47 protein-coding genes and 1 pseudogene are annotated in these 55,413 nt (G+C 59.5%); 21 read left to right on the plus strand and 27 right to left on the minus strand.

The features are described 5' to 3' along the window. Window positions 1-306, minus strand: a 306-nt coding sequence (locus tag ACPYOP_RS25770) for a DeoR family transcriptional regulator (RefSeq protein ID WP_481413111.1), incomplete at its 3' end; no start/stop codon positions are given. Window positions 307-527: 221 nt separating this feature from the next. Here ACPYOP_RS25770 and ACPYOP_RS25775 point away from each other — a divergent pair. Together ACPYOP_RS25775 and rhaI are read left to right on the plus strand one after the other, a co-directional pair. Then, on the plus strand, window positions 528-2,624 hold the full coding sequence (locus ACPYOP_RS25775) for a bifunctional rhamnulose-1-phosphate aldolase/short-chain dehydrogenase (protein ID WP_481413112.1): 2,097 nt from the start codon (window positions 528-530) through the stop codon (window positions 2,622-2,624). Between the two features lie 237 nt (window positions 2,625-2,861). After that, window positions 2,862-4,154, plus strand: coding sequence for an L-rhamnose catabolism isomerase (gene rhaI / locus ACPYOP_RS25780; RefSeq protein ID WP_481413113.1), 1,293 nt, complete (start codon window positions 2,862-2,864; stop codon window positions 4,152-4,154). A 5-nt stretch (window positions 4,155-4,159) separates the two neighbouring features. On the opposite strand, the gene ACPYOP_RS25785 is transcribed toward rhaI, so the two are convergent. From ACPYOP_RS25785 to ggt, 3 genes are all read right to left on the minus strand, one after another. After that, entirely contained in the window at window positions 4,160-4,606 is a 447-nt protein-coding gene (locus tag ACPYOP_RS25785; RefSeq protein WP_481413114.1) for a PIN domain-containing protein, read from the minus strand. Continuing rightward, a complete protein-coding gene (locus ACPYOP_RS25790; protein WP_481413115.1) occupies window positions 4,606-4,851 on the minus strand; it encodes a type II toxin-antitoxin system Phd/YefM family antitoxin in 246 nt (81 codons plus the stop codon). The genes ACPYOP_RS25785 and ACPYOP_RS25790 overlap by 1 nt, the downstream gene beginning before the upstream one ends. A gap of 63 nt (window positions 4,852-4,914) precedes the next feature. Continuing rightward, window positions 4,915-6,504 (minus strand): gamma-glutamyltransferase, encoded by a 1,590-nt coding sequence (ggt, locus tag ACPYOP_RS25795; protein ID WP_481413116.1) that lies wholly within the window; start codon window positions 6,502-6,504, stop codon window positions 4,915-4,917. Between the two features lie 396 nt (window positions 6,505-6,900). Between ggt and ACPYOP_RS25800 the strand changes: the two genes are divergently transcribed. Next, window positions 6,901-7,695 (plus strand): HpcH/HpaI aldolase family protein, encoded by a 795-nt coding sequence (locus ACPYOP_RS25800; RefSeq protein WP_481413117.1) that lies wholly within the window; start codon window positions 6,901-6,903, stop codon window positions 7,693-7,695. 286 nt (window positions 7,696-7,981) lie between these two features. On the opposite strand, the gene ACPYOP_RS25805 is transcribed toward ACPYOP_RS25800, so the two are convergent. The 6 genes from ACPYOP_RS25805 to ACPYOP_RS25830 all read right to left on the minus strand — a co-directional run bounded on the left by ACPYOP_RS25805 (window position 7,982) and on the right by ACPYOP_RS25830 (window position 14,879). Further along, window positions 7,982-8,887, minus strand: coding sequence for an IS630 family transposase (locus tag ACPYOP_RS25805; protein ID WP_481413118.1), 906 nt, complete (start codon window positions 8,885-8,887; stop codon window positions 7,982-7,984). 238 nt (window positions 8,888-9,125) lie between these two features. Continuing rightward, complete coding sequence (locus tag ACPYOP_RS25810) at window positions 9,126-10,016, minus strand: NAD(P)-dependent oxidoreductase (protein ID WP_481413119.1); 891 nt, start codon at window positions 10,014-10,016, stop codon at window positions 9,126-9,128. Next, the gene (locus tag ACPYOP_RS25815) at window positions 10,009-10,401 is read right to left on the minus strand and encodes a carboxymuconolactone decarboxylase family protein (RefSeq protein WP_481413120.1); all 393 of its coding nucleotides are present in this window, start codon (window positions 10,399-10,401) and stop codon (window positions 10,009-10,011) included. Before ACPYOP_RS25815 ends, ACPYOP_RS25810 begins: the two co-directional genes overlap by 8 nt. A 280-nt stretch (window positions 10,402-10,681) precedes the next feature. Continuing rightward, a complete protein-coding gene (locus ACPYOP_RS25820; protein ID WP_481413121.1) occupies window positions 10,682-12,382 on the minus strand; it encodes a M28 family peptidase in 1,701 nt (566 codons plus the stop codon). 134 nt (window positions 12,383-12,516) lie between these two features. Further along, window positions 12,517-13,710, minus strand: a complete 1,194-nt coding sequence (locus tag ACPYOP_RS25825; protein ID WP_481413122.1) for a M20 aminoacylase family protein — start codon at window positions 13,708-13,710, stop codon at window positions 12,517-12,519. Window positions 13,711-13,754: 44 nt separating this feature from the next. Then, window positions 13,755-14,879, minus strand: coding sequence for a CapA family protein (locus ACPYOP_RS25830; protein ID WP_481413123.1), 1,125 nt, complete (start codon window positions 14,877-14,879; stop codon window positions 13,755-13,757). Between the two features lie 347 nt (window positions 14,880-15,226). Here ACPYOP_RS25830 and ACPYOP_RS25835 point away from each other — a divergent pair, with 347 nt between their 5' ends. The 3 genes from ACPYOP_RS25835 to ACPYOP_RS25845 all read left to right on the plus strand — a co-directional run bounded on the left by ACPYOP_RS25835 (window position 15,227) and on the right by ACPYOP_RS25845 (window position 18,656). Continuing rightward, on the plus strand, window positions 15,227-16,540 hold the full coding sequence (locus ACPYOP_RS25835) for an MFS transporter (protein WP_481413124.1): 1,314 nt from the start codon (window positions 15,227-15,229) through the stop codon (window positions 16,538-16,540). Window positions 16,541-16,731: 191 nt separating this feature from the next. Then, window positions 16,732-17,448, plus strand: coding sequence for an alpha/beta fold hydrolase (locus ACPYOP_RS25840; RefSeq protein WP_481413125.1), 717 nt, complete (start codon window positions 16,732-16,734; stop codon window positions 17,446-17,448). A 104-nt stretch (window positions 17,449-17,552) separates the two neighbouring features. Then, entirely contained in the window at window positions 17,553-18,656 is a 1,104-nt protein-coding gene (locus ACPYOP_RS25845; RefSeq protein ID WP_481413126.1) for an NADH:flavin oxidoreductase/NADH oxidase, read from the plus strand. 130 nt (window positions 18,657-18,786) lie between these two features. Here the strand turns inward: ACPYOP_RS25845 and ACPYOP_RS25850 are convergent, their stop codons facing one another. Then, on the minus strand, window positions 18,787-19,815 hold the full coding sequence (locus ACPYOP_RS25850) for an AraC family transcriptional regulator (protein WP_481413127.1): 1,029 nt from the start codon (window positions 19,813-19,815) through the stop codon (window positions 18,787-18,789). A gap of 146 nt (window positions 19,816-19,961) precedes the next feature. On the opposite strand from ACPYOP_RS25850, the pseudogene ACPYOP_RS25855 reads away from it, so the two are divergent. From ACPYOP_RS25855 to ACPYOP_RS25890, 8 genes and pseudogenes are all read left to right on the plus strand, one after another. Then, window positions 19,962-20,246 (plus strand): annotated as a pseudogene (locus ACPYOP_RS25855) (transposase); the annotation flags it as partial. Between the two features lie 259 nt (window positions 20,247-20,505). Beyond that, entirely contained in the window at window positions 20,506-21,567 is a 1,062-nt protein-coding gene (locus tag ACPYOP_RS25860; protein ID WP_481413153.1) for a LacI family transcriptional regulator, read from the plus strand. 235 nt (window positions 21,568-21,802) lie between these two features. Further along, a complete protein-coding gene (locus tag ACPYOP_RS25865; RefSeq protein WP_481413128.1) occupies window positions 21,803-22,732 on the plus strand; it encodes a sugar phosphate isomerase/epimerase family protein in 930 nt (309 codons plus the stop codon). A gap of 10 nt (window positions 22,733-22,742) precedes the next feature. Continuing rightward, the gene (locus ACPYOP_RS25870; protein WP_481413129.1) at window positions 22,743-23,864 is read left to right on the plus strand and encodes a Gfo/Idh/MocA family protein; all 1,122 of its coding nucleotides are present in this window, start codon (window positions 22,743-22,745) and stop codon (window positions 23,862-23,864) included. 205 nt (window positions 23,865-24,069) lie between these two features. Next, entirely contained in the window at window positions 24,070-25,317 is a 1,248-nt protein-coding gene (locus ACPYOP_RS25875; protein WP_481413130.1) for an ABC transporter substrate-binding protein, read from the plus strand. Between the two features lie 147 nt (window positions 25,318-25,464). Beyond that, window positions 25,465-26,331, plus strand: a complete 867-nt coding sequence (locus ACPYOP_RS25880; protein WP_481413154.1) for a carbohydrate ABC transporter permease — start codon at window positions 25,465-25,467, stop codon at window positions 26,329-26,331. Next, window positions 26,331-27,239 (plus strand): carbohydrate ABC transporter permease, encoded by a 909-nt coding sequence (locus tag ACPYOP_RS25885; protein ID WP_481413131.1) that lies wholly within the window; start codon window positions 26,331-26,333, stop codon window positions 27,237-27,239. Before ACPYOP_RS25880 ends, ACPYOP_RS25885 begins: the two co-directional genes overlap by 1 nt. A gap of 3 nt (window positions 27,240-27,242) precedes the next feature. Further along, window positions 27,243-28,328 (plus strand): ABC transporter ATP-binding protein, encoded by a 1,086-nt coding sequence (locus ACPYOP_RS25890; protein ID WP_481413132.1) that lies wholly within the window; start codon window positions 27,243-27,245, stop codon window positions 28,326-28,328. A gap of 38 nt (window positions 28,329-28,366) precedes the next feature. Here ACPYOP_RS25890 and ACPYOP_RS25895 read toward each other — a convergent pair whose 3' ends face one another. The 11 genes from ACPYOP_RS25895 to ACPYOP_RS25945 form a co-directional block, all read right to left on the minus strand. Then, complete coding sequence (locus ACPYOP_RS25895; protein ID WP_481413133.1) at window positions 28,367-29,428, minus strand: class I SAM-dependent methyltransferase; 1,062 nt, start codon at window positions 29,426-29,428, stop codon at window positions 28,367-28,369. Between the two features lie 181 nt (window positions 29,429-29,609). Beyond that, complete coding sequence (locus ACPYOP_RS25900; protein WP_481413134.1) at window positions 29,610-30,161, minus strand: glutathione peroxidase; 552 nt, start codon at window positions 30,159-30,161, stop codon at window positions 29,610-29,612. Window positions 30,162-30,241: 80 nt separating this feature from the next. Further along, the gene (locus ACPYOP_RS25905) at window positions 30,242-32,092 is read right to left on the minus strand and encodes an ABC transporter ATP-binding protein (protein ID WP_481413135.1); all 1,851 of its coding nucleotides are present in this window, start codon (window positions 32,090-32,092) and stop codon (window positions 30,242-30,244) included. A gap of 50 nt (window positions 32,093-32,142) precedes the next feature. Continuing rightward, on the minus strand, window positions 32,143-32,901 hold the full coding sequence (locus ACPYOP_RS25910; RefSeq protein WP_481413136.1) for a DUF1028 domain-containing protein: 759 nt from the start codon (window positions 32,899-32,901) through the stop codon (window positions 32,143-32,145). Window positions 32,902-32,906: 5 nt separating this feature from the next. After that, the gene (locus ACPYOP_RS25915; RefSeq protein WP_481413137.1) at window positions 32,907-34,694 is read right to left on the minus strand and encodes a gamma-glutamyltransferase family protein; all 1,788 of its coding nucleotides are present in this window, start codon (window positions 34,692-34,694) and stop codon (window positions 32,907-32,909) included. 22 nt (window positions 34,695-34,716) lie between these two features. Further along, complete coding sequence (locus ACPYOP_RS25920) at window positions 34,717-35,595, minus strand: ABC transporter permease (RefSeq protein WP_481413138.1); 879 nt, start codon at window positions 35,593-35,595, stop codon at window positions 34,717-34,719. After that, window positions 35,592-36,539: an ABC transporter permease gene (locus ACPYOP_RS25925; protein ID WP_481413139.1), complete on the minus strand. Its 948-nt coding sequence runs from the start codon at window positions 36,537-36,539 to the stop codon at window positions 35,592-35,594. The genes ACPYOP_RS25920 and ACPYOP_RS25925 overlap by 4 nt, the downstream gene beginning before the upstream one ends. Before the next feature lie 71 nt (window positions 36,540-36,610). Beyond that, window positions 36,611-38,119, minus strand: a complete 1,509-nt coding sequence (locus ACPYOP_RS25930) for an ABC transporter substrate-binding protein (protein ID WP_481413140.1) — start codon at window positions 38,117-38,119, stop codon at window positions 36,611-36,613. An 84-nt stretch (window positions 38,120-38,203) separates the two neighbouring features. Beyond that, the gene (locus ACPYOP_RS25935) at window positions 38,204-38,941 is read right to left on the minus strand and encodes a FadR/GntR family transcriptional regulator (protein WP_481413141.1); all 738 of its coding nucleotides are present in this window, start codon (window positions 38,939-38,941) and stop codon (window positions 38,204-38,206) included. A gap of 190 nt (window positions 38,942-39,131) precedes the next feature. Next, on the minus strand, window positions 39,132-40,574 hold the full coding sequence (locus ACPYOP_RS25940; RefSeq protein WP_481413142.1) for a M81 family metallopeptidase: 1,443 nt from the start codon (window positions 40,572-40,574) through the stop codon (window positions 39,132-39,134). Window positions 40,575-40,581: 7 nt separating this feature from the next. Beyond that, window positions 40,582-41,715 (minus strand): ROK family protein, encoded by a 1,134-nt coding sequence (locus ACPYOP_RS25945; RefSeq protein WP_481413143.1) that lies wholly within the window; start codon window positions 41,713-41,715, stop codon window positions 40,582-40,584. Window positions 41,716-42,196: 481 nt separating this feature from the next. Here ACPYOP_RS25945 and ACPYOP_RS25950 point away from each other — a divergent pair, with 481 nt between their 5' ends. Next, on the plus strand, window positions 42,197-43,696 hold the full coding sequence (locus tag ACPYOP_RS25950; RefSeq protein WP_481413144.1) for an MDR family MFS transporter: 1,500 nt from the start codon (window positions 42,197-42,199) through the stop codon (window positions 43,694-43,696). A gap of 24 nt (window positions 43,697-43,720) precedes the next feature. Here the strand turns inward: ACPYOP_RS25950 and ACPYOP_RS25955 are convergent, their stop codons facing one another. Further along, the gene (locus tag ACPYOP_RS25955; protein WP_481413145.1) at window positions 43,721-44,515 is read right to left on the minus strand and encodes a FadR/GntR family transcriptional regulator; all 795 of its coding nucleotides are present in this window, start codon (window positions 44,513-44,515) and stop codon (window positions 43,721-43,723) included. 419 nt (window positions 44,516-44,934) lie between these two features. On the opposite strand from ACPYOP_RS25955, the gene ACPYOP_RS25960 reads away from it, so the two are divergent. Then, the gene (locus ACPYOP_RS25960) at window positions 44,935-46,395 is read left to right on the plus strand and encodes a DHA2 family efflux MFS transporter permease subunit (RefSeq protein WP_481413146.1); all 1,461 of its coding nucleotides are present in this window, start codon (window positions 44,935-44,937) and stop codon (window positions 46,393-46,395) included. 22 nt (window positions 46,396-46,417) lie between these two features. Here ACPYOP_RS25960 and ACPYOP_RS25965 read toward each other — a convergent pair whose 3' ends face one another. After that, complete coding sequence (locus ACPYOP_RS25965) at window positions 46,418-46,558, minus strand: hypothetical protein (RefSeq protein ID WP_162943969.1); 141 nt, start codon at window positions 46,556-46,558, stop codon at window positions 46,418-46,420. A gap of 248 nt (window positions 46,559-46,806) precedes the next feature. Between ACPYOP_RS25965 and ACPYOP_RS25970 the strand changes: the two genes are divergently transcribed. Together ACPYOP_RS25970 and ACPYOP_RS25975 are read left to right on the plus strand one after the other, a co-directional pair. Continuing rightward, window positions 46,807-47,853, plus strand: a complete 1,047-nt coding sequence (locus ACPYOP_RS25970) for an NAD(P)-dependent alcohol dehydrogenase (protein WP_481413147.1) — start codon at window positions 46,807-46,809, stop codon at window positions 47,851-47,853. Window positions 47,854-48,024: 171 nt separating this feature from the next. Further along, window positions 48,025-49,767 carry a cation:proton antiporter domain-containing protein gene (locus ACPYOP_RS25975; protein WP_481413148.1) on the plus strand — a complete coding sequence of 581 codons (1,743 nt, stop codon included), beginning with the start codon at window positions 48,025-48,027 and terminating at the stop codon, window positions 49,765-49,767. A gap of 15 nt (window positions 49,768-49,782) precedes the next feature. On the opposite strand, the gene ACPYOP_RS25980 is transcribed toward ACPYOP_RS25975, so the two are convergent. Together ACPYOP_RS25980 and ACPYOP_RS25985 are read right to left on the minus strand one after the other, a co-directional pair. Then, window positions 49,783-50,694 (minus strand): acetamidase/formamidase family protein, encoded by a 912-nt coding sequence (locus tag ACPYOP_RS25980; protein ID WP_481413149.1) that lies wholly within the window; start codon window positions 50,692-50,694, stop codon window positions 49,783-49,785. A 139-nt stretch (window positions 50,695-50,833) separates the two neighbouring features. Continuing rightward, a complete protein-coding gene (locus ACPYOP_RS25985) occupies window positions 50,834-51,784 on the minus strand; it encodes a GlxA family transcriptional regulator (RefSeq protein ID WP_481413155.1) in 951 nt (316 codons plus the stop codon). Between the two features lie 86 nt (window positions 51,785-51,870). Here ACPYOP_RS25985 and ACPYOP_RS25990 point away from each other — a divergent pair, with 86 nt between their 5' ends. The 3 genes from ACPYOP_RS25990 to ACPYOP_RS26000 all read left to right on the plus strand — a co-directional run bounded on the left by ACPYOP_RS25990 (window position 51,871) and on the right by ACPYOP_RS26000 (window position 55,038). Beyond that, window positions 51,871-52,560 (plus strand): DJ-1/PfpI family protein, encoded by a 690-nt coding sequence (locus tag ACPYOP_RS25990; protein ID WP_481413150.1) that lies wholly within the window; start codon window positions 51,871-51,873, stop codon window positions 52,558-52,560. A 353-nt stretch (window positions 52,561-52,913) separates the two neighbouring features. Further along, window positions 52,914-53,846: an alpha/beta hydrolase gene (locus ACPYOP_RS25995; RefSeq protein WP_481413156.1), complete on the plus strand. Its 933-nt coding sequence runs from the start codon at window positions 52,914-52,916 to the stop codon at window positions 53,844-53,846. A 358-nt stretch (window positions 53,847-54,204) separates the two neighbouring features. Beyond that, window positions 54,205-55,038: an alpha/beta fold hydrolase gene (locus ACPYOP_RS26000; RefSeq protein ID WP_481413151.1), complete on the plus strand. Its 834-nt coding sequence runs from the start codon at window positions 54,205-54,207 to the stop codon at window positions 55,036-55,038. A gap of 77 nt (window positions 55,039-55,115) precedes the next feature. Here ACPYOP_RS26000 and ACPYOP_RS26005 read toward each other — a convergent pair whose 3' ends face one another. Continuing rightward, the gene (locus ACPYOP_RS26005) at window positions 55,116-55,289 is read right to left on the minus strand and encodes a hypothetical protein (protein ID WP_481413152.1); all 174 of its coding nucleotides are present in this window, start codon (window positions 55,287-55,289) and stop codon (window positions 55,116-55,118) included. Between the last annotated feature and the right edge of the window lie 124 nt (window positions 55,290-55,413).

The raw sequence follows: 55,413 nt of genomic DNA on the forward strand, positions 1-55,413 counted from the left end.
GATGATGATCGCGTCGCCGGGGTTGCAGAGCTCGGCGGCCTTGCGCGCAATTGCACGTTTCCTGTCGATATTGACGGCTTCGGAGACGCGGAACGGCCGCGCCGCCAGATTGCCAAGCTGCGGAGGATGGATCGATTCCGCGCCACCGCGTACGCGCCGGATCTTTCCCTGCACATGCAGGGCGGCGATATCACGGCGTATCGTCGCTTCCGAAGCCTCGGTCAGCTCGGAAATATCCTGAATCGTCACGACAGACTTTTCCTGTACGGCGCTCAGAATAATGCGATGGCGTTCGCGTTCGTGCATTGGCTCCTCCTTGTCGGCGGTTATTTCGCAAATATGACAATGTGTCAATCACAAACGATCAGAAACTTTCATATTGCATCGCAACATTATCGAATTTGATCGTTTTCGATTGACAAGGTGACTATGCGTGAGCGATACCCTGCTCACAAAGGGCGGCTCCACCATGATCCGATCCGCCCGCAAGACTTGATTTGAAAGACCTGATTTCAAGGGAGGATGACATGGCGGCTGGCGTTCAGCTTCTGAAGAACCGTTGGGATGATGCATATGCGGCCGGCTTGGACGAGCCGGGAAAGCTGCTTTATCGGTCGAATCTGCTCGGTGCAGACAAGCGTATCACCAACTACGGCGGCGGCAACACATCGGCCAAGGTCATGGAAACCGATCCGCTCTCCGGCGAAAAGGTCAAGGTGCTGTGGGTGAAGGGCTCCGGCGGCGATGTCGGCACCATCAAGCTCGACGGCTTCGCCACGCTTTATCAGGATAAGCTCGACAGCTTAAAAAACATCTACCAAGGCGTTGCCGACGAGGATCGCATGGTCGGCTTTCTGCCGCATTGCACCTTCAACCTCAACGCCCGCGCCGCTTCGATCGACACGCCGCTGCACGGTTTCGTGCCATTCACCCATGTCGATCACATGCATCCCGATGCCATCATCGCCATCGCCGCCTCGAAGAACTCGCGCGAGTTGACGCGCGAGATCTTCGGCGAGGAGATCGGCTGGCTCCCCTGGCGCCGTCCCGGCTTCCAGCTCGGCCTCGATCTCGAAGCCTTCGTCAAGGCGCATCCGAATGCCAAGGGCGTCGTTCTCGAAAGCCATGGCCTCTTCACCTGGGCCAATGATGCCAAGGAATGCTACGAGCTGACGCTTCAGATCATCAACAAGGCGATCGAATGGTTTGCCGCCAAGACGGAAGGCAAGACCATTTTCGGCGGTGCAGTCGCACAGAGCCTGCCGCAAGCGGAGCGCCGTGCCATCGCAGCCCTGCTGATGCCGGAGATCCGCGGCCGGATCGGCAAGGCCGAGCGCAAGCTCGGCGACTTCGACGATCAGGATGCGGTGCTCGAATTCGTCAATTCGAAGAGCCTTCGCCCGCTTGGCGCGCTCGGCACCAGCTGCCCTGACCATTTCTTGCGCACCAAGATCCGGCCGCTGATCGTTGATTTCGACCCGGCCAAGCCCGATGTCGATGCCGTCATTGCCGGCCTTGACAAGGCACTGGAAGATTATCGTGCCGACTACGCGCGCTATTACAATGATTGCAAGCATGACAACTCGCCAGCCATGCGCGATCCGAACCCGGTAATCTTCCTCGTTCCCGGCGTCGGCATGCTGTCCTTTGCCCGCGACAAGGCGACCGCCCGTATTGCCGGCGAGTTCTACGTCAACGCCATCAACGTCATGCGCGGTGCATCCACCGTTTCCGAATATCAGGGCCTGCCGGAGCAGGAAGCCTTCGATATCGAATATTGGCTGCTGGAAGAGGCAAAGCTGCAGCGCATGCCGAAGCCGAAGAGCCTGGCCGGCAAGGTCGCCTTCGTCACCGGCGGTGCCGGCGGCATCGGCCGCGCCACGGCGGCGCGCTTGGTGGGCGAGGGCGCCTGCGTGGTTCTGGCTGACATCGACCAGGCAGCATTGGAGAGCACGCAGGCGGACTTCGCCAAGCGATATGGCGCGGATGCGGTGCGCAGCGTCAAGCTCGACGTGACGAAGGAAGATGCCGTCATCTCCTCCTTTGCCGACGCTTGCACAGAATTCGGCGGCGTCGACATTCTGGTCTCGAATGCCGGCATTGCATCATCGGCGCCGATCGAGAGCACCGAACTTTCGATGTGGAACCGCAATATCGACATCCTCGCGACCGGCTATTTCCTCGTTTCGCGCGAAGCCTTCCGTCTGTTCCGCCGTCAGAATCTCGGTGGCAACGTCGTCTTCGTCGCTTCCAAGAACGGTCTTGCATCGTCGCCGAATGCCGCCGCCTATTGCACGGCAAAGGCTGCCGAGATCCATCTGGCTCGATGCCTGGCGCTCGAGGGCGCGGATGCGGGCATTCGTGTAAACACAGTCAATCCCGATGCCGTCCTGCGCGGCTCGAAGATCTGGAACGGTGAATGGCGTGAACAGCGCGCAGCCTCCTCGAAGATCGAAGTGGACGATCTGGAGGAACATTACCGCAAGCGTTCGATGCTGAAGCTCAATGTGTTCCCGGAGGACATTGCCGAGGCGATCTATTTCCTGGCTTCGGAGCTTTCCGCCAAATCAACAGGCAATATCATCAACGTCGACGCCGGTAACGCGCAGAGCTTTACGCGCTAGTTGGCGGGAAGCGGCAACCTCGGGGCCACCCTCGTGGTTCGAGGCCCTGCCGCACCCGCTTCGCTCCAGCGGCAGCGCACCTCACCATGAGGGTGGAGTAGCGATGTTGCGGCAACTGACGGAGAGATCAGCCCTCATCCTGAGGTGGCCCGTAGGGCCCTCGAAGGGCGAGGGCGGGTGATGGCTTGCAGGGTCATCGCACTGTAACGTTTTGAATGACGTATCTGGGAGGAAAGAATGGCCGAGTTTAGAATTGCGCCCGATCTGGTCGCCGCGGAAAACGACAAGCGCGCCGCAGCACAGAAATCCGATTATGAGGCGCTTGGCGCCATGCTCGCCCGGCGTGGCATCGATATCGAAGCCGTCACCAAGAAGGTTTCCGAATTTTTCGTCGCGGTCCCGTCCTGGGGTGTCGGCACCGGCGGCACGCGCTTTGCCCGCTTTCCGGGCACCGGCGAGCCGCGCGGCATCTTCGACAAGCTTGACGATTGCGCCGTGATCCATCAGCTGACGCGGGCAACACCGAATGTGTCGCTGCACATTCCCTGGGACAAGGCCGATCCGCGCGAACTCAAGGCCAAAGGCGATGCGCTTGGCCTCGGCTTCGACGCCATGAACTCCAACACATTCTCCGATGCGCCCGGCCAGGCGCATTCCTATAAGTTCGGTTCGCTGAGCCACGTCGATGCGGCAACCCGCGCCCAGGCTGTCGAGCACAACATCGAATGCATCGAGATCGGCAAGGCGATCGGCTCGAAGGCGTTGACGGTGTGGATCGGCGACGGCTCCAATTTCCCCGGCCAGACCAATTTCACCAAGGCATTCGAGCGCTATCTTTCCGCCATGGCCGATATCTACAAGGCGTTGCCGGATGACTGGCGGCTGTTTTCCGAGCACAAGATGTATGAGCCGGCCTTCTATTCCACAGTCGTTCAGGACTGGGGCACCAACTACATGATCGCGCAGACGCTCGGCCCCAAGGCGCATTGCCTCGTCGATCTCGGCCACCATGCGCCGAATACGAATATCGAGATGATCGTCGCGCGCCTCATCCAGTTCGGCAAGCTCGGCGGCTTCCACTTCAACGATTCCAAATATGGCGACGACGATCTCGATGCCGGCGCCATCGAGCCCTATCGCCTGTTCCTCGTCTTCAACGAATTGGTCGATGCCGAGCGGCGCGGTGTCAATGATTTCAATCCGGCGCATATGATCGACCAGTCGCACAATGTCACGGATCCGATCGAGAGCCTGATCTCCAGCGCCAACGAGATCCGCCGCGCCTATGCGCAGGCGCTGATCGTCGACCGGAAGGCATTGGACGGCTATCAGGAGGCAAATGATGCCCTGATGGCATCTGAAACGCTGAAGTGCGCTTATCGCGCCGATGTCGAGCCTATCCTGGCTGAGGCGCGTCGCCGCACCGGTGGCGCCATCGATCCGGTCGCGACCTACAGGGCGAGCGGCTATCGCCGGAAGGTTGCCGGCGAACGCCCAGCCTCCGTTGCCGGTGGCGGCGGAATCATCTGAGGATTTTAGAGTTCCGGCGGAGTGGCGAACGGATCGAGCGATCGGACGTCCATCAACCGGAAGTGCCTCAGATTCCGGGTAAGAACGGTGTAATCATGCAGCAGCGCCGTTGCGGCAATGGCCGCATCTTCAAAGCTGGGGTCTCCGCCACGTCCGACAGCTTGATCGAACAGGCGGCCGGCGATGCGCGCCGTTGCCGTATCGAATGCAAGAATGCGTTTCCCATAGAGATGAAGGGTAAGATCCAGCCATTCGCCAAGCAGATTGGCTTTGTTGCTGGCGCCTGTCCGATTAGCCTTTGCGATCCCGGTTTCTATTTCGGAGACGGTTACGGCGGATAGGAAGAATTGGTCGGCATGGGCCGCAATCCATGCCCGAACGGCTTGCGACAGCAGATCCTGCGCACGCAGTGGCGATGTCGCTGAAATGATGTTCGTATCCAGAAGATACATCAGATATCGTCATCACGTAGCAATCGGCCCGACTTGCGCACCGGTAAGTCGTCATCTTCCAATGGCGCGTTGGTCAGCAACCAGCCGAACGATGGAACCTGCTTCAGCTTTTGATATTCCTCATAGGAAATGACGACGGCGGTGCGTTCGCCATGACGTGTAATGACGGATCCATTACCGCCGAGAGCGTCGTCGACGACGGCGGAAAGAGTTGCTTTCGCGTCCTTTAGCTGAATTTCCCTCATGGGTCACCTATATGACTACTGTGGTCATGGTATAGGGCCGGGTTCGTTCCGTCAACATCGAGCTCAATAGCCGAGCGCCATGCCATCCTTGCGATGATCGGATGCGCCGAGCAGGATGCCGCGCTTGTGGTCGATCATGATCGCCTGCGCGCCGCCGATCGGTTCATCCGCCCATTCGACGATGTGGCCGCGCCGCTCCAGATCCTGCCTGGTTTCCTCCGATATGGTCGGCTCAAGCGAGAGCTTGCCGCCGAAGCAGAAACTGCGCGGTTGGTCGCTCGCCTGTTGCGGGTCGAGATCGCGATCGAGGATCTGGGTCAGCATATGGGCATGGCCGGCTGCCTGATATTGCCCGCCCATGACGCCGAAGCTCATGCGCACCTTGCCATCTTCCATCAGCATTGCCGGAATGATCGTATGGAAGGGTAGCTTGCCGGGGCCGATGGCATTCGGATGGCCTTGTTTTACGACGAAGCCTGCGCCGCGGTTCTGCAGCAATACGCCCGAGCGCGGTGCATAGATGCCACTGCCGAAAGCCATGAACACGGAATTGATCAGCGAAATGGCATTGCCGTCCCGATCGACGACGGAGACATAGACCGTGTCGCGATGCGTCGGCCCGTCCCAGATTTTGGTGTCGGCGGCACGCTCGAGGCTGATCTTCGCCTGCATGGCGGCGACCGAGCGGTCCGATAACAACTCCTCGATATCGAAGGTCACGTGGTCGGGGTCGCAGATCAGCTGGTCGCGCATGGCGTAGCCGGCCTTGGTCGCTTCGGCATGCAGGTGGATGCGGTCGGCTTCGGAGAGCTTGGGATCGCGCAGATCGAAACCGTCGAGAATGCGGGTGATCAGCAGCGCCGCCAGGCCTTGGCCGTTCGGAGGACATTCCAGCAGATCGCGGCCACGGAACTTGCCGGAAATCGGCTTCGTGTCAAAAGCCTTGTAGTCCGCGAAGTCGCTTTCCTCGTGCAGACCGCCGAGCGATTGAAGAAGCGTCGTGATCTCTTCGGCCACCGGACCGCGATAGAAGGCGTCCCGACCATCTCTGGCAACGGCCTTGAGGGTGGCGGCAAGCGCGGGATTGGCAATGCGGTCGCCGGTGCGCGGCGCCTTGCCGTTCGGCAGGAAGTAGGCAGCCGATTGCGGATATTTGGCGACGCGGTTGCTGTAGCGGCGCCAATCGAGTTCAACGCGCGGCGTGACGCAATAGCCATCTTCCGCGGCGGTGATCGCCGGAGCCAGCACGCGATCCATGCCCAGCCGGCCATAAGAACCGATCAGCCGACACCATGCATCGATCGCGCCGGGAACGGTAACGGCATGGGGGCTGTCGTCCGGGATGGCGGTAAAGCCTTTATCGAGGAAATAGTCGAGATTTGCCTTCTTCGGTGCGCGGCCCGAGCCATTCAGCCCGACCGGCGCGCCACCGGCAGCGCTGTAAAGCGCGAAGCAATCGCCGCCGATCCCCGTCATGTGCGGGTCAATGACGGACTGCAGCGCGACTGCGGCGACAGCAGCATCAACGGCATTGCCGCCGGCGCGCAGAATGTCGACGGCGGCAAGCGTCGCCAGTGGATGCGAAGTCGCGGCCATGCCCCTGTCGGAGATCGCAACCGATCGGCCTGGCTTGAAAAAATCTCGCTGTTGCATGGTCTCGATGCTCTCCATATGTCCTGCTCTCACCGGCGTGCGATGCTGCGCCGTTAGTGTTTTACGGTGTTTTAACGGTCATGGAAGGGATGAACTGATCGGATCGTGATTTTCGCGTCCCCGTTGTTGCAGATAAGCTGGCGCCAATGGCCAATCGACGAAAATATCTGGATATTTGTCATGTTGGTCTGGCACATTGGGGGTCGAGCTTGGACTGTCCGATCGGAGTCGCGCGGACCTTGGTCTGCCGACACGCACGCAGCAGGCGGTCACTTTCGAGTGGTCCGACAGCGGGAATTGAGTATTGTCGAGGGCAACGATGCCGTTGATTCATGATTTGATGGTCACCGGACGTCTCGAAGGGCAAAGCCTGTTCCGGATAGGTGAGGGAAGATGATGACGACTGACATTAACGGTTTTGCCGGACGCCTGAAGCGCCGCGAAAATGGCGGCATGATCTCCGGCTGGGTCGGTATTCCCGACGCGATGCTCGTCAATCACCTGGCGCAGGAAGATTTCGATACCGTCGTCTTGGATATGCAGCACGGCATGTGGGACATGGCATCGGCGGCAAGCGGCATTGCGCATGTCCGGCTTGCCGGCAAGCCGGCGATCGCCCGTATTCCGGTCGGCGACTTTGCATCGGCATCACGGCTTCTCGATGCCGGCGCCTCCGCCATCATCGCGCCGATGATCAATTCTGGAGATGACGCACGCGCGCTCGTGAAGGCGACAAAATATCCGCCGCTCGGCGAGCGTAGCTGGGGGCCTTCGCTCACCCTCAATCATTTCGGCATTTCCGCCGAAGACTATCTGCAGAGCGCCAATAGCCTGACCGTAACCATCGCCATGGTCGAAACCCGGACGGCGCTCGACGCAATCGACGAGATCCTTGCCGTTGATGGTATCGACGGCATCTTCATCGGCCCGTCGGATCTTTCCATCGCGCTCTCGAACGGTGCCCGGCTTGCGCCCGAGAGCGCCGCGATCGATCAGGCACTTGCCACAGCGCTCGCACGCTGCCGTGCCCATGGCAAGCTCATCTGCGCCTTTGGCGGTGATGGCACTCGTGCAGGAGAATATCTGAAGCTCGGCCTCGATCTGGTCATCGCCGGCACGGAAACGGCACAGCTTCGGATAGGAGCCCGCACCGCCATTCAAGCTGCGCGTGAGATCGCGGACCAAAGCTGACGCCCGATAAGCTTGCCCAAGGTGTTTCCGCACAAGCCGATAGCACTCTATGATGGTGAACTACAGTTTTGGACCTGCCGCCATCAAGGTAGCGGCAGATCCAAATATTTATAATGCTGAGCGACGAGCGCTAAGCCCCATCAGTTTACGAGTTTTACGAAACAGGGATTATACGACTCTTCGCCACAGCCGCCGCGGGCTTTCGCCGGCGTGATTGTATTCTGCGTTGTGATCAGCACGAGCGCGACGGCAATGACGGTCAATACGGTCTTAGAGCGCGTCCGGTTTAATCCGGTTCATATCCTGCTGCCTTGAAGTAGTTTGCGCATTCAGCTGGGGTGAAGAGGTCGATGACCGAGCCGACCGTGTCCCAGAGTGCGGCTATCGTCCTCTCGGCCTTGGCGCGCAGGAGCGCTTTGAGTTTTGAGAAGGCATTTTCGATGGGATTAAAATCGGGGCTGTACGGCGGCAGGAACATGAGCCTTGCGCCAGCCGCCTCGATCGCGTCACGAATGCCGGCGGCCTTGTGGGCAGGCAGGTTGTCCATCACGACGGTGTCGCCCTCCGACAGGGTCGGGGCCAGCACCTGCTCGACACAGGCGCGGAACATGTTGCCATTCATCGCACCGTCGTAGACGAAGGGCGCTGTCATTCCGGTCAGCCGCAGCGCGCCGGTGAAGGTGGTTGTCTTCCAGTGGCCATGCGGCACGCCAGCCTGGCAGCGTTCGCCGCGCGGCGCTCGTCCTCGCAGGCGGGCCATCTTCGTCGACAAGCCGGTCTCATCGATGAAGACCAGCTTAGCCGGATCGAGATCGAGTTGGCCGTCGAACCAGACGCAACGGCGCTTCAGTATATCGGGACGCTCCTGCTCCAGTGCATGTGCGGACTTTTTTTGAATGTCCAGCCGTGCCCGCGAAGCCAGGCGCTCAAGACGCGCCACCATCTCGTTCAGCGTGATATCCTTGCGGTCGTCGATCATCCCGACGATGAAGTCCGCGTATTCGTCGAGGCGCGAACCGTGCCGCCGACCCTGCTGTCGGGGTGCCAACTCGCCGATCTTCGCCCGGGCGATCCAACGGATTGCGCTCGATACTCCAACGCCGAAACGCGCCGCCGCCTGACGCGCCGATGCCCCTTCGTCGGCTGCCTTCAAAACACGCGACCGTAAATCCTCAGCGAGCGCTCTCGCCATCACCAACCTCCGTCAAAGCGGACGTTGAATCAGAAGCTGGATACCGCGTCACATCACAATCGATTCATCGATACCCGGACGTGCTCTAGGTGTGTAGTCCCCCGGTGTGATGGTGCATCATCGGGTTAGTGTAACGAGCAGCGAAAATCGGCTTAAAACTGATCAAACCTCAGATCCAGGTTGATAGTGTATCAATTTGGTCGATTCGACCAAATTGACAGCAAGTCTCGCATATCTATCATTTCCTTTTGGAGGCCAAGTAACGATAGATTTCGGTATGGTCGGCTGACTGGCCGAGCGTTTGCACACCAGCGTTCCATAAAGACGATGCGCTCTGCAGACCCGGTTGCGATATGCCAAGTTGGCGAGCCAAGTCGGCTGCTGTTTCGAGATCTTTTGCCATCAACGACATCGCGAAACCTGACGCAAAAGTTTCGGAGATTATGAACGGCTTCAACTTGAGTTCAGTTGAATTGTTTTTTCCGGTTGAAACGTTCAGGACATCGGTCAGCGTGTTGGAGTCAATTCCAAATTCGCCTGCAATAAGCACAGCTTCGCAAGCGGCCTGAAGACCCGCAGCCGAGACGTAATTATTCAGCGCTTTGACAGCGTGGCCAGTGCCAACCGCCCCAGTGTGCGTGATGGAAGTACCCATCGCCTTCAGTAATTTCAACGCTCGTTCGATATTGGCCTTCTCACCTCCAGCCATGATCGCAAGGCTCCCGTCAATTGCGCGGCGTACACCGCCTGAGACTGGAGCGTCGATCAAATCGACGCCGTGCAACTGCAAATCATCGGCCAGGTGTCGGGTTTCGAACGGTGCGGAGGAACTCATGTCGATGACGAGAGCACCAGCGCGAAGAGCGCCCGCCAGACCACGGTTCCCAAGGAATGTCTCCCTGACCACATTGGAGTTAGGGAGCATTGTTATAACAACATCGATTGTTGAATAATCGCCAGCCAATGCTCTGGAAACACGCCCTCCAGCAGCGACGAAGGCAGTTTCGGCTTCCAGCGAGAGATCCATACCAATGACATCGAATCCGGCCTTTAGCAGGCGTCGTGCCATAGGCGCACCCATCATGCCCAGACCGATGAACAAGACGACAGAATCGTTTGGCTCAGCCATGCGCATTCGTCTCCTGGAAGACTTCACGTGCAAGTTTGAAACTCTCGATCGCCGCCGGCAGACCGCAATAGATGCATACCTGGAGAAATACTTCCTGAATCTCGTCGCGCGACAGCCCATTGTTGAGGGCGCCGCGGATATGCAGTTTCAGTTCGTGGGGGCGATTCAGTGCGGAGAGCATCGCCAGATTAAGGAAGCTTCGCGTGCGGCGATCAAGGCCGGGTCTGTTCCAAATTTCGTCCCAGCAATATTCCGTCGCCAATTTCTGTATTGGCCAGTTAAAATCGTCCGCGCTTTCAATCGAGCGGTCAACATAGGCTTCGCCTAAGACCGCACGGCGCGTACCGAGACCACGCTTGAATTTTTCACCTTGGATTTTGTCCATAGTAGATATCCTCTATTCCACGGCACGCAAATGTGCCTGCGGTGTGCAAATCAAATCGTACTGTCGAGAACGCCCCGCACTGCGACGGCGCGGCATCCGTCTTGCAAAAGCACGCCGGGAGGCTCGCTTTGATGCTGGAAGCCGACTGATCGCGCCGGGTTCGAGCCATTGGCCATTAAAACGCGCTGCCGTGGATAAACTTAACTAAATGGGACGCTTTGTTGATCCATTGAGACGCCTGCTCCAGAAACTAGGATTTCCGCGGTTTGACGCTCGATCCTCAATTCGGAAGAGAAATCAGGTCACGGTTCATGAGCAGGATCGACCTGTTAAGGGCGTCGATAATTCTATTGTGAGCGCGCTGACAGCTTACCCGAAGAAAGGGTATCATCTTACTGCCATCTGGCAGCGCTGCCAAAGACCGAAAGTGTTCTAGGACCGGATATGGTTTTTGAGGCAAAGCGAAATCATGAGCGAAACGGTCCCCGCTTGTGTAATCGAGCGGCACCAGTTGGCGGCAAAGTGCCATTATTTGCTGATCTTCAATCGATCGCATTTCGATCTCACGCTTCAAGACGGAGATCTTGTCCAGGATAGACTGCAGATCGAACCGTCCTTTTAGATCTGATGCAACAAATGAGACTTGCAACGCCAGGTCCCTGAGTTGAGCATCGACACGAACCGGCAAACGTTCGTCCGTAGTCAGTCTCCAGATTGCATGGAGATAGATGCGTGTATCGCGGATGAGAATCTCGGCATCCATCTTGTCGAGTGTATCGTGCGGCGTGTGCCACCACCATCCAAAACTCGGCAAGCCCATCGCGCCAGCGACTGACCATGTCGTTTCCTCGCCTGCCGATTTATCTTGTTCACCCATCCCCATGAAAAGCGATGGGATGCCAATGCCCCAGAAAGATTGATCGCCGGCCCGGCCAAGTCTTTCGCCGGAAATGGGCTGGTTGCCGTGAACCAAGGTAGCTTCCTTTGCCAAATCTCTAAGTTCGGCTGAGGCTGGAGCATGCGACAGGTCCCTGTTGTTTCTCCCACCGGTCGAGTCGACGTTGACGTGAGCGACGCACCGCGACTCTAGGTCGAACCGCATTGTATCCGCGTACCACGCAGATCCGGTGTAGCGACCGTGAGAATGACCGGACCAGAAACACAATCGCAGAGCTCGCTTGAGCTCGCCGCGATGCTGCGAGATGATGCGGGCGACTTCAAGCATCGTAGCGTTCGCTCCTCCATTATCCATCACACCGTAATGCCAGGTATCGTGATGGCCTGAAAACAGAACATAGGGCTCCGAGCCGGAGGCTGAGATTGGCGTGATCTCTGCCTCCAGCAGCGGCGTTTCTCTCCAGCCGGTATCGACGCGGGCTCTAAGGGTCGCTTGCGCATCACCGTTTCTCTGGAGGCGCGCCTTAATGACGTCTCCATCGCGCTTCGATATCGTGACGATCGTCACTGTCGGGATATGTTGCAGCGACGTCTCATCCGGACTTCCCCAAACCGGAGACACGCACATCTCATGAAGGTGATCGTGTGGACTAATGTGGATGATCCCGTCCGCCCCTGCCCGCGACGCTATCAATGCTGCTGTCGGTCGCGCCATTCCTTCGAAAATAACGATCTTGCCATCAAGGCGCCTCCCCGCCAGCTCCTCCGGCTCGCCTCGCCCGATGTAGGCCAACGGCCGCAACAAGCCGTTGGGCGGGGATGCAAGCGAGAAGGAATGCGTAATCGCATCGAATTCGCTGTCCTCCATAGTCAACGAAGCGGCTTCGGGCAGGCTGATATATGCTGGATGGGTTATGAGGTTCGTCGTGAAGCCGTAGGACAGCAAAACACGCTCCAGATAGTCAAAACTCTCCCGCTCCGAGACGGAGCCCGAGAGCTTGACCCGTTTCGCGAATTCCTCGAGATGCGCCCATAAAGTGTTACGATCCACCAGTCGGCAAACCCGCTCTTTGGATATGGTCAACTCAACCTCCATTGCAGTCTTTCGGTCAATTGGCGCTGATGTGAGCTTGCGCAGCACGGCTACCGACACGCACGACGTCGCATCAGATGGAGCTCACACAAACGGACAAATGGCGTTTGGCACGCGCTCGTCGGCTAGCCCGGCAGTTCGATGTTCACGAGGTTCACCCAATAGCGCACGCCGAGTGGAATGATATCGTCGTTGAAATCGTATTGGGGCGTGTGTGGGGCATGGAATGTGCCATCGTCGGTGCGACCATTCCCAAGCCGCATGAATGCTCCCGGTCGCAGCTGCATCATATCGGCAAAATCTTCGGATCCGGTTGTCGGCCTGAGGTGAGCGTCGACATTCGCGATGCCGACGACCGACTGTGCGGCGGCCACAGCCGCCTTTGTTTCGTTCGGCTGATTAACGATGGCGCTCGGGCCGTGGGAAAAAGTAAATTCTGCGGAGCATCCCCAAGTCTTCGCTGTCGAGCCCGCAAGCTCTTTCATGCTTTCCTCGATTGAACGTCGCACGTCGGGAGAAAAAGAGCGGACAGTTCCTTTTATCGTCAACTCGGAGGGGATGACGTTCCAACTGTCTGTGTTGCCGCCGGAAATATATCCGACGCTGATAACCGCCGGGTCGAGCGGAGCGATTGTTCGGCCGACAATGCCCTGCAGACCGAGCACGAAATGTGCCTGAGCATAGGTGATGTCCTTTGCGAGATGCGGCGATAGGCCACCATGTCCGCCTTTTCCGCGGAGTTTAAGCTCCCACATGTCGGCGGCCGCCATCATTGGGCCTTCGCAAATTGCGAATTTGCCCACGGGCATACCAGAGGTGTTGTGCAGGCCAAAAATCGAGTCGCAAGGAAACCTTTCGAAAAGACCGTCTTCGATCATGCGTTTTGCGCCGCTCAGCACTTCTTCCGCCGGCTGAAAAATGAGATGCACAGTTCCGGCGAAATTTTTCTCTCGAGCCAGGAAGCCAGCCGCGCCCAAGAGCATTGCGGTGTGTCCATCGTGCCCACATGCATGCATCTTTCCCGGCGTTTGCGAGGCGTACGGCAACCCGGTTGTTTCTAATATCGGCAAAGCGTCCAGGTCGGCGCGCAGCCCGATAACCTTGTCTGATGGTTTGTTTCCATGAAGAGTAGCGACAATGCCGGTGCCACCGACCCCGGTTTCAATGTCGATACCCCAGCTCTTGAGCTTTTCGGCAACGATTGCCGACGTTCTCACTTCTTCAAATCCCAGTTCTGGGTGGGCATGAATGTCACGACGCAGATCGACAAGGTCTGCGAGATTGCTTTCCAGCCAGTCGCTAAGTTTATCCGTAAGCATGTTGCACCTCGTTAGATGTCGGGAGTCGCGGAAACACAAACGCCTCAGCGATCGGAAGGGCGAAATACGAGCCCCCAGCCCGGCCCGCTTTCTCGAATGGAAAGATCTGTTCGAAACTTCCGAGAGGCGACGGCGAGCCTCGCCAGGAGATCATCCGCCACAGCCCTTGCCGCGATCTGGGACTCCCCCTTCGGGTCAAGCTTTGTCACCAGCAGCTCGCATTCAGAAAGACGCTTGTGTCCATCCCACGTCAAACGGGCAACGCATCCGATCGAATTCCAATGGGTTCGAAGCGAATCCCACTCATAGCTCGGATATGCCCCGGCTGAGCCGGTCTCCGGCAGAATGTCATGCATAATGAAATTGCCGATACTGTAGAGGATCGGCGATTCCTTGTAGAATTCGACGGCCTGGATGACATGCGGGCCGTGGCCGATCACAGCCGAACAGCCAGCATCGATGACTGCTTTTGCAAGCGGCTGCTGATAGTCAGCAATCTCGTTTTGATGGGATGCCGTCCAACCGAGAGGGATTCCCCAATGGATGTGCAGGATGACAAGATCGACTGTCGCGGCTGATTTTCCAATCGCGTCGCAGAGGCGATCAACATCCTCGCGAACCACTTCAGTTTGCACGTATGGCGACATTCCTGGTGTTTCTCGGAGCGTTATCGCATCGACCGCATAACTGCTGCGAACTCTTACCGGGGCGATGCCTGGGCGAGTGGCTGCGGCCGCGCTACCGCCCGGCAGATGGGTAGACACTGCGAAAAACGCTATCCGTTTGCCGTTGACGGTCCTGATATGCGGCCGAAGGCTCTCGTCCAGCGTCTTGCCAGCGCCCACAGCCGCCAATCCGGCATCTTTTACTGCAGCGATGGAATCAAGCAGTCCTTCACTTCCAAAGTCGAATGCATGGTTGTTGGCAAGCGAGAGGATATCCACGCCCCAGGTCGCGATGGTTTTTGCCAAATCCGGGTCTGCGCGCAGCGCAATCAGCTTCTCTTGCGCCGGTCTGTTTCCGGTCAGCGTAAATTCGAGGTTGCCAATCGAAACATCCGCCGCGGCGACGACGCCGTAGATAGCATTGCCTGGGTCATGAGGTGCCCGAGAAAGGATTATATCTCCCAAAGCAGCGAGCGTAACCTCATTGTGGACGTCATCAACCACGGCGACATCTCCTCTATGCGACAGCGATCGCATGAGACTGCATGTGAAAAATGGATTGGCGTTCACCATATGGGGCGAAATCTATACGAGGCGGGGCAACCGTCGTTGTCTGCTGTTAAACTTCAGCGTCGAAGCTGCGTGCGTTAGCCTGCTACCAAATCGGCAACCATCAAGCCTTCCGCATCGTCCTCATTGCGCAGTTTCCGAGTGATTTCTCGCTTTATGTCCCATTGCGTAAATTTGCCGTCCTATTTCGCAAAGACCTGAAATTAACTGGTCTTCCAATCTGAAGGCGATCTCTGCTGGAGGGACTTCGCATTGCGTCAACAATGTGTGTGGAGAACACCATGACCGACATCATCAGCCCGATCCAAGCCGGCGTCATGCCAAATAAAAGCATGCTGCGTCGTGCAGTTGCCTCTTGCGCGGTTGGACAAGTGTTCGAAGTTTTTGACTTCGGGATATATGGATTTATGGCGGCGTCCGTCGCAATGGCCTTCTTCCCATCGACAGATCCATTGGCGGCACTGCTGAGCACGTTTGCGGCCTTTGCGGTTGGGTTCGTGGTCCGCCCCTTGGGCGCCGTGGTGATAGGCGCTTACGGTGATCGTCGCGGCAGAAAAGAGGCGCTTGTGATGACGATCGGACTGATGGCCATATCGACCGGAGCCATCGGCCTGATCCCGAACTATCAGACGATCGGCATCGCTGCCCCGGTGCTGCTCGTCATCTGCCGCGTGCTTCAAGGATTTTCGGCCGGTGGGGAATGGGGTGGGGCCGCGGCGTTTTTGGTCGAGTATGCTCCAGATAACAAACGCGGCTTTATCAGCAGCTTTCAACAGGCCGGAACCGCTCTCGGGCTTCTGCTGGCCACGATAACTGCAGCCAGCGTAACCTACCTTTTCGATCAGGATACATTGCAGAGCTGGGGCTGGAGAATACCGTTCCTGCTCGGCTTCGTGCTCGGACCTTTGGGGCACTATCTGCGGACCCATGTTGCCGAAACACCAGCGTTTACGAAAAACGCGGAGCGCAGCAAGGTTACGCTGTCTCCGCTTCGCGAAACCTTTGCGACACAGAAACGCGCCATGCTGGCAGCATTTGGTTTCAGTATCCTCCCATGCATTCTTTATTGGGAATTCCTGGTCTTTTTACCAACATATGCGGCCCAGCAACTCAACCTCCCCAAATCATCGACCTTCTTTGCGACAACCTTCGCCGCGGTTCTCTATCTGGTCCTTGCGCCGGTTATCGGGGCTCTATCCGACAGAATTGGCCGCAAACCCTTTGTCGTTCTCGCCGCAATCTTGTCGATTGTGTTTGCCTATCCGTTGTTCAGCCTGTTGTTTGCGATGCAATCGATCTTTGGCTTTGTGCTGGTTCAATCGCTCGCCACATTGATTTTTCTCCTGGTAACCGGCGTAATCTGCGCGGTGCTTGCGGAGCTGTTTCCGACGCGCATACGATATACGGCACTCTCGGTTAGTTATGGTTTTGCCGTGGCGATCTTCGGTGGCTTTGCTCCGCTTGTGTCAACCTACCTGGTGCAATTTACCGGTAACCCGCTTTCACCGTCATACTACGTGATCCTTGCGGGCGTCGTCAGTCTAGCCGCAAGTTTCTTCATACCGGAAGGCGCCAAACGACCACTGCCAAGCTGATAGTGAATAGCGCACTGCCGAATTTTTGCAGATCGCCGCCGGTTCAGCGTACGGCGATCCACGTTCCGAAACTAGATCACTTGCTTCACCTCAAATGCCTGATCTAGTTAAGTTTGCGCCCCATTTTGCAAAGTTTCTCGATTTCATTCTGCTTTAGTCAAGCCTCTGAAACGTGAACCATGGTGCGTATTATGACGTCTTTCCTGTTTGTACCCGGCGCTTTCCATGGCGGATGGTGTTTTGATCTCATTCGCCCGAAACTGGAAGACAGCGGTCATGTCGTGCTGACGCCGACATTGTCTGGCGTCGGCGAAAAAGCCCATCTTGCAGCCCATGCAAGCATCAATCTTGATACACACATTCTCGACATCGTGAATTTCATCACTTGGAACGATCTCTCGGACGTTGTGCTCTGTGCTCACTCTTACGGCGCCTTCGTCTCCACTGGCGTTGCCGATAAAATTCCAGAGCGGATCGCTTCTTTGGTCTACATCGACGCCATTATTCCGCAAGATGGCGATACACTCTTCGGATTGCTTCCAAATCTCGTAGCGCCGTTTTTACAATTGAGCGCGGATCTGGGCGGCCTTCTTGTTGCCCCACCGCCAGCTGCGGTTTTCGGCGTTGTTCCAGAACATCAGGACTGGGTCGATTCAAAACTCACGCCGCACCCAATCGCCTGCTTTACTCAAAAGATCGGCCTCAGCGGCCGCTATCGAGACGTGGCTCCTCGCCTTATGGTCTACAGTGCAAAAGATATCGGCCTGCCAAGCGCCATACCGGCTCAATATGAGTCGCTCCGCGCCGTTGATGGATGCGCAGTTTACTCCCTGGGCGGCGGGCACGATCTGATGATCGACTCGGCCGACGAGTTGGCCGAAATCATGCTGCAATTTGTGGGCCGCTAGCACCCCCATCCCGGACACTGCCATAGCGCATGACGGCCCATCTGTCCGGTGGGTCGTTTGCCCGGGCAATCACACAGCCGAATGATTTCGAAAGGGGCCGCCCTATGCCAAATACACTTTTCTCTCCCTTAACACTCGGTCCGAATACCTTCAGCAATCGTATAGCCATTGCGCCGATGGCCCAGTATAGCGCCATTGATGGCGCCGCTGGCGATTGGCATCTCATGCATTGGGGTAGTTTGGTGACCGGCGGCGCCGGCCTGGTCATGATCGAGGCAACGGGCGTCGAGACACATGGCCGCCCGACGCTGGGAGATGTTGGAATTTATGACGACGCGACCGAAAGCGCATTGCGACGGGTCACTTCTGCGGTTCGAGGTTTTGGAGCCGCAAAGCTCGGAATTCAACTCATTCACGGAGGGAGAAAGGGGTCCACCCGTGTCCATTGGGACGGCGGCGGCGAACTCCTGGCCCACGAAGGCGGCTGGCAAACGATGGCGCCTTCGGCGATCCCTTATCGAGACGGCTGGCAAATGCCCCGCGAGATGGATATCGCAGACATCGAACGGGTGAAGAGCGCGTTCGCCGATGCTGCAGCAAGGTCAAGTCGTGTCGGCTTTGACGTTATCGAGCTGCAGGCTGCGCATGGCTACCTGCTCCATCAATTCCTTTCGCCAATAACGAATAAACGCAAGGATCGATATGGCGGCTGTTTGGAAAATCGGATGCGATTTGCGTTGGAGGTTTTCGACGCGGTTTCGAAAAGCTGCCCTGCGACGGTAACGTTAGGCGTACGGATTACCGGTTCCGATTGGATCGATGGCGGCATAACGACCGAAGAAGCTATTGTCTTCGCAGGTAAGCTGAAAGACCTTGGTTGTCATTACGTCGACGTCAGCAGCGGCGCGCTTGATCCCCAACTGCAAAAGATTTCGGTCGGTCCTGATTATCAGGTCGGGTTCGCGGAGGCCGTAAAACATGGGGCCGGTATCCCGGTAAGAGCTGTCGGTCTGATAACTTCGCCGGCACAGGCAAACGACATCATCGTAAGCGGAAGGGCCGACCAAATCGCCATCGCTCGCGCCGCGCTCGTCAATCCGCGCTGGGTTTGGCAAGCAGCACAACAGATGGGAGAGCACATCGAATACCCCAAGCCCTATGATCGCGCCGCCCCCGGCGTCTGGCCCGGCTGGGGCTATGACGGCTAACTTTCCCGGCTGATGGCGGTAGCGGGTTTTTTAATCGCATCCACTGCCTTTATCGAAAGGAAGCTCTTTCCATGCGTAAGCGGAAGACCCGACGGCTCGCTGGCGCGGCACGGATTTCGTGAAAGGCGGATTAAGACGTCCAACCCAAGCCTGACTGTTTGCGCCATTGGCTCGCGGAGCACCCGTAAGTTTCCTGGAACCAGCGACTAAATGCACTGAGACTTTGAAAACCGAGTGCGTCTGCGAGTTCCGCAAGCGAGTAATTCGCGCGGTCAATTGCCGCGCGTGTTATTTCCAGCCGCACCTCCTGGACAACGGATGAGAAATTTTCTCCTTCGTTGGAGAGCCGGCGATTTAGCGTACGTCGGTCGATACCGAAATGTGCTGCAATCGCCTCGGCTGAACAGCTTCCGTCTTCCAACAACTGCTTGACGACAAATCTGACGCGTGTGGCAAAGCTATTGGCTGGCGATCTCAGAATTGGTTCAAGGTGCTGCAAGGCGAGCTTTCGCAAAAACGGCTGCGATGTAACGAGCGGCTTTGCAAGAACAGATCGCGGAATGACCATCCCTGAGAGCACTTGATTGTACGTGACCGGACAGCCGAAAAATCGCTGCGCAACACCCGTTCCGTTTGCGGGTTTTGAATGTGAAAACGACACCAGTTCGGGGTGAAAGTTCTCGCCTGTCAACCAGCGGATCTGGATCGTGACGCCAACGACACAATATTGTGTGCCTTGGAGCGATTGCTCACGTGTCCTGCCAACCACCTCCATCACGATGAACGGGCTCTCAAATCGTTTGTCGAGTTGGATGAAGGTTCCGTCGGCATGAAGGCTTAGATGCGAACTGTAGAGCTGGATCGCCGCCTCGACGCTTTCCGCCTCTCGCATTAAAAGCGTAACCTGGCCGTAATCTGGTACGCCCCTTGCGATTGCCGCGCGCATGCCGAAGTCCTGATATCCACTCGCAGCCGCGGACTGAGCGAGAAGCTCAAGCCAAGTGTCGAACGAAATCATCCTGTCTGGTTCGTCAAGAACGTTGTGACTTAGGCCAACCCTCGAGAGCATGTGCAGGGGGTCGAGGCCCACCGACGATGCAGCCTCCGCATAACCGCGCACTGTGGCGCTTCTAATCAATCTTTTCTCGTAGCGCGTCATTTCAGGCTGCCAGATTCGCGCGTCCCATTCAGTCAAGCGCCTCAAATGATCAACTGAGAGCGTAGAGACGTCAAGAAAAATCTCGCCTAATTTGATATCAGTGGCCTTGTCAATGCCGGACGGGCGAAACGGCGGTCGCGGCGGCACTGTCGGAGGGCGACACCGTCGTGATGGACAACCTGCCTGCCCACAAGGCCGCCGGCATTCGTGACGCGATCGAGGCGGCTGGCGCAAGGCTCATGTTCCTGCCGCCGTACAGCCCCGATTTTAATCCCATCGAAAATGCCTTCTCAAAACTCAAAGCGCTCCTGCGCGCCAAGGCCGAGAGGACGATAGCCGCACTCTGGGACACGGTCGGCTCGGTCATCGACCTCTTCACCCCAGCTGAATGCGCAAACTACTTCAAGGCAGCAGGATATGAACCGGATTAAACCGGACGCGCTCTAGTATACTTGTCCATGAAATTCCCCGGTGACAGAACGATGAAACGCCTGCATCTTAAAATTGATTTTCTGAATGCAGCCTAAATATAAATGGTTAAGGTTGCATCCCGACGCCGCGTAGCAGGCGTTGGCATGACGGTCCAAACAGGCATTTACCTCTCCCACTTTGACCGAGCCCGTGCTTGCATCCTCACCAGCCAGCGGGCATTCTCGCGCCGATATGACGGAGCGGAATGATTTGACGAAAGTGCGGGGATTGGCGGTGGGACGCGGCTTGCGGCGCGAAGCGGGCCAGCGCGTGACACTGCGGACGGTTGCGACCGCCCTCGGCCTTTCCGTCACGACCGTCAGCCGCGCCTTGAAGGAAGGTCCCGAGGTCAATCGGGAGACCATCGAGCTGGTCAAGCGCGCGGCAAGCGAGCTCGGCTATCGCCCCAATCTCGGCGGCATCAATCTTCGCACCGGCAAGACCCACGCTATCGGCATCGTGTTGCCATTCGGGCGCGAGGGCGAGATGAACATCGTCGTCGCCTCGCTGATCGAGGGCGCCTCGCGCTACATGAAGGCGCGCGGCTATCGGACGACGATCGTGCCGCAGCTGCAGGCCGATGATCCACTCGCGACAGTGCGCGATATCGTCGAAGAAGGCTCGGTCGACGGCATCATCATCACGCATACGACCCCGCAGGACGACCGCGTCAAATATCTGCTCGAGGTCGGCATGCCCTTTGTCACCTTTGGCCGGACCGAACTCTTGAGTGTTCATCCGAGCATCGATCTCGACCATGAAGTAATCGGCGCGGAAGCGGCGCGCCTGCTTCTGGATGCCGGGCATCATAGGCCGCTGCTGATCGCGCCCAGCCGTGAATTCACCTACAGCCTGCAGTTCGTTCGCGGCTGGCGCAGGACCTTTGCCGAACGTCATCTGAACGTTCCGGACGATTGCGTCCATTTTACCACCGCGACCCCCGATAACGGCCGGGAGATGGCAAAGCGCATTGCCGTGCAGAGACCAGAAGCGACCGCCGCCTTCGTGGCGAGCGAGGAAGCAGCGCTCGGCTTCCTTGCCGGCCTGCGCGATGCCGGACGACAGGCCGGCGAGGACTTCGCTCTGATCACCTATGGCGGCACGGCGCTGCCGGACTTTTTCAATCCGCCGCTCAGCACGTTCCATTATTCGAACCATGCCATAGGCGAGCGTTTGGCCGCCTTTCTGCATCGGGCGATCGCCGGCGAAGACCCGGCCGTCCTGCGCGAAGTCGTCCGCGCCGTCTTCGTCGATCATCAGAGTCAGACCCGCCACGTTTAAGCAATGACGCGGCCCGCAATATGAGCGGATTTCCGGAAGATATTCGTAACGTTACGAATTTCGATTTCGTTCCGATTTTGCTGAAGTGTTCCGGAAAATCCAAAGTTGACAGGCGACCAATTTTTCGAGATCGTAACGTTACAAATTGCTAAGGCAGGGCTGGGAGGCTCACCGGCAAGTCACTTCGGTATCGCCGCGGAGCGACCGTGGTAGCCGCATTTCAAGGGAGGATGACGTGAGCGGGGACTCGCTTTTTTTCGGATCGCCAATTTGGACCTTCAATTGGAATCCGCCCTACCAAGTGCCGCTCAGGCGGCTTGCCCGCACCGGCTGCAAGGGCTTCGAGCTGACTGCATGGTCGGTGGACATGCTGAGCTACTATACGCCCGAAACCATTCGCGAATTGAAGGAGATCGCTGACGGGGAGGGGCTGGTTCTCACCAACTTCTTCTTCAATCTGCCGTTCAGCCGCGCCGCGAATGCCGCCGTTTCCACAGTCGATCTCGATGGCTACAAGCGCGGAATGGACGTCGCTGCTGCCATCGGCACGCCGATCGTGACAAGCATGACGCCCTATCCGTTTCAGTCCGACATCAAGCCGATCCTGCAGCGGCCGATTTCGCAGGAGTGGGGTGCGGCGGTCGAGCCGCAATGGGACTGGACGGGCGAATATGATGCCGTCGTCGACGGTTTCGCCAGGGCTTGCGAAATTGCCGCCGCCGCCGATCTCAGGGTCGCGATCGAGCCGCATCCCTATCGCTGGGTCAGTTCCGGCCAGGGCATGCTGCGGCTGATCGAGCGCACCGGCGCCGCCAACCTCGGCCTGAATTTCGATCCGAGCCATCTCTTTCCGGCCGGCGACATGCCGCACTACGTCGTGCTGGCGCTCGGTAACCGTATCTTCAACACGCATTTTTCCGACAATGAGGGCCATACCAATGCCCATTGGCGGCCGGGACGCGGCAAGATCGATTGGAAGGCGATCTTCGCGGCACTTCAGGCCATCGGCTATTCCGGCCCGATCACGCTGGAACTGGAAGATGCGCCGGGCGCATCGCACTGGACGCATTTTCGCGAAGCGACGGCAGAATTCGACGACGAGATGCGCCGCGGCATGGACTATCTGCGCGCCGCTGCTGCCGAGCTCGATATCATCATTTCTTAAGAGGCAACCAATGAGCAACGAGCCCATGAAAGTCGGCATCGTCGGCGCCGGCAATATCAGCGCTACCTATGTCGCCACCCTGCACATGTTCGATTTCATCCGCGTGAAGTCGGTCCACGATCTCTATGACGCATCGGCGCGGAAACTCGCCGAGCAGTTCGGCATCGAAGCGGTCGCACTCGACACGATGCTCTCCGATCCGGAAATCGGCCTGATCATCAACCTGACCACGCCCGTCTCGCACTATGCCGTCAGCAAGAAGGCGCTTTTTGCCGGCAAGCACGTCTATTCGGAAAAGCCGCTTGGTGTCTCCATGGCAGAGGCGGAGGAGCTGATGGCGATCGCCCGGGCAGGCAACCTGCGGCTTGGCTGCGCTCCCGACACCTTCCTCGGCGGCGGTCACCAGCTGACGCGACGGCTGCTCGACGAGGGGCGCATCGGCAAAACGATCTCGGCGACAGCCATGCTGCTGCTCCCCGGTCATGAGCACTGGCACCCCAATCCCGCCTTCTTCTACGGTCGCGGCGGCGGGCCGATGCTCGATGTCGGCCCCTATTACGTCACCAACCTGATCGCACTGCTCGGCCCCGTGCGCGAGGTCTTCGGCACGGCGAAGATCACCCGTATCGAACGCACGGTGAAGACCAATCCGCATCGCGGCGAGACGATCAAGGTCCTGGTGCCGACGCATCTGACGGGCGTGATGGAATTCCATAGCGGCGCGACCGTCACCATCGCCACCAGCTTTGACGTCATCAAGCACAAGCACAATCAGATCGAGCTTTATGGCTCCGAAGGCACCATGGTGACGCCGGATCCGAACAATTTCACCGGCAGGGTCGAGATATTCCGCGATGGTGACGATGCATGGCGGGAGATTCCGGTCGATCATCCCTATACCGAGGGCATGCCTGGCCATCTCGGCCTGCGCGGATTGGGCGCGGCCGAAATGGTGGATTCCCTTCGCTCGGGGCGCCCACATCGCGTATCGTCGGAACTGGCCTTCCACGCATTGGAAGTCATGACGGCTTTCGAACGTTCTGCCCAGTCACGCGGCGTGGTTGCAATTCACAGCAGCTGCGGGCGTCCGGGTCCGATAGCGCGCACAATTAATGAGGGACGTTTCGCTTAGGCTGCGCTATAGAGTTGGAACGCGCAGTCCTTTTGGGCTGCGGGTTTGACGAAGGCGCAATGTCTGGGGAGGCATTGCGCACTTGCTGCGGGGAACGGAGGCCCGGCGGCATGGCTTTGGAGGATTGCAGAATTCGGCATCCGATATCGGGGGACGGCGGCTGAGCACAGGCGTTTGGAGAACGTTATCAAAGGAGGAGGAACATATGCGCAAATTGATGATGGCTTTGGTCGGCGCCACGGCGCTGGTCGCGGCGAGTGTGACCGGCGCTCTGGCCGAAGGCAAGAAAGCCGAAGTCCTGCATTGGTGGACGTCCGGCGGCGAAGCCGCCGCCGTGAAGGAATTGGCCAAGGCCTTCAACGCCGCCGGCGGCGAATGGGTGGATACCGCGATTGCCGGCTCCGGCTCGACCGCCCGTCCGATCGGCATCAACCGCATCATCGGCGGCAACCCGCCGACGGCCATGCAGTTCAACACCGGTACGCAGATGAACGAACTGGCCCAGCAGGGTCTGCTGCGGCCGCTCGATGATCTCGCCAAGGAACAGGATTGGAAATCGGTTCTGACGCCGGCCTTCTATCAGGCCATTCAATTTCAGGACCATATCTACGGCGCCCCGATCAATGACCACGGCCAGAACTGGGTCTTCTATTCCAAGGCCGTCTTTACCAAGGCCGGTGTGGCGGAAGAGCCGAAGACCTGGGACGAAATGTTTGCCGCGCTCGACAAGATCAAGGCGGCCGGCCTGATCCCGGTTGCCGTCGGCGGCCAGCCCTGGCAGCTGCAGTCGATGTTCAATGCTATCCTGCTCGGCGAAGGCGGCAAGGATCTCTACGCCAAGGTCTGGAAGGACCTTGATACGGACGCCGTCAAGTCCGACAAGTTCAAGCATGTGGCGGAAGTCTTCGCCAAGCTGCGCAACTATCAGGATCCCGGCAGCCCGAACCGTGACTGGAACGTCGCGACCGGCATGCTGATCGACGGCAAGGCCGGCATCCAGTTCATGGGTGATTGGGCCAAGGGCGAGTTCATCCATGCCAACATGGTCGCCGACAAGGATTTCGGCTGCATTCTCGGACCGGGCGAATCCAACTTCATGATGGGCGGCGACATCTTCGTCTTCCCGGTCCTGAAGGACAAGACGGCGACGGATGCGCAGACGCTGCTGGCAACGGTAATCATGTCGAAGGAAGGCCAGCTCGCCTTCAACTCCAAGAAGGGCTCCGTGCCGGTGCGCCTCGACGTCGATACGTCCAAGCTCGATGCCTGCGCCCAGAAGGGCTTGACCGCGCTCAAGGATCCGAGCCGCCAGATCCTCGCGCCGGATGTGCTGACGGCTCAGGACATCGTCCAGACGGAACAGGATCTGGTCGCCCAATACTGGACGACGCCCAGCATGACGGCCGACCAGTTCGCCGCGCAGTTTGCACAGGTGATTGAACAGGCGAAGTAAGCTTCGATCGACATCCATGCGGCGGCAGGCAGCCCCTGCCGCCGGCGTCCATGAATGCTGAGGAGGAGCGCGCCCATGACCACCCCAGACACAAGTGCCGCCGCCGTGCCGGCTGCCGCCACGCCTGCGAGCGCCAGTCGCAGGAAGATGCATTTTTCGCCCTATGTGGCGCTGTTCCCGGCTTTCGCCATCGTGCTTCTGGCCTATGTCGTCACCGTCGTTTGGAACATCTGGATTTCATTCACGGACAGCAAGGTGCTGCCGGTCAACATTTTCGTCGGCGCGAAGCAGTATGACCGACTGTTTTCGACGGCGCGCTGGTTGCTGTCGCTGCAGAACGTCGTCGTCTTCGGCATTCTGTTCATTGCCGGCTGCCTGATCCTCGGCTTTTTACTGGCCGTCGCGCTCGATCAGAAGGTCCGCTTCGAAAATACCTTCCGCACGATCTTTCTCTATCCCTTCGCCATGTCCTTCATCGTGACCGGGCTGGTCTGGCAGTGGATCATGAACCCGACGCTCGGCCTGCAGAAGGTTGCCGACAGCATCGGCTTCACCTGGTTCCGCTTCGACTGGATCGTCCAGAGCGATCTCGCGCTCTACGTCATCGTGCTTGCCGGCATTTGGCAATCGTCCGGCCTTGTCATGGCGATCATGCTGGCGGGCCTGCGCGGCGTCGACCGCGAATTGTGGAAGGCGACGCGCATCGACGGCGTACCGACTTGGCGCGTCTATCTTCACATCGTCATCCCGATCCTCAGGCCGACGATCATCACCGCCAGCGTGCTTCTGGCGATCGCTGTCGTCAGGGTCTACGAACTCGTGCTGGCGACCACCGGCGGCGGACCGGGGATCTCGACCGAAGTGCCCGGGAAATTCATCATGGATTACCTCTTCGGGCGCGGCAATATCGGCCTTGCGACCGGGGCATCGACGGTGATGTTCATCACGGTGGTCATCCTGGTGACGCCGTGGCTCTATTATGAATATTTCCGCGAAAAGCCGAGGGGGAACTGATGACGACGCCATCTTCCGTCACTGGTGCCATGCAGGGTCCGACCGGGCGCAAGCCGCAGCATCTGACCCCAGGACGCATCGGCCTCTACGCTTTTCTCGTGATGGCTGCGCTGTTCTTTCTGCTGCCACTCTACGTGATGCTTGTGACTTCATTCAAATCCATGCCGGAGATCCGGCAGGGCAATATTTTCGCCTTTCCACAGATGTGGACGGCCGATGCCTGGGTGCAGGCGTGGAGCACGGCCTGTACCGGGCTCGAATGCGGCGGCATCAGCGTCGGCTTCTGGAACTCGGTGAAGATCCTGATCCCGAGCATGATCCTGTCGATCTTCATCTCGTCGCTGACCGGTTATGCGCTATCCTTCTGGCGGGTCAAGGGTGCAAACGTTCTCTTTGCCATCCTGCTGCTCGGCGCCTTCATCCCCTATCAGGTGTTCATCTATCCGTTGGTCCTGATCTATCGCGATATCGGCATCTATTCGACGCTGCCCTGCATCATCATTACCCACACGGTCTTCGGCCTGCCGGTTTTGACGCTTCTGTTCCGCAACTATTATTCAAGCCTGCCGATGGAGCTCTTCAAGGCGGCCCGCATCGATGGCGCCGGGCTTTGGCAGATCTTCTTCCGGCTGATGATCCCGATGTCGATCCCGATCCTGGTGGTTGCGGCGATCCTGCAGGTGACCGGCATCTGGAACGATTTTCTCTTCGGCGTCGTTTTCGCCGGCCGGGAAAACTTCCCCATGACGGTTCAGCTCAACAACATCGTCAACTCCACCCAGGGCGAGAAACTCTACAACGTCAACATGGCGGCGACCATTCTCACTGCCCTGGTACCGCTGATCGTCTATTTCGGCTCGGGCCGCTGGTTCGTGCGCGGCATCACCGCTGGTGCAGTCAAGGGATAGTTCATGGCCAATGTTTCCATTCGCGAACTAGCAATCGATTTCGGCAGCGTCAGCGTCCTGAAATCGCTCAATCTCGAAATACAATCCGGCGAGTTCATCGTGCTGCTCGGCCCCTCCGGCTGCGGCAAGTCGACCTTGCTCAATGCGATTGCCGGGCTGACCGACATCACCGACGGCCAGATCTGGATCGGCGACAGGAACGTCACCTGGGAAGAGCCGAAGGATCGCGGCATCGGCATGGTGTTCCAGTCCTATGCGCTTTATCCGACGATGACGGTGGAGGGAAATCTCTCCTTCGGGCTGCGCATTGCCGGCATGCCGAAGAACGAGATTGCCCAGCGTGTCGACCGTGCCGTGCAGATCCTGCAGATCGATCCCTTGCGCAAACGGCGACCGGGCGAATTGTCGGGCGGTCAGCGCCAGCGTGTCGCCATCGGCCGCGCGTTGGTGCGCGACGTCGACGTCTTCCTGTTCGACGAGCCGCTCTCCAATCTCGACGCCAAGCTTCGAACCGAACTGCGCGTCGAGCTGAAGCGCCTGCATAGCGGCCTCGGTTCCACCATGATTTATGTGACGCATGACCAGATCGAGGCGCTGACGCTTGCCGATCGCATCGCCGTCATGAGCGGCGGCGTCATCCAGCAATTTGCCACGCCGAAGGAAATCTACCGACGTCCGGTCAATCGCTTCGTTGCCGGCTTCGTCGGTTCGCCGTCGATGAATTTCCTGTCCGGGCAGGTGACGAGCAATGGCGGCGTGCCGGCCTTTGCATTGCCCGATGGCCGCACGATCGATCTCAACGGTTATGAGTTTTCCGGCACGCCCGGCGAAGGCCGCAAGGCGACGCTCGGTGTTCGGCCCGAACAGATGCAGTTCCAGCCCGCAGGTGGCCGGGCCGCCAGCCTGCCGGCAACCTTCACCATCGTCGAGCCGATGGGTTCGGACAATCTGATCTGGGGCCAGGTCGGCAGCGAGACGCTGTCGGTGCGCATCGATGCCGACGAGGATGTCGCGCTCGACCGCGAGCAGCCGGTCTATTTCCAGCCGACGCTCGCGTCGCTGTTCGGCGAAGACGGGCAGCGTCTGTAAACACTGTGCCGCGTACGACGAAGCGCGGGGCGCAATTTTCAGGCCTTGACTTCGAAGACCATGTTGAACGGCGTCTCAGTCGCCTTGCGGAAATGCGAATAGCCCGCATCCATGGCAACCTTGCGCAGTTTCAATTCGCCGGCTTGCGCGCCCAGACCCAGCCCGACTTCCTGTGAAAGCGAGGCCGGCGTGCAGATCATCGTCGAGGCGCCGTAGAAGACGCGGCCGATCGGGTTGAGGTTGTCCTTCAGGCAATCATGCGCAAAAGGCTCGACGATCATCCAGGTGCCGTCGTCGGCGAGGCTTTCCTTGACATGTTTGCCGGCGCCGACCGGATCGCCCATGTCATGCAGGCAATCGAACATCGCTACGAGATCGTAGCCGGCAGCCGGGAAATCCTTGGCACTTGCCTGCTCGAATGTGATGCGGCCGTCGACGCCCGCCTCCTTGGCGGCAGCTTGCGCCCGTTCGATCGAGGGCAGATGATAGTCGAAGCCGAAGAAGGTCGAGTTCGGATAGGCCTGCGCCATCAGGATGGTCGAGGCGCCATGGCCGCAGCCTACATCGGCAACGGCGGCGCCGGCCTGAAGCTTTTCATGCAGTCCGTCCAGCGCCGGTATCCATTCCGTCACGAGATGGCTGTTGTAGCCCGGCCGGAAGAACCGCTCCGTGCCGCGGAACAGGCAGGCGCTGTGCTCATGCCAGCCAAGGCCGCTGCCTGTCTTGAAGGCATTGGCGATCTTCGGCTCGTCGAGCCACATGGATTGAACCACGTCGAAAGCGCCGGTGAAGAAGGCGGGGCTGTTTTCCTCGGCAAACACCATGGCTTGTTCCGGCGTCAGGTGGAAGCGCTCGGTCTCATCGTCATAGGTGACATAATCGGCCGCCGCCTGTGCCGACAGCCATTCGCGCACATAGCGCTCCTTGACGCCAACCTTGTCGGCAAGCTCTGTCGACGTCATCGGCGTTCCGTCCGCCATGGCCTTGAACAGACCCAGATGATCCCCGAGTGTCACCAGTACACCCGAGACCGCCGCGCCGACATCGCCGACCAGGCGCCCAACCAAGGCATCGAGTTTCTGCATATCAGGTTCGCGCATGACATCCTCCTCCCAGAATTGATGTAGCGTTCCGTCCGATATCTTCGGAAGCTTCAAAATACTCCTGGGCACAGGGGTGAGCAATGGCGTGGCGCGGCAAAGTAATACTTGCCACGCTGATAGAGTTATAGATTATTATTTTGAATTAATTGAGATTTTTTATCGAAATCACCGCGATTTTTCAGCCGGCGCGCGCCAGTTCTTTTTCCAAAATGGAAGTAAAACGTGGATCATCCGCAGTTATATCCGGAGCAAAACGAGCGGCAACCTTGCCGTCGCGGCCGATGAGGAATTTTTCGAAATTCCAGACGATACCGCCGTCTTGTCCGGTTTCGAGACCGTGCTTCGCCAGCCGTTCACGCATCGGTCCGTCTCCGATCGTCTCGACGCCGGAAGCGATCAGGTTGTCATAGAGCGGATGGCGTTCCTCGCCGGTAACAGTGATTTTGGAGAACATCGGGAACTGCACATCGTAGGTCAGGGTGCAGAAGCTCAATATTTCGTCGTCGGTGCCCGGCTCCTGACCCTTGAAATCATTGGCGGGGAAGCCGGCAATGACAAAGCCCTCGTCACGCTTGTCCTCGTAAAGCTTTTCCAATCCTTCGTACTGCACCGTCAGGCCGCATTTGGATGCGACATTGACGACCATGATGACATTGCCGCGATAGTCGGCAAGCGTCGTATCGCTGCCGTCGATCCTCTTTACCGGAATATCGAGCACGCTATCGGTCATTTTAATCAACTCCAGATGAGATGGAAAACAGAATGTCGATATTTGCCCTGATTTCGATGGCGTCAAGGCCGGAAACAGGCCTAGGCGGCGTCTTCCATCCGAACCAGATGGCCGCTGGCCACTTCGCGATATTGCCGGACCGGCGTCACATATCCGACCGGGCGCACCGGGCTCTTCAGCTCGTCGACGGCAAGGTTACGCCGGATGCCGCGCCGTGACGGGTCCGGTATCGGAACGGCCGCCATCAGCTTCCTGGTATAGGGATGCTGCGGATTTTCGAACACGGACACGCGCGGGCCGATCTCGACGATCTCGCCGAGATACATGACGGCGACGCGATGGCTGACACGCTCGACCACGGCCATGTCGTGCGAGATGAAGAGATAGGACAGGTTGAGGCTTTGCTGCAAATCCATCAGCAGATTGCACACCTGCGCCTTGATTGACACGTCGAGCGCCGAGACGCTTTCGTCGGCGACGATTACCTTCGGATCAAGCGCAAGCGCACGGGCGATGCAGATGCGCTGGCGCTGGCCGCCCGAGAATTCGTGCGGGTAACGACCCATCATATCCGCTTTCAGTCCGACCCGTTCCAAAAGGTCGGCCGCCTTCTCGCGGGCTTCGGCGCGGGAACCGAGGCGGTGCTCAATAAACGGTTCGGCAACCGCCGCGCCGATCGTCATGCGCGGATTAAGGCTTGCGAAGGGGTCCTGGAAGATCATCTGGATGCTGCGGCGCATCCGGCGCAGGTCGAGCGCCCCAAGCTTCATCACGTCATAGCCATCGAGACGCACTTCACCGGACTTGGGATTGATGAGGCGCATGATGGAGCGGCCCGTCGTCGACTTACCGCAGCCGGATTCTCCGACCAGCGACAGTGTCTCTCCCTGGGCGAGATCGAAGGAGACGTTTTCGACCGCATGGATCGCACCTGTGGGACGGGCGAGCAGCCCGCCGCGAAGGTCGAAACGGGTGACGAGGTTTTTCACCTCCAGCACCGGCGTCTTGCCGTGATCGACGGTATCTTCGAGCGCCTTCGGTTCGCTGCGTTCGCCGGTGCCGACATCGACGATCGGAAAGCGCAGCGGCTGCGGCTGGTCCTTCATCGAACCGAGCCGCGGCACGGCCGACAGCAGCGCGCGGGTATAGGGATGCCGGCCGCGATGGAAGATGTCGTCGGTCCTGCCGGTCTCCACGGCCTCGCCGCGATACATGACGATGGTACGGTCGGAGATTTCGGCGACGACGCCCATGTCGTGGGTGATGAAGAGAACGGACATGCCTTCCTCTTCCTGCAGCACCTTGATGAGATCGAGAATCTGCCCTTGAATGGTTACGTCGAGCGCAGTCGTCGGCTCGTCGGCGATCAGCAGTTTCGGGCGGCTGGCAAGCGCCATGGCGATCATCACGCGCTGGCGCATGCCGCCGGAAAACTGGTGCGGATATTCGTCGAAGCGCGAGGATGCATTGGGGATGCGCACCTTTTCCAGCAGGCGGATCGTTTCGGCTTTTGCCTCCGCCTTCGAGATATTGCCATGGCAAGTCAGCGCCTCGGAAATCTGCCGGCCGATGGTGAAGATCGGATTGAGAGATGTCATCGGCTCCTGGAAGATCATGGCGACATCCTTGCCGCGCACCTTGCGCATCTCGGCCTCCGGCAGGCCGAGGATATCCCGTCCGTCGAGATTGATGAAGCCTTCGATACGGCTGCTGGCCCTGGCGAGCAGCCGCATGATCGAAAGCGATGTCACGCTTTTGCCGGAGCCGCTTTCGCCGACGATGGCAACCGTTTCTCCCGGCATGACGTCAAAGGAGATGTCCTTGACCACCTGGCGCCATTCCCCGTCGACAAGAAACGATGTCGTCAGATTGGAGACGGAAAGAACGGGCTGTGCATCTGCATTGATCGTCTGCGCGCCAATGGTCGCCATGGAGTTCCCCTTATGATTTTGCTGACCGTTCGGGCATTGATCAACGTCGTTCACGATGGCTGCGTCGTCGTCGCCCTTGATGCCGAAGGGCGCCCCTCGGCAATCCTTGCGGCTTCAAGAGCGGCGATCTTTTCGTCGATTTCGCGCCGGTCGCTCATCCCGCTCGGGTTCTGCCGTGTCGGCATGGTTTCAGCGATATGCAGATAGCGTTCCTGCGCCACCGCATAGAGACGTTCGAGTTCGGCAAGCGGATCGGCACTGTCGTCGACACGGATATTCAGCCAGGCATAATCCTGATCGCGGTGGATGATGAGTGCTGCCGATTGCTTGCCTCGCTTGTCGCCGCCGGCGTCTTCGCCCGCTCGCATCGCTTCGAGCAGACGCTCGGCAAGCGGCTTTCCCTTCGTTTTCCTGAAGGTCGCAAGCGTTTCAGAAATCACCTGCGGCCCAGCCAGCATATTGCCGGCAACCGAAACATTGTCATCGACCAGATGGCCGGCCCAATCGATGCACTTGGTACCGGTGAAGGCGGCGTTGCTGCCTCGGCTGTCAATCAGATGAAACTGCCGCTGCTCGCGACCTTCGTCACGAGCACTCAGCACTTCGACGATTTCGCCAGGCGCGTGGTCCGCTGCGAGCATGGCCAATCCGTCGATGCCATAGAGCGGGCTGGCAAAGGCCTGCGTCGCAACCGCGCCGATGCCGCCGCGAATATGGGGCACGATGCTGCCGACGGCAAAGAAGCGGGTGGCGACGGCAATGGCAAGGTTTCCGGTTTCCGGCTCGCGGGCGACGATGGACCAGGTCATTGGTTCTATCTCCCGATGGCGTAGGCTTGCATCAAACGCGGTGTGGCTGCAGCGCGCAGGAGACCATCGGCATCGCGGCGTGCCGCGGTCAACCGGCCGACCGTCCATTCCGGCGCGACAGTCAGCTTGTGGCCTTTGCCCCGAAGTGCATCGAGTACCTCGGCGCTGAAATTTGCCTCCGCCGTCAGGCCGCCCGGTTCGCGCGTGCGTGGATAGAAGGAACTCGGGAAATGCGTGCTGTGGAACAGCGGCTTGTCGATCGCTTCCTGCAGGTTCAGCCGGTGATGGACATAGCGCAGGAAGAAGGAGAGCTGCCATTGCTCCTGCTGGTCGCCGCCGGGCGTGCCGAAGGCGAGTGTCGGGCGACCCTCATGCAGCGCCATCGTCGGCGTCAGCGTCGTACGCGGCCGCTTGCCCGGCGCAAGCGAGGAGGGCAGGCCTGGCTGCAGCCAGAACATCTGCGCACGGGAATTTAGGCAGAAACCGAGGCCGGGAATGATCGGCGAGGATTGCAGCCAGCCGCCGGACGGCGTCACCGACACCATGTTGCCCTCGCAGTCGATGACGTCGATATGCACGGTATCGCCGCGCTTTTCGGTGAGATGCGACATTGTGGGCTCATAAACCGCGCCGCCCCTGGCTTCCGGCGCATCGAGCATCTGCATAGTGAGATCGTACTGGTCTTCGAAACCGGCAAGCTTACCGGGGCGCAAGGCGAGCGACGCTTCCGGCGAAATCAGCCGGCGGCGCTCCTCGGCATAAGCGTCGGACAGCAGGGTCTCAAGCGGTACGGTGGTGAAGTTCGGATCGCCGTAATAGACCTCGCGATCGGCAAAGGCGAGTTTCATCGCCTCGGTGATGGTGTGGACGAAATCGGCTCCGGCAGGATCCATGCCGGCCAGATCGAAGCCCTTGAGCAGTGACAGCGCCTGCAGGAAGACCGGCCCCTGACCCCACGGGCCGATCTTGGCGACCGTCCAGCCATGATAATCGTAGATCTGCGGCGCCTCGATCGTCGCCCGCCAGTTGGCCATGTCGTCGGCGGTCAAAACGCCCTTGTGGCGCTCGCCGCTTGCATCCATGACCTCGGTCTTGCTGACATAGGTGTCGATCGCTTCGGCAATAAAACCGCGATAAAAGGCATTGCGCGCCGCTTCGATCTGCGCGTCACGATCGCTCTTGCTTTCCGCCTCGGCAACGACATGCTTCCAGGTTTCCGCGAGAACCGGATTCTTGAAATTGGACCAGGGTTCGGGAACGGAGCCGCCAGGAAGCCAGGTTTCAAAGGAGGTTGGCCATTCCTTGCGGTAGAAATCGGCAAGTCCAGCAATGGTCGCGGAAACGCGCGGCAGAACGGGGTGCCCTTTTTCTGCATAATGGATCGCCGGCTCAAGAACATCGCGCACGGTCAGCCTGCCATAGTCGCGAAGCATCAGCATCCAGCCATCGAAGGCTCCGGGGATGACGGTGGCGAGCAAGCCGTCGCCGGGAATCAGCTTCAGTCCCTCGCGTGTGTAATGCTCGATCGTTGCGCCGGCCGGCGCCGTGCCTTGAGCGCAGATGACCTCAACCTTGTCCTTCTTCTTCGAATAGAGGATGGCGGGCATGTCGCCGCCCGGCCCGCAAAGATGCGGCTCGACGATCTGCAGCACGAAGCCGGTCGCCACAGCCGCATCGAAGGCATTGCCGCCCTTCTCGAGAATGCTCATGCCGACGGCAGAGGCGATCCAGTGCGTTGACGTGACGACGCCGAAGGTGCCGAGGATTTCGGGGCGGGTGGTGAATGCGGTCATTGGGGCATCCTTTTGGGTTTATTCATGCTTCGCGCGGGTCGAGCGCATCGCGCAGGCCGTCGCCGAGGAGATTGAAGCCGATCACGACGAGGAAAATGGCAGCCCCCGGCCACATGGCCATCCAGGGCGCCTGTTCCAGATAATTCTTGGCGACGTTGAGCATGGAGCCCCAGCTAGGAGCGGGTGGCTGCTGGCCGAGGCCGAGGAAGGAGAGGCTCGCTTCCGCGATGATCGCGGTTGCGATGGTGAGCGTCGCCTGCACCAGGATCGGCGCGAAGACGTTTGGCAGGATGTAGCGCATGATGATGCTGGTGTGGCGCAGGCCGATCGATCGGGCACCTTCGACATAATCCTCCGTCTTGACCGCCAATACCTGGCCGCGCGTCAGCCGCACGAAGACCGGCGTTGCCGACAATCCGATCGCGATCATCGCATTGGTGAGGCTTGGGCCGAGGAAGGCGGCAAGCGCAATGGCGGTGATCAGGAAAGGCATCGCCAGAAAGGCTTCGGTAATGCGCGAGATGATCTGATCGATCCAGCCGCCGAAATAGCCCGAGATCAGGCCGAACGGCACGCCGATCGCGACCGCAATGGCGACCGAGAAGATGCCGGCCATCAGTGACGCCTGTGCGCCCCAGATCATGCGGGAGAGAATGTCCCGGCCGAGATCGTCGGTACCGAGCCAGTGCGCAGCCGATGGCGCCTTGCGAATGGCCGACCAGCTGGTGGCGACCGGGTCGGGAATCGGTAGGAGCGATGCCAACGCGGCGATCGCGGTAAAGAACAGGATGATGGCAAGCCCGATCAAGGCTCCCTTGTTGGCCCTCAACTTTCGCCAGGCCCGATTGGGCGCGCGCTTGGCCGAGGGAGCTGCCGCGGTCGACTGGACGATCGTGCTCATAGGGCTGCCTTCATGCGCGGATTGAGGAGGACATAGAGAATGTCGGCAATGAGGTTCATCGCAATGAAGCCGGCGGCGGTGCAAAGCACCACGCCCTGCACGACCGCATAATCCCGGTTGAAGACGGCATCGACGATCAGCTTGCCGAAGCCGGGGATAGTAAAGATCTGTTCGGTGAGCACTGCGCCGGCCAGAAGCTCGCCGAAGAGCAGGGCGCTGACGGTGACGACGGGCAGGATGGCGTTGCGAAAACTGTGCTGCAGGACGACGGCCGTCTCCGGCAGGCCCTTGGCGCGTGCAGTTCGGATATAATCGCTGCTGAGCACGCTCAACATCGAGGAGCGTGTATGGCGCATGAGCGTGGCCGCCAGCGCGTTGCCGAGCACGAAGGACGGCATGAGCATGGTCTGGATCGAGCGCAAGGGGTCATCGAAGAAAGGCTGATAGCCGGAGGCAGGAAGCCAGTGGAGCTTCACCGAAACCAGCAGGATCAGCATGATACCGAGCCAGAAGTTCGGCACGGAAAGCCCGAAAAGCGCAACGATATTGGCGAGAAAATCGATGATCGTATTCTTTTTCACGGCGGCGAGGATGCCCATGGGGATGCCGATCGCGAAAGCGAAGATCATCGACATGATGGCAAGCTGGATGGTGACCGGCAGCTTTTCGGCAACGAGCGTGAGCACCGGTTGATTGGTGCGTAACGAGACGCCAAGGTCGCCCTTTGCAACGCCCTGCAGCCAGTAGCCATACTGATAGATGACGGGGTCATTCAGGCGATATTTCTCGCGAAGCAGTTCGAGAACCTGCGGATCGCGCTCTTCGCCTGCCATGGCGAGCACCGGATCGCCCGGCAGAAGCTTCTGCAGGGAGAAGACGAAGATCGAAATGATCAGCAGCGTCGGTATGGCGACGAGCAGCCTCTTTCCGATATAGCTATACATTGGGCAGATCCTTGCCGCGATGTCGAATGTGAAAGCGCCATGCGGAAAGAAGCCCGCATGGCGCTCGTGACTCAGCCGCTCTTCTTCACGCCCACGAGACGGATCATTCCGTCAGGCGACGGCATGAAGCCGGATACCTTCTTGTTGTAGGCCCAGATCCAGGCCTGATGCCCGAGGAAGATGATCGGCAGGTCCTGGTTCAGGATCGCCTCGGCTGCATCGTACTTCTGCTTGCGCACGGCAATGTCCTGCGACTGGCGTGCCTCCAGCAGCAGCTTGTCGACTTCAGGATTGCTGTATTTGGAATCGTTGAGGCCGGCGCCCGTCGTCACGAATTGCTGGATATTGCCGTCGGGATCGGAGCGGCCGGACCAATCGGAGCGGCTGAGCTGGTAGTTGCCACTCGACTGCGCATCAAGCAGGGTTGCGAATTCGGTCGTCTTCAGCGTCACGTCGAAACCTGCTTCGGCGACCATCGACTGGATGATCTGCATCATCTGCATGGAGACTGGGTTGTTGGCGACCGCAAGCTCGACGGGGATGCGATCGAACCCGGCAGCCTTGACCAGTGCCTTGGCCTTGTCGACGTCGCGGGCCGGCACGGGAATATCCTTGTCGAACCAGGGGCTGTTCGGCGCAAAAGGCTGATTGCCGGCAAGTCCGGTGCCGTCGAAGACGATCTGCATGGCGGCTTCGCGGTCGATCGCCAGCGAGAAAGCCTGGCGCAGGCGCTTGTCCTTGCCCATCGGATTGTCGGCGCGCGCACCATTGCCGACATTGGCGTAGACGCCAAGCCAACCGGTGCCGATCGCATCGGCATAGACGAGATTGGGGTCGCCTTTGACCGTTCCTGCATCGGATGCGGCGATGCGCTCGATCATGTCGAGATCGCCGGAACGCAGGTTAGCGAGGCGAACCGTCGTGTCGGGGATCGGCAGATAAGTGACTTTGTCGATGAAGATCTTGTCCTTGTTCCAGTAATCCTCGAATTTTTCCAGCACGATGCGGTCCTGCTGTACGCGCTCGACGAATTTGAACGGACCGGAGCAGACGGGATGATCGCCGAATTTCGCGCCGGCAGCCTTTGCCGCCGTCGGCGAGACCATCATGCCGGAACGGTCGGAAAGCTGGGCCAGCAGCGTGACATCAGGTGCCTTCAGGGTGAAGGTGACTTGGTATTCGCCAGATGCTTCAACCTTGGCGACGGAGGAAAGCTCGCTCTTGCGGCGCGATTCCGGCATGGTCTGGTAGCGCTGGATATTATCGATCACGGCCTGGGCGTTGAACGGCGTCTCGTCCTGGAACTTGACGCCCTGGCGCAGCTCCATGATCAGCTGCTTGCCATCCGCCGACCACTTCCAGGATGTGGCAAGCTGCGGCACGAACTGCAGGTCGGGGGTGACATCGACAAGCTTGTCGCACAGCGCGGTATAGACGATGCGACCGACGAATGTGCGGGATTGGGCGGGGTCCAGCGCGTCGGCGTCGTCCTGCAGGCCAATCTTGAGCTCGACGGCTAGGGACGGCAGCGCAATCAAAGCGCCGGCGGCAAGCGATGTCAGGAATTTGGCGATCTTCATTTCGTTCTCCTGTTTATCGTTTTCGTTTTTTGCAGTCTCGATCGGTTTCCTCTCCGGTCGTAGCCTGGCAGGCCTGGCTTTTGATCAGCCCACCTCTTCAGTCAGCGGTTCCTCCGCCTGTCGCGCATCAAGGGAAGTGATGCGGATCAGGCTTTCCTGAAGCATCAAGAGATGCTCGCGCATGGCTTCTGCCGCCTTCATCGGGTTGCGCGCTGCAATCGCATCGATGATCGTCCTATGCTGCGCATAGGAGACCGGGCGCGTCTTGTTGATGCTGCGGGCCAATTCGCGAATGGTTTGCCAGGCTTCGTCCTGTCGCACATGATTGATCACGTCGAAAATGGTCAGGAAAAACTGGTTGCCGGCGCTTTGCGCGATCAGTCGGTGCAATGCGCCGTCCCAAAGTTCGCGGCTATCTGCATCGTCGCTGGCGGTGATCTTCTTTGCCAGTTCATACATGCGGTCGATGTCGTCGGGCTTGGCGCGCATGGCGGCGAGCTGGGCAAGTTGCGGCTCGACACGCAGGCGGACTTCCATCACCTCCATGAGATCCGTGCCGGCAACAAGCGTGCTGACATGCTGGCTCCAGTTGTCGGGGCGTTGCCCGACATAGGTTCCCGAGCCTTGGCGACGCCAGACTCGGCCTTCTGCTTCCAATACTTCAAGCGCCCGGCGGATCGCGCGCCGACTGACGCCGAGCGCTTCCGACAGCGCCCGCTCGGTCGGCAGCTTTCCGTCCGCCGGCAGATCGGCCGATTTCAAAAGCCCCCGCAGCCTTTCCAGGGCGTGAACCGAATTTTCCGGGAGGCTGCTGGTTGTCATAATGAGGAGTGAACCAATTTTGGATTGGTTCAATAGAAGTTCAACTCAGTCAGATCGTCAAGCGCTTTTTTGTGCAATTTTGGCAATGCACAATGTTTGTGCGTATTGCGAAAGGCGGCCCGTAAAAACGCGTCGCCTCTTCAGATAGCGAAATAATGATGTCCGGTCTTATGGCTCCCCGACAGGAGCCTCAGCGACTGATGGCGCGCGCAGAAATGGCTGTCTGGGGCGTGAAGTCGAAATCCTTGTCGAAGGGGTAGGTCGGCTTGGTCTTGCGCAGACGCGGCAGGCGCTCGACGAACTGGTCGACGACGCCCGGCGACAGCGCCATCAGGTTCGGATTGGCGATCGGCGCCAGTTCCGGCGAGAGATAGCCGGATTTGACGACGATGATCTTCGCCTTGTGAGGATCGAGGCCAAGGCGGGTGAAATCGGCGATATTGTGATAGGGACGGCGCTTGGCCGACAGGACAAGGTCGATGCCGCCGATCGAAACAACCGCCTGCGCGTCGCTCGGCTCTGCGGCATCGAGCAGGAACTTGACGGTGAAGCTGCCCTTCACCGGTTGGCTTCCCTTCGTGTCGAGCGATGCGCCGACGGAAAGATCGAGCGTGGCGCCGAGGCTGGCGGAATAACAGGCTTGCGTGGCAGCCTTATCGGCAATACCGGCAAAAATGACACCTTGGGCGCCCTTGGCAATCAGTTCCGCCAGCACATCGGCGCGGTCGCCAACGCCGCCGCCCGTCGGGTTGTCGCCGGATTCCGCCAGAACCACGGGCGTAGTCGTGCTGGCGATTGCCTTGGCGACACATTCTTCGAGCGAGCCGGTCTCCGAGCCGAAAACGAAATCCTTGCGCACATCCCAATAGGCCTGCGCCAGTCGTTTCGCTTCGCGTTCGAGCACGGCGCGATCCGTGCCGGTCATGATGGCGGCGGCCGTTGCGCGCGGTTCGTCGGCCCAGACGTAACCGACCATGAGGGAGGCATCCCAGACGCCGTCGATGGCATCGATTCCGGGCAGCATGTCGTAAAGGCTCTTGGCCGGCTCATCGACGGTGCTGGTGCGTTCGCCCGGTAGCACCACGGGGATCGGCGCCCAGAGCAGGATCGGCTTTACGCCGGTCTTCAGGCTCTCCGTCAGCATCTTGACGGCGCGGCGCATGGTTTCCTCGACGTCGATATGCGGGGCGGTGCGATAGGTGGAATACATGTCGAGCGCATCGATGATGCGCTGGGTGACATTGCCATGCAGGTCGTAGCTCGCCGAGACCATGCAGTCGTCGCCGACGACAGCGCGGGCCGCACTGATCCAGTCGCCTTCGGCATCTTCCATGCCTTCGACATACATGGCGCCGTGCATGGCGAGATAGAGCCCATCGAGCGGCAGCAAGGCCTTCAGCCCTTCCAGGAATTCCGCCTTGAAGCCCTCATAGGTATGGCGCGCGACAGGGCCGCCGGCAATGGCTCTGGCATGGATGGTCGGCAGGAATTCGCCGTCGTAATCTCTAAGAAAGGCGAAGTAGGGCGAAGCTGTCAGCTCCGCGCCCCGCAGAACGCGAAAATCCTTCTCTTCGTTCAGGACCGGATTGTAGGTGCTGCATTCGATGTGAATGCCTCCGACGGCGATGCGCATGGGAACCTCAATAGGGAGTAGGACCAATCAGGAAATTATGGGCGGCGATGCTGGCCGCTCCACGCGCCCAGACATCGCCATCGACGCGTTGCGTGCGGATCGGCGTCTGGCCGGCATAGCGCGGCAGGACGTTTGCTTCGGCTGCCTGCCGCATGACGGTGCCGAAAAGGCCGTCGAACCGTCCCTCGACATGGGTGATCAGGATCAGGCCAGGATCGTTGAACTGGATGAGATGAGCAATCGCCAGCCCAAGCGCGCCGCCGGCGCGATGCAGGATGCGGATCGCGACAGCGTTGCCGAGCGACGCTTCCGTCTCCAGGTCGTCGAGGGAATGGCAGGCAAGGCCCTCCGCCTTTGCCATTTCCTTGATTGCCGTCAGAGAAGCCACGGTATCGAGGCAGCCGCGCTTGCCGCAGCGGCAGGGCGAACCGTTCGGCTCTATGGTGCAATGTGCAATCTCGCCGGCGCCGCCATGATTGCCGCGATAGAGTTTTCCTCCGACGAAATGGGCGCAGCCGATGCCACTGTCGAAGGAAACGACACTGAAATTTTGCACATCGCGGGCACTGCCGAACAGTTTCTCGCTGACGGCGACCGCCTTGGCGTCGTTCTCGATGAAGGTGTCGATGCCGGTCTTCTGCCTGATGATGCCGGCAAGCGGCACGTCCTGCCATCCGAGCAGGGTGGATTTGACGCAGTTTGCCTGCTTCTCGTCGACGAAGCCGGAGAGCGCAATGCCAATGCCGGAGAGCTTACGGTGGGCATCTTTCTGTTCGGCAAGAAGCTTCGGCAACGTGTCCGCGATCATCGCGGCGATGGCATCGGGGTCACGCGACAGCGGCATGGTTTGGCGCGCGACGATATTGCCGTTGAAGTCGCTGAGCACCAGGGGTGCCGGATCTTCCAGCAGCGAAATTCCGACGAAGAAGGCGCCCTCCGGATGCAGATCCAGCAGGATCGACGGACGGCCCTGACCGTAGATCGTCTCCGTCTCCCGCAATACGCCAAGGGAAATCAGATCGCGCGCTATTCCGCTCATGGCAGCCTTGCTTAAGCCCATGGATGCCGCCAGAACCGTGCGGCTCGAAGGGCCGGACTGGCTGATGACCCGCAAGAGCTGCTGCTGTGAGGAAGTGAGCAATTCGACGTTCCGCTGGATTCCGGTTCCTACTGGCGCTAAGTTCAAAAAATGAACAAAAGCGCGGAAGTTAATTCATTAAGGCGCAATTCTGTGATATCGTCAATGGGGATCAGGGCTGCGGTGATGCCCTTGGATCCGGATTTGTTATTCCGAGATTTCAGGCCGTAGCGTCCGCCAAAAAGCAAAGCGCGGTCGCGTTTAAACAGTTGACATCGACCGGCACCAATATGCAAAGCTTATTATAGCGATTCCGCAGGCGTCCGCCCTCCAATCGTCTCGTCCCTAGAGCATGTCGCGCAAAAGTGTGCAGCGGTTTTGCGGCAACGACATGCGAAAAATCAAGAGTTCAAAGCGCACGGAGCGAATCTGAAAGATCGCGACGCGCTTTGGACTTTGATCCCAGCAGCTAAGCGCTCGACCATGGCCCTAATCGCGGCCTGCGCGTCTTCGACATCGGGTGCAGCAGTCAGAAAGGAATGCCATGTCCAGTACGGTCGATCGCTCGAGACGCCCGTTGGTCATCGTCTCGATCATGCTGGCGACCTTCATGGTCGCCATCGAAGCGACCATCGTCGCAACCGCCATGCCGCGCATCGTCGGCCAGCTCGGCGGCTTCACCTATTACAGCTGGGTCTTTTCCGCCTTTCTCCTGGCGCAGTCCACCACGACGGTGATCTATGGTAAGCTTTCCGACATTTTCGGCCGCAAGCCGATGCTGATCGGCGGCATCATCATCTTTCTCGTGGGCTCGACGCTGGCTGGCTTTGCCTGGTCGATGGCCTCGCTCATTGTCTTCAGGCTGCTGCAAGGCCTTGGCGCCGGTGCTATACAGCCTGTCACGATGACCGTCGTCGGCGATCTCTACAAGCTCGAAGAGCGGGCCAAGGTGCAGGGCGCGCTTGCCAGCGTCTGGGCGATCTCCGCCGTTATCGGCCCGCTTGCCGGCGGCATCATTGTCGACAATCTCTCCTGGGCCTGGATTTTCTGGATCAACCTGCCGCTTGGGGTACTTGCGATCGCTGGCTTTATGATTTTTCTGCACGAGTCCATTACGCCACGCGAGGCGAAGATCGATTATCTCGGCACGATCCTGTTTTCGATATCGATCGTATCGCTGCTCGTCATCCTGACGGAGACCGATGCAAGCTTTGCCGTTCTCTGCCCTCTCGCGATCGTCTTCGTTCTCACCGGTATCCTGTTCCTGTGGCAGGAGCGGCGCGCGCCGGAGCCGATTATCTCGATTGCTCTTTGGAGCCGGCGGCTGATTGCGACCAGCAATGCCGCGACGCTGCTTGCCGGCATGGCGCTTATCGGCCTGACAACGGTCCTGCCGATCTACGTTCAGGGCGTGCTCGGCCGTTCGCCGCTCGAGGCCGGCTTTACGCTCACGATGCTGATCGTCGGCTGGCCGCTTGCCGTCATGCTTGCAAGCCGCTTCTTCCGCACTTTCGGCATCCGCACAACCCTGCGCGCCGGCAGCCTGATGTTTCCCTTCGGCTCGCTCTTCCTCCTGTTCCTGACGCCGGAGAGCAGCCCGGTGATCGCCGGTGTCGGCTCGTTCCTGATGGGTTTCGGCATGGGTCTTATCAGCCTCACCAGCGTGGTATTGGTGCAGGAAAGCGTTGAATGGTCGATGCGCGGCAGTGCGACGGCGTCGATCATCTTCTCGCGCAGCCTCGGCAATACGCTTGGTGCGACCGCGCTCGGCGCGATCATGAATGTTGGTATCGCGCATTATGGCAGCGGTGAGCTGGCGGCGAGGCTTCACGATATCCTCAACCAGCCGACCGGCCTTTCCGATCTCGTCGGCGATCCCGCAATTCGGGGCGTCTTCAATGCCGCACTGCACTGGAGCTTCTGGGGTGTCGTCATCGTCGCCTTGACGACCTGCGCGACCATCTGGTTCATCCCCGTCGCGCGTGATGCCGGTCGGGGATCGCCGGTGCCCAAGACGGACGCCCAGGATGCGATGACCCATTAGTCCTCAAGGGCACGTTGCGGTGCGTCAGAAGCCGTAGTCGCGGGCAAGCCAGGCATCCAGCAGGTTTCGCGATGCCTTGATCGCAGCGTCCCTATCCTGCGCGACGATGGCGTCGAGGATGGCCTTGTGAAGCGGCAGCGCGCGCTTTTGGCCCTCGGCTATGTCTTCCTGGCCGGAAAGCGTGCGATTGGCGTAGATGCCGACGGCGATCAGGTCGATCAGCTGCGAATAGATCATGTTGTGGGTGGCGGCGAAGATCGCCGTATGGAAGCGCAGGTCGGCATCGGCATTGCTGTTGACGTCGCCGACGGTGGAAACCATTTCCTTATAAGCGGAGCTGATGGCCGCAATATCGCTCTCGCTTCGGCGCAGAGCCGCGCGGGCGGTGGCTTCCGGCTCGAGCGCCAGACGCAGATCCTTGATCGAACGCATGATTTCGACCGACGGGCCGGTCTCGTAGTACCAGACCATGACATCCGTATCGAGGTGATGCCAGTTGGAGCGCTCCTTCACGCGCGTGCCGACGCGGGTCTTGATCTCCACCAGCCCCTTGCCGGCGAGGCATTTCATCGCTTCGCGAATGACCGTGCGGCTGATGCCGAACTGTTCGACGAGATCCGGTTCGTTGGGCAGTGTCGTGCCGACAGGATAGTCGCTGCGGACGATGCGGCGGCCGAGTTCATGGACGAAATAGCCGAAGACGCCGCGCCGCGGGATCGTACCGTATTTTCGCACAAAGGCGTCGAAGGGCGATTGGGTTACGATCAGTTTCGACTCCGGCGTCGCCGGGGTGATCAATGCGTCGTGGCCATGTTTCATTATGCGGGCTCTTGTTCCTTATTGATGCGCCGTTGCGAAGACACTCATCAGCCTAGACTGCATTGGGGGGCTTAAAACCGGTGTCTCGCCTAGTTTGGGGCTGTTCCATATTGTTATGACGTCGATCCTATTGTTCTCCCTGCGGCATTTTTTCCACGAAAAACCCTAGCATGTCTTGCGCATGCATGCCTACTGGCGGCGGATTGATCGCTCTGTTCACCAACATGAACCTGCCTGGGCGCTTCGTGTGGAGCGTGTTTGGATCGAGAGAGCGATCGGCTTGCCGATCAAATTGCGCGCCGTCCGCTTCGCGAAACGTGATCGCTCAAGCGATTGATGGGACGATTTCGGCCTATCGTAAACGTTACCGAACCGGTTAAATGCATTCGGGTGCGAGGCGGATTCGGAGTGGCAGACAAATGAATGACATGTCCACGCGTGGGCAGGGGGAGGAGCAGCAGGAGACCGGATCTCGGTCGCTGTCGATTGCATTGCTCGTGGCCGGTGCCTTCTTCATGGAAAATCTGGACGGCACCGTCATCGCGACCGCGCTGCCGCAGATGGCCGGTTCCTTCGGCGCTCGCCCGGTCGATCTCAATATCGGCATGAGTGCCTATCTGCTGACGCTCGGTGTTTTCATTCCCATCAGCGGCTGGATCAGCGATCGCTTCGGCGCGCGCCTGGTCTTCACCACGGCGGTCGTCATCTTCACGCTCGCCTCGGTCCTCTGCGGCTTTGCCAACGGTGTCGGTTCCTTCGTCGCCATGCGCATCCTGCAGGGCATCGGCGGGGCGATGATGGTGCCGGTGGGCAGATTGGTCGTCTTGAACAACACACCGAAGGACAAGCTGATCTCGGCGATCGCAACGATCACCTGGCCGGCGCTGGTGGCGCCGATCCTCGGGCCGCCGCTCGGCGGCTTCATCACCGATCATGCAAGCTGGCGCTGGATCTTCTTTCTCAACTTGCCGCTCGGTATCCTGGCCTTCGTCTTCTCGCTCATGCTCATTCCCGAAACCAAGAGCACGGCGCGCCTTCCTTTCGATTGGCTTGGCTTCATCCTCAGCGGCATCGGCCTGGCAAGCCTGATGTATGGATTGGAGCTGATCGGGCGCCCCGAGCCCTTGTGGCTGGAAGCATGGGCTTACGTGGCCGTCGGCTTCATCCTGCTTGCCATTGCCGTGTTTCATTTCCTCCGGACGGAGCACCCGCTCATCGATCTTTCCGGGCTGCGACTGGCGACCTTTGCCATTACCATTTCCGGCGGATCGTTGTTTCGCACGGCCATCGGCGCGGTTCCCTTCATGCTGCCGCTGATGTTCCAGGTGGGCTTCGGGCTCAGCGCCTTTCATGCCGGCATGTTGACCTTAGCCGTTTTTGCCGGCAATCTGGCCATGAAGCCGGCTACGACGCCCATCCTGCGCCGCTTCGGCTTCAAGCCGGTGCTGATCGTCAACGGCATCCTCAATGCCATCTTCATCGCAGCCTGTGCGCTGTTTTCGCCCGACACTTCTCTTTGGTTCATCTTGCCGGTGCTGTTCATCGGCGGCATGTGCCGGTCGATGCATTTCACCGCTCTGAATACGATCGCTTTTGCCGATATTCCGCCGCAGCAGATGACGGGTGCCAACACGCTGTTCAGCACGGCCTTTCAGCTGACCATGGGCATGGGCATTGCCGTCGGCGCCATCGGCATCCGCATCGGCCAGGCAATCAGCGCGCCGCTTGGTGTAGGCGGCATCGTTGCCATCGAATTTCGCCTGGCCTTCGTGATGCTGGGCATCATTGCGCTGCTTGCCGTGCTGGACTGCCTGCCGCTGGACCGAAGGGCCGGCGACAATGTCTCGCGCAAGCCGAAGCTGGCGAGGAAGGCGGCGTGATGATTGTGTCTTTCCGAAGTGGTCAGTGCGGGTATTCGATGATGTTGTAGTGCAGCAATATCACGGGTATCGCCATCAGGATGATCAGAAGCATTGCGAAACTTGCCGCACGCAGCATCTTCATCCGGCGGGCGCGCTGACCGGTCCAATCATATACTGTCATAATGAGCCCCTCCTTCTCTATTATTAGAAAGGCAAGAAATGGAACTCCAGTCAATATTGGCAATAGGGAGCCAAATAATAAGAAATGTCTAATATTGATGCTGATAGGCCGTAGCCTGCAGGAGGGCCGCAGACGTTTATCGGCATCGCGTAAAGATCGTTTTGTGACGCCGTTTCACACGATATAACGGACAAAGATTTCGTCCCTGTGTCAGCGGGGCGTTGGTTGCTTGGAAAGAGGAAGAGGCGATGAGCAAGATGCGTGCCCTGGTTTTGGAGCGTCAGCATGAATTGGCGATCCGTGATATCGATCTGCCACAGGAGGTTGGGCCGGGCGAGGTGAAGATCAAGATCCATACGGTCGGCGTCTGCGGATCGGATGTGCATTACTATACGCATGGCAAGATCGGCCCCTTCGTCGTCAACGCGCCGATGGTGCTCGGCCACGAGGCTGCCGGCACGGTGGTCGAAGTCGGCGCCGGCGTCACGCATCTGAAGATCGGCGACCGGGTCTGCATGGAGCCCGGCATTCCCGATACCAATTCCAAGGCGAGCCGCCTCGGCATGTACAATGTCGATCCCGCCGTCACCTTCTGGGCAACGCCGCCGATCCATGGCGTTCTCACGCCCTTCGTCGTTCATCCGGCCAACTACACTTTCAAGTTGCCCGACAATGTCAGCTTTGCGGAGGGGGCGATGGTCGAGCCCTTCGCTGTCGGCATGCAGGCCGCGACCAAGGCCCGCATCACCCCCGGCGACACCGCCGTCGTGCTCGGTGCCGGCCCGATCGGCATCATGGTGGCGGTTGCGGCCCTTGCGGGCGGCTGCGCGCGGGCGATCGTTGCCGATCTTGCCCAGCCAAAGCTCGATATCGCCGCGCAGTATCAGGGCGTCATCCCGGTCAATATTCGCGAGAAGAACCTGGTGGAAGAGGTCAGCCGGCTGACGGACGGCTGGGGCGCGGATGTCGTCTTCGAATGCTCGGGTTCGCCGAAGGCCTGGGAAACCGTCATGGCGCTGCCGCGTCCGGGCGGCGTCATCGTTGCCGTCGGCCTGCCGGTCAATCCGGTCGGCTTCGACGTTTCGACGGCATCGACCAAGGAAATTCGCATCGAGACGATTTTCCGCTATGCGCATCAGTACGAGCGTTCCATCGCGCTGATCGCATCCGGCCGCGTCGATCTGAAGCCGTTGATTTCGGAGACCTTTGACTTCGAGGACTCCATCAAGGCCTTCGATCGTGCCGTTGAAGCCCGGCCGACAGACGTCAAGTTGCAGATCCTTCTGGATCAATAAGTTTCGGTTGTCACATCGCCTTGTCTCGAGCCTGATACCCGATCCCGTGTATCGGCAAGGCGATGTTTTCCTCAGTTGTACACGATCCGGTAGACGGCCCGGCAAAAGCGATGCTAGGTAGCTTTCAACAGAGGGAACAGGCTTTAACGCCGTGAAACGGGAAGGACCGCCGTGCCGCACGACGTTGCATTGATCGCATTGATTGCCGCGGGCTTCGTGTTTGCGGCTATTTTCGGCTATCTGGCCGACAGGCTGCATCTGCCGCCGCTGGTCGGCTATCTGGTGGCCGGCGTCATTATCGGCTCGTCGACACCGGGTTTTGTCGCCGATGTTTCGCTGGCATCGCAATTAGCCGAGATCGGCGTCATCCTGCTGATGTTCGGGGTCGGCCTGCATTTCTCCGCCGCCGACCTTCTGGCGGTGCGGGGCGTCGCCATTCCCGGCGCAATCGGACAGATCGCAATTGCAACGGTACTGGGTGTCGGCTTGACGTCGCTATGGGGCTGGAGCGTCGGCGCCGGCGTGGTCTTTGGCCTCAGCCTTGCCGTTGCCAGTACGGTCGTGCTGCTGAAGGCGCTGGAAGAGCGCAATCTGGTCAGTTCGACCAATGGCCGCGTCGCTGTCGGTTGGCTGATCGTCGAAGATCTGGCCATGGTGCTTGCGCTCGTGCTTCTGCCCGCCTTCGCTGGTGTCCTCGGTGGTCACGCGGATGCCGGCGAGCATGCCGCTTCCGGCTCGATCTGGCTGACGATCGGCATGACGCTCCTCAAGGTCGCGGCCTTCGCAGCGGTCGCGATCTTCATCGGCCCGCGCGTCGTGCCCTGGCTTTTGACCTCGGTTGCCCGCACGGGCTCGCGCGAACTCTTCACGCTGTCGGTTCTGGCGATCGCCCTTGGCATCGCCTTCGGCGCGGCGGAGATCTTCGGCGTCTCCTTTGCGCTGGGCGCCTTCTTCGCCGGTCTCGTAATGAGTGAATCGCATCTCAGCCATAGGGCGGCAGCCGACTCTCTGCCATTGCAGAATGCTTTCTCCGTGCTGTTCTTCGTGTCCGTCGGCATGCTGTTCGATCCCTCGGTCCTGATCCGCGAACCGTTGATGATCATCGGCGTGCTGGCGCTGATCATGCTGGGCAAATCGCTGATCGCCTTCGGCGTCGTGCTGTTGCTGCGCTATCCCGCCAGCATCGGCTTTGCGGTTGCGGCAGGTCTGGCGCAGATCGGCGAATTCTCCTTCATTCTGGCCGGGCTCGGCGTTTCGCTGGGGCTGCTGACGCGGGAAGGGCAGGATCTCATCCTTGCCGGCGCGATCCTGTCGATCACGCTCAATCCGCTGGCCTTCTACGCCACGGAGAAGCTCGAAAAGTGGACCTTTGCCCGCTGGCCGTTCCTGGCGAACAAATACGGCATGGCCAAGCAGGACGGTCTGCGGCGTCAATTGACCGCGATCAACAAGCAGCGCGAGGAGCGCGATCGCCAGCACCATCTCGAGATCGAGCAGCTCATCGAAACCTTCCCGATGTTTGCCGAACTCGATGATAACGAACATGAGGAGCTGCTGCTGCTCTTCCGGCCGCGATCGGCCTCGCCAGGCGACCGCGTCATCCGCACCGGCGATCGTGGCGACAGCATGTTCTTCATCGCTTCCGGCGCGGTCGAAGTGCAGCTGGAGGATGACGAGATCCGGCTCGGCGCCGGCGCCTTCTTCGGTGAAATGGCGTTGCTGACGGGAGCGCGCCGCACGGCCGATGTCATCGCTGTCGATTTCTGCCAGCTCTTCGTGCTGGACCGCCGCGACTTCAATCTCTTCATGTCGCGGCATCCGCAATTGCGTGCCGCCGTCAGCCGCATGGCGCGCGAGCGGCAGGAGAGCAACGTGTCGCGCCAGCGGCGCGACCAGTCGCTGGATGCAGGCTGATATCAGGCTGACGCCCTATCGGCGCTTCAGCCAGTTTTTCGAAACGCGGCAGGCCATGGTATAGGCGGGGTCGAAGACGTTGCCGACATCGTAGCGCACGACCTGGCCGAGCAGATGGCTCGCCGCCGTCTTGTCGAGGCCATAATCGGAGCCGAGCCAGCGCAGCATTTCGCTGGTGGCATGCTGCAGGGCCTGGTCGAGCGGCCGGGCATTGCCGATGGTGAAGATATCTTCCGCCGTCTCGCCGCGCGGCCAGACGATCGTCTTTTTCTTGTCGACGCTGAGGCGCACCGTCACCTCGAAGGTGGTTTCGATGCCGGTGCCGACGATCTCTCCGTCGCCTTGCACCGCATGGCAATCGCCCAGAAAGAACAGCGCACCGGGCGACGAGACCGGAAACCAGACGGTCGTGCCCGGCCCGAGCAGGCGATAGTCCATATTGCCGCCGAACTCGCCGCTGGTTGCGGTCGATATGGCCTGGCCGAGCTGCGGCGCGACCCCGAAGCAGCCGATCATCGGCGACAGCGGCAGAGTAAGGGTTTCGAGACCGGCAACGGGCTCGGCCAGCCGCGTTGTCAGGGCTTCGCGATCGATCCGCCATATCACCTTTTCGCCCGCCGGCAGAGCACGGACATCGCGCGGGTCGACGACATTGCTGGCGACCACGCCGCGGGTAAACCCTGTATCGCGCGTCGGCATCATGGTCAGGATCTCGACCTTGAGGGAATCGCCCGGCTCCGCGCCTTCGACGAAGATCGGGCCGTTCATCGGATTGGGGCCTGAGATGCGGTTGATGTCGTACTTGTCGTAGCCGGCGGCATCGAGCGTTTCGGTGACGACGATATCGCCGTCGGCGACATGCAGGGCCGGCGGCAGCGAACCGATGACATTGTGATAATGGGTGGGGGCGAAACGGTGTGTTGCCATTTGCTTAAACCTTGTCTCGAATCCGGTTGCGGCAGCCTATGATGACTCCGCGCGTCAAGGAAGGGCGCCGCGGCGGTATTTACGCATAGTGGCTGCCTCGCTTTGAGCACGAACCAATGTCTGATATTTCAGGCTGGCCTCAAGCGAAATGATCGCGAAATGTCTGCGGCGTCGTCCCGAATTTCCGCATGAAATTGCGCCGCATGGTCTCTTCCGAACCGAAGCCGCAACGCATGCGCGCCTGATGCACGGTCAGGCCCTCCTCCAGAAGGCGGCGGGCGGCCTCGATGCGGATTTCTTCGACGGCGCGCGCGGGTGTCCGCCCGGTTGCCTTCAGATAATGGCGCGAGAAGCTGCGTGCGCTCATATTCGCCTGCTCGGCAAGCGCCGGTAGGGAAAGATCGGTGCGCAGATTGTCCATGATCCAGCCGTGCAGCCGGTCGAAGCGTTCGCCACCTTCCTGAAGCTTTAGCGTCGTACTGAATTGCGCCTGGCCGCCCGGTCGCTTCAGGAAGACGACGAGTGCGCGCGCGACCGAAAGCGCCAGCGTGCGGCCAAGATCGGCCTCGATCAAGGCAAGCGAAAGATCGATGCCGGCAGTCACACCCGCAGAACTCCAGATCGGCCCGTCCTGAACGAAGATCGGATCGGGCTCGAGCTTCACCTGCGGGAAACGCTTGGCGAATTCTTCGCAACGATTCCAATGGGTTGCCGCTCGTCTCCCATCCAAAAGACCGGCTTGCGCAAGCAGAAAGGCGCCGCTGCAGACGGAGGCTATGCGGCGGGCACTTCCGGCTCGTCGGCGCACCCATTCGATGAGGACGAGATTGTCGCAGGCCTTGTTGACGCCCCAGCCGCCGGCGATGATCAAGGTATCGAGCGGATTATCGTCATCGGCAAGCGGCGCGGTCATGAGCGCGAGGCCGGAGCTGGTTCGGGTCTGCGCGTGTTGCGCGACGACGACGGCCTCGTAGGGTCTCGGCAGACCAAGCGCGAGCGCGGCCTCGTTGGCGCTGGTGAAAACCTGCAGCGGGCCGGTGATATCAAGCAGCTGCGCATTGTCAAAGGCAAGAATTTCGATGCGGCGCATGATTGGCGAGAAATGACGGTTGTTCGGCAAATGTGCCAGATCGTTGTCGCATAAGCTCGGAAAAGTCAATCATCGGAGACCCCGTCATGACCATTCACTTCGGCCTGCTTGCCTTTCCAGGCGTCCAGCAACTCGATCTGACCGCACCCTACGAGGTATTCGCCTCCATGGATGAGGCGGAAGTGCATCTCGTCTGGAAGGATGCGTCGCCCATCGTTTCCGCAACGAAGCTGGTGTTGCAACCGACGACGACGTTTGCCGAATGCCCGCTGCTCGATGTGATCTGCGTGCCCGGCGGCGGCGGCGTCAATGCACTGCTGGAGGATGAAGCGGTCCTCAGTTTCATCCGGGAGCAGGCAGCCCAAGCCCGCTTCGTCACCTCGGTGTGCACCGGCGCTCTCGTCCTCGGCGCGGCCGGCCTGCTCAGGGGCAAGAAGGCGACGACCCATTGGAATGCATGCGATTTCCTCGAGAGTTTCGGAGCCGTCGCCGCGCCGGGGCGCGTCGTGCGGGACGGCAATCTCTTCACCGCGGGCGGCGTGACTGCCGGCACCGATTTTGGACTGACGATCGTTGCCGCCTTGCGTGGTCAAGAGGAAGCCGAAGGGATCCAGTTGTCGCTGGAATACGCGCCGGAGCCGCCGTTCCATTCCGGATTGCCTGAGAAGGCGAGCGCTGAAGTGCTGGCCAGGACCAAGGCACGCCTTGCCGGCACGAGGACGGCGCGGCAGGCGATCATCGCTCGCATTGCGGCTGCCGGGCACCAGTCCGCGTGAGCATTAATTCGTCCACCGGCATTGTCACCTCGATGAAATGGAGCGCCGATAGGGACGCGATCGCAGCTTGATCATGTCGAAGTCGTGATGGGCGATCGGGCGAATGGAATTCCAGTCTCACGTCGTCCATCATACTTGACACAAATAGCTTTTCTGCGACCGTGGGATCACGATATCGTCCACGGCCTTGCGGGGAAAAGGCTCATTTGATGAACGAGTTCCGATCATTTCTTTGCCTGTCTTACTTCTTGATGGCGATGGTAATCCTGTTCAGTTCGGGCCTGATCAGCACAGACCTGATTAGCAAACGCCTTTCGCTGATATCGCCGGCCGTGGCTGCCGAGACATCCGAGATGGCGCCGCAGACCAAGGCGTCGAGCGAGCAGGTGGAAAAGCTTATCGGCACCTTGCGCGAAAGCAGCGCCATGTCAGGCTCGGATCTTGTGCAGCGGCGTGCCGGTTTCGAGAGGCTCATGGCATCGACGCCGGGCCCGATGCGTGTGCAGATACGGCATGTCGATGCCAATGGCGTGGATGGCGATTTGATTTGGCCGGCGCGATTGCATCATCCGATCGGCCGGCGCGCCATTCTCTTCCTGCATGGCGGCGGCTTTTACAGCGGCTCGCTGCGAACGCATATCAACATCGCGGGCTCGCTTGCCAAGGCGACGTCGGCCGATGTCTTGCTGATCGATTATCGCCTCGCGCCGGAGAATAGCTTTCCCGCGCAAAGGGACGATGCAGTTGCGGCCTATCGCTGGCTTCTGACGTCGGGATACAAGCCTGGTAACATCGTCATAGCTGGCGAATCGGTCGGGGCAACCTTGGCCATCGAGGTCACCCTCAATCAGCTTCATCTCAGAGGCCCGCTTCCTGCGGCGGTCGTCGCAATGAGCCCGGTCACCGACTTTGCGGGCACAGGTGCCTCACTGACGGGCAATGCATCCGAGGACCCGTTCATGGGCAAGGACGAGCTGACCCTCATCCGCAATGCATTCGTTCGGGATCGATCCCCCGACGATCCCGACATATCGCCGCTCTATGGCAATGTCTCAGGCTTTCCGCCACTGCTGATACAGGTCGGTTCGCGCGAGACGCTGCTCGACGACAGTACAAGGCTGGCGGACAAGGTGCGTCAGGCAGGCGGCAGCGTGAATCTGGAAATCTGGCCGGGCATGATTCATCAGTGGCAGATTTTCCCCTTCTGGCTCGACGACGCGAGAAAGTCGAATGCGAGAGTTGCGGAATTCGCGATATCGCATTTTGCTGACAGGCCGATGCAATAGTTTTCCTGCGCAAAGACATGACAAGCCTTGATTTATTCGAGGTCGAGGGGCGGCGAGTGCTTGTTTTTGCCTGTCCCTGCGCTGTCATCACGACGTCATTTGTTTATCGCGATAAATGATCGTGGAATAGTTTTTGAGTAGACAAGGCGAAAGAAAGATTTTATGCATATGTTTATCGCGATAATAAATCGTGTGATAATTATTAATGGAGATTGAAATGAGCCAGTCGATCCATCAAGCTACCCGTCGGGGCGTTATGACAGCCGGGCTCGGCCTTGCCGCCGCTGCAGCCGTCACTTCCTTCGCTCAACCTGCACAAGCCTCTACAAAGCAACCAACTTCGAAAGGTAAGGACACAATGAGCAGCAGCACGATCACCACCAAGGACGGCACGCAGATCTTCTATAAGGATTGGGGAACAGGCCAGCCGATCGTCTTCCATCACGGATGGCCGCTGAGCTCCGACGATTGGGACGCCCAGATGCTCTTCTTCCTCCATCAGGGCTACCGCGTCATCGCCCACGACCGTCGCGGCCACGGCCGCTCCAGCCAGACGGCAACCGGCAACGAGATGGATACCTACGCCGCCGACGTGGCCGCGCTTGCCGAGCATCTCGATCTCAAGGGCGCCATTCATGTCGGCCATTCCACAGGCGGCGGCGAAGTTGCCCGCTATGTGGCACAGTATGGCGGTCATGGCCGCGTTTCGAAAGCCGTGCTGATCGGCGCCGTACCGCCGATCATGGTCAAATCCGAAAAGAACCCCGGCGGCTTGCCACTGGAAGTCTTCGATGGTTTCCGCGCCGCACTTGCAGCCAACCGCGCCCAGTTCTTCCGCGACGTTCCCGCCGGGCCGTTCTACGGCTTTAACCGCCCCGGCGCCGTCGTTTCGCAGGGCATCATCGACAATTGGTGGCGTCAAGGCATGATGGGCGGCACCAAGGCTCATTACGATTGCATCAAGGCCTTCTCGGAAACCGACTTCACGGAAGATCTGAAGAGGATCGAAGTCCCGACCCTTGTCATGCACGGCGACGATGACCAGATCGTGCCGATCGCAGACTCGGCGCTCCTGTCTTCAAAGTTGCTGAAGAACGGCACGCTCAAGGTCTACAAGGGCCTCCCGCACGGCATGGCAACCACCCATGCCGATGTGATCAACGCCGACCTGCTGGCCTTCTTCAAGGCCTAGTTCTCCCTGAAAGCAGTGCGCCCGCCGAAAGGCGGGCGCTTCACAGCCTGCCGGGTGCTATTACTACCCCTACCGTTTCAGCTGTCGAGTTTCAACGAGAGCTGAACGGCGCGCGGCAGGGGCGGTAGCGGCCGGCTGATTTCCACACGGCGCGTCCAGTTGGCGCGCCGTTCCTGTTCGCGCTCCCGAAGTGCCTTCGAGACAGCGACAAAGCTCATTGCACGTTCGATGACTTGTTCGGCCTTGGTCATGGATATCTCCATTTGTTCACTTTATGTTCTCATATTGAGCACGCAAAGTCAAGCAAGCCGGGCATTCGGGCCGATTGGCATCGTCTATGCCGATCAGAGGATTGGAGCATGCGCGCTTTTATTG

This window comes from Rhizobium sp. KNZ2-6A, assembly GCF_056755475.1.

Bases quoted from the DNA above. Each gene is read 5' to 3' on its own strand.
- ACPYOP_RS25775 (WP_481413112.1), top strand. From the start codon at position 528: ATGGCGGCTGGCGTTCAGCTTCTGAAGAACCGTTGGGATGATGCATAT.
- rhaI (WP_481413113.1), top strand. From the start codon at position 2,862: ATGGCCGAGTTTAGAATTGCGCCCGATCTGGTCGCCGCGGAAAACGAC.
- ACPYOP_RS25785 (WP_481413114.1), bottom strand. From the start codon at position 4,606: ATGTATCTTCTGGATACGAACATCATTTCAGCGACATCGCCACTGCGT.
- ACPYOP_RS25790 (WP_481413115.1), bottom strand. From the start codon at position 4,851: ATGAGGGAAATTCAGCTAAAGGACGCGAAAGCAACTCTTTCCGCCGTC.
- ggt (WP_481413116.1), bottom strand. From the start codon at position 6,504: ATGCAACAGCGAGATTTTTTCAAGCCAGGCCGATCGGTTGCGATCTCC.
- ACPYOP_RS25800 (WP_481413117.1), top strand. From the start codon at position 6,901: ATGACGACTGACATTAACGGTTTTGCCGGACGCCTGAAGCGCCGCGAA.
- ACPYOP_RS25805 (WP_481413118.1), bottom strand. From the start codon at position 8,887: ATGGCGAGAGCGCTCGCTGAGGATTTACGGTCGCGTGTTTTGAAGGCA.
- ACPYOP_RS25810 (WP_481413119.1), bottom strand. From the start codon at position 10,016: ATGGCTGAGCCAAACGATTCTGTCGTCTTGTTCATCGGTCTGGGCATG.
- ACPYOP_RS25815 (WP_481413120.1), bottom strand. From the start codon at position 10,401: ATGGACAAAATCCAAGGTGAAAAATTCAAGCGTGGTCTCGGTACGCGC.
- ACPYOP_RS25825 (WP_481413122.1), bottom strand. From the start codon at position 13,710: ATGCTTACGGATAAACTTAGCGACTGGCTGGAAAGCAATCTCGCAGAC.
- ACPYOP_RS25835 (WP_481413124.1), top strand. From the start codon at position 15,227: ATGACCGACATCATCAGCCCGATCCAAGCCGGCGTCATGCCAAATAAA.
- ACPYOP_RS25840 (WP_481413125.1), top strand. From the start codon at position 16,732: ATGACGTCTTTCCTGTTTGTACCCGGCGCTTTCCATGGCGGATGGTGT.
- ACPYOP_RS25845 (WP_481413126.1), top strand. From the start codon at position 17,553: ATGCCAAATACACTTTTCTCTCCCTTAACACTCGGTCCGAATACCTTC.
- ACPYOP_RS25850 (WP_481413127.1), bottom strand. From the start codon at position 19,815: ATGACGCGCTACGAGAAAAGATTGATTAGAAGCGCCACAGTGCGCGGT.
- ACPYOP_RS25870 (WP_481413129.1), top strand. From the start codon at position 22,743: ATGAGCAACGAGCCCATGAAAGTCGGCATCGTCGGCGCCGGCAATATC.
- ACPYOP_RS25875 (WP_481413130.1), top strand. From the start codon at position 24,070: ATGCGCAAATTGATGATGGCTTTGGTCGGCGCCACGGCGCTGGTCGCG.
- ACPYOP_RS25880 (WP_481413154.1), top strand. From the start codon at position 25,465: ATGCATTTTTCGCCCTATGTGGCGCTGTTCCCGGCTTTCGCCATCGTG.
- ACPYOP_RS25885 (WP_481413131.1), top strand. From the start codon at position 26,331: ATGACGACGCCATCTTCCGTCACTGGTGCCATGCAGGGTCCGACCGGG.
- ACPYOP_RS25890 (WP_481413132.1), top strand. From the start codon at position 27,243: ATGGCCAATGTTTCCATTCGCGAACTAGCAATCGATTTCGGCAGCGTC.
- ACPYOP_RS25895 (WP_481413133.1), bottom strand. From the start codon at position 29,428: ATGCGCGAACCTGATATGCAGAAACTCGATGCCTTGGTTGGGCGCCTG.
- ACPYOP_RS25900 (WP_481413134.1), bottom strand. From the start codon at position 30,161: ATGACCGATAGCGTGCTCGATATTCCGGTAAAGAGGATCGACGGCAGC.
- ACPYOP_RS25905 (WP_481413135.1), bottom strand. From the start codon at position 32,092: ATGGCGACCATTGGCGCGCAGACGATCAATGCAGATGCACAGCCCGTT.
- ACPYOP_RS25910 (WP_481413136.1), bottom strand. From the start codon at position 32,901: ATGACCTGGTCCATCGTCGCCCGCGAGCCGGAAACCGGAAACCTTGCC.
- ACPYOP_RS25915 (WP_481413137.1), bottom strand. From the start codon at position 34,694: ATGACCGCATTCACCACCCGCCCCGAAATCCTCGGCACCTTCGGCGTC.
- ACPYOP_RS25920 (WP_481413138.1), bottom strand. From the start codon at position 35,595: ATGAGCACGATCGTCCAGTCGACCGCGGCAGCTCCCTCGGCCAAGCGC.
- ACPYOP_RS25925 (WP_481413139.1), bottom strand. From the start codon at position 36,539: ATGTATAGCTATATCGGAAAGAGGCTGCTCGTCGCCATACCGACGCTG.
- ACPYOP_RS25930 (WP_481413140.1), bottom strand. From the start codon at position 38,119: ATGAAGATCGCCAAATTCCTGACATCGCTTGCCGCCGGCGCTTTGATT.
- ACPYOP_RS25935 (WP_481413141.1), bottom strand. From the start codon at position 38,941: ATGACAACCAGCAGCCTCCCGGAAAATTCGGTTCACGCCCTGGAAAGG.
- ACPYOP_RS25940 (WP_481413142.1), bottom strand. From the start codon at position 40,574: ATGCGCATCGCCGTCGGAGGCATTCACATCGAATGCAGCACCTACAAT.
- ACPYOP_RS25950 (WP_481413144.1), top strand. From the start codon at position 42,197: ATGTCCAGTACGGTCGATCGCTCGAGACGCCCGTTGGTCATCGTCTCG.
- ACPYOP_RS25955 (WP_481413145.1), bottom strand. From the start codon at position 44,515: ATGAAACATGGCCACGACGCATTGATCACCCCGGCGACGCCGGAGTCG.
- ACPYOP_RS25960 (WP_481413146.1), top strand. From the start codon at position 44,935: ATGAATGACATGTCCACGCGTGGGCAGGGGGAGGAGCAGCAGGAGACC.
- ACPYOP_RS25965 (WP_162943969.1), bottom strand. From the start codon at position 46,558: ATGACAGTATATGATTGGACCGGTCAGCGCGCCCGCCGGATGAAGATG.
- ACPYOP_RS25970 (WP_481413147.1), top strand. From the start codon at position 46,807: ATGAGCAAGATGCGTGCCCTGGTTTTGGAGCGTCAGCATGAATTGGCG.
- ACPYOP_RS25980 (WP_481413149.1), bottom strand. From the start codon at position 50,694: ATGGCAACACACCGTTTCGCCCCCACCCATTATCACAATGTCATCGGT.
- ACPYOP_RS25985 (WP_481413155.1), bottom strand. From the start codon at position 51,784: ATGCGCCGCATCGAAATTCTTGCCTTTGACAATGCGCAGCTGCTTGAT.
- ACPYOP_RS25990 (WP_481413150.1), top strand. From the start codon at position 51,871: ATGACCATTCACTTCGGCCTGCTTGCCTTTCCAGGCGTCCAGCAACTC.
- ACPYOP_RS25995 (WP_481413156.1), top strand. From the start codon at position 52,914: ATGGCGCCGCAGACCAAGGCGTCGAGCGAGCAGGTGGAAAAGCTTATC.
- ACPYOP_RS26000 (WP_481413151.1), top strand. From the start codon at position 54,205: ATGAGCAGCAGCACGATCACCACCAAGGACGGCACGCAGATCTTCTAT.
- ACPYOP_RS26005 (WP_481413152.1), bottom strand. From the start codon at position 55,289: ATGACCAAGGCCGAACAAGTCATCGAACGTGCAATGAGCTTTGTCGCT.